This window comes from Marinomonas pollencensis, assembly GCF_003387375.1.
Taxonomy (GTDB): Bacteria; Pseudomonadota; Gammaproteobacteria; order Pseudomonadales; family Marinomonadaceae; genus Marinomonas; species Marinomonas pollencensis.
In genome coordinates, this window is the sequence record NZ_QUNG01000001.1 from 208,510 (window position 1) to 266,180 (window position 57,671).

The 57,671-nt window shown below is 44.3% G+C and carries 53 protein-coding genes (1 of these 53 running past the window's edge); 13 read left to right on the plus strand and 40 right to left on the minus strand.

Annotation, left to right across the window (positions count from 1 at the left end; translation table 11 throughout):
• Positions 1-1,021: 1,021 nt before the first annotated feature.
• From DFP81_RS00970 to DFP81_RS01000, 7 genes are all read right to left on the minus strand, one after another.
• Positions 1,022-1,990, minus strand: a complete 969-nt coding sequence (locus DFP81_RS00970; RefSeq protein WP_115895890.1) for a transposase — start codon at positions 1,988-1,990, stop codon at positions 1,022-1,024.
• A 206-nt stretch (positions 1,991-2,196) separates the two neighbouring features.
• Positions 2,197-3,861, minus strand: a complete 1,665-nt coding sequence (locus DFP81_RS00975) for an amino acid ABC transporter ATP-binding/permease protein (protein WP_115895891.1) — start codon at positions 3,859-3,861, stop codon at positions 2,197-2,199.
• Positions 3,833-5,590 carry a thiol reductant ABC exporter subunit CydD gene (gene cydD / locus DFP81_RS00980; protein ID WP_115895892.1) on the minus strand — a complete coding sequence of 586 codons (1,758 nt, stop codon included), beginning with the start codon at positions 5,588-5,590 and terminating at the stop codon, positions 3,833-3,835. The genes DFP81_RS00975 and cydD overlap by 29 nt, the downstream gene beginning before the upstream one ends.
• Positions 5,591-5,595: 5 nt before the next feature.
• Positions 5,596-5,706, minus strand: coding sequence for a cytochrome bd-I oxidase subunit CydX (gene cydX / locus DFP81_RS00985; protein WP_115895893.1), 111 nt, complete (start codon positions 5,704-5,706; stop codon positions 5,596-5,598).
• Between the two features lie 55 nt (positions 5,707-5,761).
• Complete coding sequence (cydB, locus tag DFP81_RS00990) at positions 5,762-6,898, minus strand: cytochrome d ubiquinol oxidase subunit II (RefSeq protein WP_115895894.1); 1,137 nt, start codon at positions 6,896-6,898, stop codon at positions 5,762-5,764.
• Position 6,899: 1 nt separating this feature from the next.
• Positions 6,900-8,477, minus strand: a complete 1,578-nt coding sequence (locus DFP81_RS00995; protein ID WP_115896256.1) for a cytochrome ubiquinol oxidase subunit I — start codon at positions 8,475-8,477, stop codon at positions 6,900-6,902.
• Between the two features lie 304 nt (positions 8,478-8,781).
• Entirely contained in the window at positions 8,782-9,366 is a 585-nt protein-coding gene (locus DFP81_RS01000) for a TetR/AcrR family transcriptional regulator (RefSeq protein ID WP_115895895.1), read from the minus strand.
• Positions 9,367-9,509: 143 nt separating this feature from the next.
• On the opposite strand from DFP81_RS01000, the gene DFP81_RS01005 reads away from it, so the two are divergent.
• Positions 9,510-10,061, plus strand: a complete 552-nt coding sequence (locus DFP81_RS01005; RefSeq protein WP_115895896.1) for a carboxymuconolactone decarboxylase family protein — start codon at positions 9,510-9,512, stop codon at positions 10,059-10,061.
• A gap of 359 nt (positions 10,062-10,420) precedes the next feature.
• On the plus strand, positions 10,421-11,011 hold the full coding sequence (locus DFP81_RS01010; protein WP_115895897.1) for a LuxR C-terminal-related transcriptional regulator: 591 nt from the start codon (positions 10,421-10,423) through the stop codon (positions 11,009-11,011).
• Positions 11,012-11,022: 11 nt separating this feature from the next.
• Here the strand turns inward: DFP81_RS01010 and DFP81_RS01015 are convergent, their stop codons facing one another.
• From DFP81_RS01015 to DFP81_RS01040, 6 genes are all read right to left on the minus strand, one after another.
• Complete coding sequence (locus tag DFP81_RS01015; RefSeq protein WP_115895898.1) at positions 11,023-11,874, minus strand: hypothetical protein; 852 nt, start codon at positions 11,872-11,874, stop codon at positions 11,023-11,025.
• On the minus strand, positions 11,864-14,170 hold the full coding sequence (locus DFP81_RS01020) for a fimbria/pilus outer membrane usher protein (RefSeq protein ID WP_245959046.1): 2,307 nt from the start codon (positions 14,168-14,170) through the stop codon (positions 11,864-11,866). The genes DFP81_RS01015 and DFP81_RS01020 overlap by 11 nt, the downstream gene beginning before the upstream one ends.
• 102 nt (positions 14,171-14,272) lie before the next feature.
• Positions 14,273-14,983, minus strand: a complete 711-nt coding sequence (locus tag DFP81_RS01025) for a hypothetical protein (RefSeq protein WP_245959047.1) — start codon at positions 14,981-14,983, stop codon at positions 14,273-14,275.
• 17 nt (positions 14,984-15,000) lie between these two features.
• Positions 15,001-15,699 (minus strand): fimbria/pilus periplasmic chaperone, encoded by a 699-nt coding sequence (locus DFP81_RS01030; protein WP_115895901.1) that lies wholly within the window; start codon positions 15,697-15,699, stop codon positions 15,001-15,003.
• 55 nt (positions 15,700-15,754) lie between these two features.
• A complete protein-coding gene (locus tag DFP81_RS01035) occupies positions 15,755-16,234 on the minus strand; it encodes a hypothetical protein (protein WP_115895902.1) in 480 nt (159 codons plus the stop codon).
• 44 nt (positions 16,235-16,278) lie between these two features.
• Positions 16,279-16,749: a hypothetical protein gene (locus DFP81_RS01040; RefSeq protein WP_115895903.1), complete on the minus strand. Its 471-nt coding sequence runs from the start codon at positions 16,747-16,749 to the stop codon at positions 16,279-16,281.
• A 306-nt stretch (positions 16,750-17,055) separates the two neighbouring features.
• Here DFP81_RS01040 and DFP81_RS18315 point away from each other — a divergent pair, with 306 nt between their 5' ends.
• Together DFP81_RS18315 and DFP81_RS01050 are read left to right on the plus strand one after the other, a co-directional pair.
• Positions 17,056-17,364 (plus strand): hypothetical protein, encoded by a 309-nt coding sequence (locus DFP81_RS18315; RefSeq protein ID WP_115895904.1) that lies wholly within the window; start codon positions 17,056-17,058, stop codon positions 17,362-17,364.
• A 383-nt stretch (positions 17,365-17,747) separates the two neighbouring features.
• Positions 17,748-18,605 carry a sulfite exporter TauE/SafE family protein gene (locus tag DFP81_RS01050; RefSeq protein WP_115895905.1) on the plus strand — a complete coding sequence of 286 codons (858 nt, stop codon included), beginning with the start codon at positions 17,748-17,750 and terminating at the stop codon, positions 18,603-18,605.
• Positions 18,606-19,367: 762 nt separating this feature from the next.
• On the opposite strand, the gene tauA is transcribed toward DFP81_RS01050, so the two are convergent.
• The 3 genes from tauA to DFP81_RS01075 form a co-directional block, all read right to left on the minus strand.
• The gene (gene tauA, locus DFP81_RS01065) at positions 19,368-20,366 is read right to left on the minus strand and encodes a taurine ABC transporter substrate-binding protein (protein ID WP_115895906.1); all 999 of its coding nucleotides are present in this window, start codon (positions 20,364-20,366) and stop codon (positions 19,368-19,370) included.
• 75 nt (positions 20,367-20,441) lie between these two features.
• On the minus strand, positions 20,442-21,380 hold the full coding sequence (locus DFP81_RS01070) for an ABC transporter permease subunit (protein ID WP_245959048.1): 939 nt from the start codon (positions 21,378-21,380) through the stop codon (positions 20,442-20,444).
• Positions 21,381-21,392: 12 nt separating this feature from the next.
• Positions 21,393-22,229, minus strand: a complete 837-nt coding sequence (locus DFP81_RS01075) for a taurine ABC transporter ATP-binding protein (protein ID WP_115895907.1) — start codon at positions 22,227-22,229, stop codon at positions 21,393-21,395.
• Positions 22,230-22,439: 210 nt separating this feature from the next.
• On the opposite strand from DFP81_RS01075, the gene pdxR reads away from it, so the two are divergent.
• Entirely contained in the window at positions 22,440-23,939 is a 1,500-nt protein-coding gene (gene pdxR / locus DFP81_RS01080) for a MocR-like pyridoxine biosynthesis transcription factor PdxR (protein WP_115895908.1), read from the plus strand.
• A 167-nt stretch (positions 23,940-24,106) separates the two neighbouring features.
• On the opposite strand, the gene arfB is transcribed toward pdxR, so the two are convergent.
• A complete protein-coding gene (arfB, locus tag DFP81_RS01085; protein ID WP_115895909.1) occupies positions 24,107-24,520 on the minus strand; it encodes an alternative ribosome rescue aminoacyl-tRNA hydrolase ArfB in 414 nt (137 codons plus the stop codon).
• A gap of 141 nt (positions 24,521-24,661) precedes the next feature.
• Here arfB and hisA point away from each other — a divergent pair, with 141 nt between their 5' ends.
• Both hisA and DFP81_RS01095 read left to right on the plus strand, forming a co-directional pair.
• On the plus strand, positions 24,662-25,429 hold the full coding sequence (gene hisA, locus DFP81_RS01090; protein ID WP_115896258.1) for a phosphoribosylformimino-5-aminoimidazole carboxamide ribotide isomerase: 768 nt from the start codon (positions 24,662-24,664) through the stop codon (positions 25,427-25,429).
• A gap of 287 nt (positions 25,430-25,716) precedes the next feature.
• Complete coding sequence (locus tag DFP81_RS01095; RefSeq protein ID WP_115895910.1) at positions 25,717-26,445, plus strand: hypothetical protein; 729 nt, start codon at positions 25,717-25,719, stop codon at positions 26,443-26,445.
• A 59-nt stretch (positions 26,446-26,504) separates the two neighbouring features.
• Here DFP81_RS01095 and DFP81_RS01100 read toward each other — a convergent pair whose 3' ends face one another.
• Entirely contained in the window at positions 26,505-26,987 is a 483-nt protein-coding gene (locus tag DFP81_RS01100; protein WP_115895911.1) for a hypothetical protein, read from the minus strand.
• Between the two features lie 240 nt (positions 26,988-27,227).
• Here DFP81_RS01100 and DFP81_RS01105 point away from each other — a divergent pair, with 240 nt between their 5' ends.
• On the plus strand, positions 27,228-28,571 hold the full coding sequence (locus DFP81_RS01105) for a sigma-54 interaction domain-containing protein (protein WP_115895912.1): 1,344 nt from the start codon (positions 27,228-27,230) through the stop codon (positions 28,569-28,571).
• Here the strand turns inward: DFP81_RS01105 and DFP81_RS01110 are convergent.
• The 9 genes from DFP81_RS01110 to DFP81_RS01150 all read right to left on the minus strand — a co-directional run bounded on the left by DFP81_RS01110 (position 28,568) and on the right by DFP81_RS01150 (position 37,639).
• Positions 28,568-30,277, minus strand: coding sequence for a diacylglycerol kinase family protein (locus tag DFP81_RS01110; RefSeq protein WP_115895913.1), 1,710 nt, complete (start codon positions 30,275-30,277; stop codon positions 28,568-28,570). The genes DFP81_RS01105 and DFP81_RS01110 overlap by 4 nt on opposite strands.
• Before the next feature lie 162 nt (positions 30,278-30,439).
• Complete coding sequence (locus tag DFP81_RS01115) at positions 30,440-30,709, minus strand: hypothetical protein (protein ID WP_115895914.1); 270 nt, start codon at positions 30,707-30,709, stop codon at positions 30,440-30,442.
• Between the two features lie 25 nt (positions 30,710-30,734).
• Positions 30,735-30,911: a DUF1328 domain-containing protein gene (locus tag DFP81_RS01120; protein WP_115895915.1), complete on the minus strand. Its 177-nt coding sequence runs from the start codon at positions 30,909-30,911 to the stop codon at positions 30,735-30,737.
• Between the two features lie 313 nt (positions 30,912-31,224).
• Positions 31,225-31,944 (minus strand): glutamine amidotransferase-related protein, encoded by a 720-nt coding sequence (locus tag DFP81_RS01125; protein WP_115895916.1) that lies wholly within the window; start codon positions 31,942-31,944, stop codon positions 31,225-31,227.
• Between the two features lie 79 nt (positions 31,945-32,023).
• On the minus strand, positions 32,024-32,833 hold the full coding sequence (locus tag DFP81_RS01130; RefSeq protein WP_115895917.1) for an ABC transporter permease subunit: 810 nt from the start codon (positions 32,831-32,833) through the stop codon (positions 32,024-32,026).
• Positions 32,830-33,693, minus strand: a complete 864-nt coding sequence (locus DFP81_RS01135; protein WP_245959070.1) for an ABC transporter permease subunit — start codon at positions 33,691-33,693, stop codon at positions 32,830-32,832. Before DFP81_RS01135 ends, DFP81_RS01130 begins: the two co-directional genes overlap by 4 nt.
• Before the next feature lie 107 nt (positions 33,694-33,800).
• On the minus strand, positions 33,801-34,955 hold the full coding sequence (locus DFP81_RS01140) for an ABC transporter ATP-binding protein (RefSeq protein ID WP_115895919.1): 1,155 nt from the start codon (positions 34,953-34,955) through the stop codon (positions 33,801-33,803).
• Between the two features lie 114 nt (positions 34,956-35,069).
• On the minus strand, positions 35,070-36,233 hold the full coding sequence (locus tag DFP81_RS01145; protein WP_245959049.1) for a polyamine ABC transporter substrate-binding protein: 1,164 nt from the start codon (positions 36,231-36,233) through the stop codon (positions 35,070-35,072).
• 71 nt (positions 36,234-36,304) lie between these two features.
• Positions 36,305-37,639: a glutamine synthetase family protein gene (locus tag DFP81_RS01150; protein WP_115895920.1), complete on the minus strand. Its 1,335-nt coding sequence runs from the start codon at positions 37,637-37,639 to the stop codon at positions 36,305-36,307.
• A 222-nt stretch (positions 37,640-37,861) separates the two neighbouring features.
• Here DFP81_RS01150 and DFP81_RS01155 point away from each other — a divergent pair, with 222 nt between their 5' ends.
• Both DFP81_RS01155 and DFP81_RS01160 read left to right on the plus strand, forming a co-directional pair.
• Complete coding sequence (locus DFP81_RS01155; RefSeq protein ID WP_115895921.1) at positions 37,862-38,572, plus strand: GntR family transcriptional regulator; 711 nt, start codon at positions 37,862-37,864, stop codon at positions 38,570-38,572.
• 206 nt (positions 38,573-38,778) lie between these two features.
• The gene (locus tag DFP81_RS01160; RefSeq protein WP_115895922.1) at positions 38,779-39,594 is read left to right on the plus strand and encodes a helix-turn-helix transcriptional regulator; all 816 of its coding nucleotides are present in this window, start codon (positions 38,779-38,781) and stop codon (positions 39,592-39,594) included.
• A gap of 90 nt (positions 39,595-39,684) precedes the next feature.
• Here DFP81_RS01160 and DFP81_RS01165 read toward each other — a convergent pair whose 3' ends face one another.
• From DFP81_RS01165 to DFP81_RS01205, 9 genes are all read right to left on the minus strand, one after another.
• Complete coding sequence (locus DFP81_RS01165) at positions 39,685-40,857, minus strand: cytochrome-c peroxidase (RefSeq protein ID WP_115895923.1); 1,173 nt, start codon at positions 40,855-40,857, stop codon at positions 39,685-39,687.
• Entirely contained in the window at positions 40,854-41,768 is a 915-nt protein-coding gene (locus DFP81_RS01170) for a sterol desaturase family protein (RefSeq protein ID WP_115895924.1), read from the minus strand. The genes DFP81_RS01165 and DFP81_RS01170 overlap by 4 nt, the downstream gene beginning before the upstream one ends.
• Positions 41,758-42,744, minus strand: coding sequence for an imelysin family protein (locus DFP81_RS01175; protein ID WP_115895925.1), 987 nt, complete (start codon positions 42,742-42,744; stop codon positions 41,758-41,760). Before DFP81_RS01175 ends, DFP81_RS01170 begins: the two co-directional genes overlap by 11 nt.
• Entirely contained in the window at positions 42,741-44,105 is a 1,365-nt protein-coding gene (locus DFP81_RS01180) for a di-heme oxidoredictase family protein (RefSeq protein WP_181903018.1), read from the minus strand. The genes DFP81_RS01175 and DFP81_RS01180 overlap by 4 nt, the downstream gene beginning before the upstream one ends.
• A 155-nt stretch (positions 44,106-44,260) precedes the next feature.
• Positions 44,261-45,595 carry an imelysin family protein gene (locus DFP81_RS01185; protein WP_115895927.1) on the minus strand — a complete coding sequence of 445 codons (1,335 nt, stop codon included), beginning with the start codon at positions 45,593-45,595 and terminating at the stop codon, positions 44,261-44,263.
• Positions 45,596-45,672: 77 nt separating this feature from the next.
• Positions 45,673-46,548 (minus strand): FTR1 family iron permease, encoded by an 876-nt coding sequence (locus tag DFP81_RS01190; RefSeq protein ID WP_115895928.1) that lies wholly within the window; start codon positions 46,546-46,548, stop codon positions 45,673-45,675.
• 3 nt (positions 46,549-46,551) lie between these two features.
• Complete coding sequence (locus DFP81_RS01195; RefSeq protein ID WP_115895929.1) at positions 46,552-46,968, minus strand: cupredoxin domain-containing protein; 417 nt, start codon at positions 46,966-46,968, stop codon at positions 46,552-46,554.
• A gap of 826 nt (positions 46,969-47,794) precedes the next feature.
• Positions 47,795-49,282, minus strand: a complete 1,488-nt coding sequence (locus DFP81_RS01200) for an aldehyde dehydrogenase (protein WP_115895930.1) — start codon at positions 49,280-49,282, stop codon at positions 47,795-47,797.
• Positions 49,283-49,474: 192 nt separating this feature from the next.
• Positions 49,475-50,383: a LysR family transcriptional regulator gene (locus DFP81_RS01205; protein ID WP_115895931.1), complete on the minus strand. Its 909-nt coding sequence runs from the start codon at positions 50,381-50,383 to the stop codon at positions 49,475-49,477.
• 165 nt (positions 50,384-50,548) lie between these two features.
• On the opposite strand from DFP81_RS01205, the gene aguB reads away from it, so the two are divergent.
• From aguB to rsgA, 3 genes are all read left to right on the plus strand, one after another.
• The gene (gene aguB, locus DFP81_RS01210; protein WP_115895932.1) at positions 50,549-51,436 is read left to right on the plus strand and encodes an N-carbamoylputrescine amidase; all 888 of its coding nucleotides are present in this window, start codon (positions 50,549-50,551) and stop codon (positions 51,434-51,436) included.
• A gap of 46 nt (positions 51,437-51,482) precedes the next feature.
• Entirely contained in the window at positions 51,483-52,577 is a 1,095-nt protein-coding gene (gene aguA, locus DFP81_RS01215; protein WP_115895933.1) for an agmatine deiminase, read from the plus strand.
• A 354-nt stretch (positions 52,578-52,931) separates the two neighbouring features.
• A complete protein-coding gene (gene rsgA, locus DFP81_RS01220; protein WP_115895934.1) occupies positions 52,932-53,903 on the plus strand; it encodes a GTPase RsgA in 972 nt (323 codons plus the stop codon).
• A 462-nt stretch (positions 53,904-54,365) separates the two neighbouring features.
• Here rsgA and ykgO read toward each other — a convergent pair whose 3' ends face one another.
• From ykgO to DFP81_RS01240, 4 genes are all read right to left on the minus strand, one after another.
• Entirely contained in the window at positions 54,366-54,509 is a 144-nt protein-coding gene (gene ykgO, locus DFP81_RS01225; protein WP_115895935.1) for a type B 50S ribosomal protein L36, read from the minus strand.
• An 11-nt stretch (positions 54,510-54,520) separates the two neighbouring features.
• Complete coding sequence (locus tag DFP81_RS01230) at positions 54,521-54,766, minus strand: type B 50S ribosomal protein L31 (RefSeq protein WP_115895936.1); 246 nt, start codon at positions 54,764-54,766, stop codon at positions 54,521-54,523.
• Positions 54,767-54,889: 123 nt separating this feature from the next.
• Positions 54,890-56,224, minus strand: a complete 1,335-nt coding sequence (locus tag DFP81_RS01235; protein ID WP_115895937.1) for a peptidoglycan DD-metalloendopeptidase family protein — start codon at positions 56,222-56,224, stop codon at positions 54,890-54,892.
• A gap of 307 nt (positions 56,225-56,531) precedes the next feature.
• Positions 56,532-57,671: the 3' portion of an Lnb N-terminal periplasmic domain-containing protein gene (locus DFP81_RS01240; RefSeq protein ID WP_147299428.1), read on the minus strand. The gene runs 720 nt beyond the window's last position; 1,140 of the gene's 1,860 nt are visible here — the last part of the coding sequence; its start codon lies beyond the right edge, outside the window; its stop codon occupies positions 56,532-56,534.

The following is a 57,671-nucleotide window of genomic DNA, read 5'->3' on the forward strand; positions in this document are numbered from 1 at the left end:
GGAATTTGCGTGAATAAAAAAGTGGGTCTAGATTTGAAACTAGACAGAGAGCAAGGGATTTGCTTCAGCCTCCAGGACGGAGGCTCTGTCTTTCTTTCATGACGAACCCAGCGCTGCAAGGACGCGGCTAAAGTACTAATTCATCACGTATCTTTCTTTCGCTTTTCATACCCTTATCCGTTCTGTCTCATATCTTCCGTTTCATGGAATCTTGTCGTTTTTTAATTGTGTATCCTTGCTATCGGCCTCTCAATTTCATTGGTTATAATTTAGCTATATATTCAAAATAAATACTCACATAGAGAATAATCTCACAAAAACTTATTCTATACCGCTATTGGTTTGAGCATCGCTATATTAAACTTGAAAAACTAAAATCACGTTTAAGTCAGAAAAAATCAGTTGATCTTATTATCAAATAGGCTTTTAACGTGCCTGTCCTAGTAATCTTTATGTTGCTATAGCCTTCTAAAAACATAAGAAACATATTGTTACACTTTGAAATTTGCGTGAATAAAAAAGTGGGTCTAGATTTGAAACTAGACAGAGAGCAAGGGATTTGCTTCAGCCTCCAGGACGGAGGCTCTGTCTTTCTTTCATGACGAACCCAGCGCTGCAAGGACGCGGCTAAAGTACTAATTCATCAGAAAAACGTTCTTGTATTATTTATGCGTTTTCAGTCATGACCTTGTTTCATTTAAGATTATATGGGTATCAAGTGATTCGACTTGATTTCAGGCGCATTGTTTTAGCTTGGTAATACTTAAAAAAACAACCAAGACAGACACCTTAATAAAATAACTTAGACAGGCACTTTTATTGATAGTTATGCCTGGCTTAGTTATCTAAGCTATAGATTATATCGGTGACATAGTGCGCCAAACTGGATGAAATAGATTTGATGTGACTAAAATCAGGGTGATTTTTTTAGGCTATGGCGCATTTTAGCGATGTTCACCCAATAAGCTATCTCAACTTATGGGTTGATTGAATCGTGGTCGTTTAAAAGTCGATTTTTAGTCTATGCGAGGAGCTTTACGCTCTGCAGATTCGGTTTTCTGTGCCTGTGGTGGAAGCGACAATATTGTTCGATGCTATGCTCTTGTCCGACAAGGCTACTTGTTCTTTTTTCAAACTCGATCGCTATGCACAACCAGTTGTCTGATGAGATCTGTAATCGCTGTAAAATAGGCAATAACGAGGCATCGATCGCGCCTCGCTTGTCTGCTCTAATAATGCGTCCTGTCATGTCAACGAGCTCGAGGTAGTCCTTTAGTTTGAAAGGTAATCCAAAATGCGCTCCTTGCTGAGAGTCCCCCACAAAAGGAAATAGCGCCTTTGGTTGGCACAATTCAACAGACGTAACGCGCTTTTTTATACTGGTAAAATCTGAGGTTTCTGGCGTTTCACTCACTTTAGCTCGGACAGGGTTTAGATCCACATACGCCATACAGGCAATGAGTGCAGCTTCGTCTAGTAAGGCTTGAGACTTAAAGCGCCCTTCCCAAAAATGCCCGGTGCATTCATCTTCAATATTAGCTCGTCGCGCAATAGGTTCATTTAATTCTTTCATAAACCAGCTGATGTCAGTTAAGCGCTGGCGGTAAGCGTCAGCGGAGTCTTCGACTAAAGCCAAAGTACCGTCCGATAGGGGCTCTCCTCTCAGATATTGCTGTGTAAGATTTGTACCTTTGTGAAGCTTATGCCAACGCTGTAGCACTTCTCGCGTTGTCCATTTTTCTACTTTTTTGGAATCAATATGAAGAACGACATGGAGGTGGTTGCTCATAACTGCATAAGCACAGATATCAATGGAAAAGACACCGGCTAGAAACAATAATCGAGTTTCTACCCAACCACGGCGATGCTCGTAACTTGTTCCTGTTATATCGTCATCGCCGCATAAAAAAGCATGACGTACACAGCGAGATACGCAGTGATAATAAGGTGTATCCTCAAGACTGACTTGCTGATTCCTCGGTGTTGCCATGAGACTATCCTCATTGAACAAAAAATATACTGTAATTATATACAGTGATCTAATATTCCGCCAAGAAAACTTTTTAAGTTGACAGTAAAGGTGCCTGTCCTGATAAGCCTCTGATAAGCATGCCTGTCTTAGTTAATGGTCTTGATAAGCCTCATAAATAAGTATGCCTGTCCTAATAAGCCTCCTGATAAGTATGCCTGTCTTGGTTAGAGTTGGATGGTTTTGGCGTGGTCGCTGAGTGGGTTTGGGATGTGGCTGATGAGTACCAGTGTTTGAGGTTGGTAGTCGTTTTGTAGTGTGTGGCAGATTTGTTTGATGCTTTCACTGTCTAGTCCGTCGAAGGGTTCGTCTAGTAATAAGATTGGCGTTTTTCTTAATAGTAGTCGTGCGAGCACTAGGCGTTTGCGTTGGCCGCCGGATAAGTTTCGTCCTTGTGCTCCTAGTAAGGTGTTGAGTCCTTGGGGGAGGCTTCGGGCCCAGTTGCCGAGGGCGACGGCATCGAGTACTTTCCAGAGTTCTTGGTCTGTGGCTTCTAGGGCGCCTAGGCGTAAGTTGGCCTGTAGTGATTGCTGGAAGACGTAGGGCGTTTGAGGCAGGTAGCTCAGTTGAGATTGATATGCTTTGTTGTCGTATAGCTGGCTTACTTCACCGTTTATCCAGGCTTGCCCTTCGCTCAAGCAATCTCCTGCTATTGCGGCTAATAATGTTGATTTACCACAACCACTACCCCCTTGTAGCCAGATGATGTCATTGACTTTTAGGCTCATGGTGATGGGCGCGTTGCCGAGCCCTGAGCTTAGGTGATAGCCTCGAAGCTCGGTGAGTTCTATCTGTGTGATGGGGGCTAGAGGTGCTTGCGTTGGCGTCTCTTTTGTCTTTTTTGCCGAATGCAATTGGTTTAAGCGACGAATCCCTACTTGGGACTGACCTTGTGCGACAAATGACTGGGACAAAGGCAGTGCTAGTTCGTTGACTGCCAGTACAGATAACACCAGAGCCACGACCCAGGTTGCTTGTACGCCATGAATTAAGGTTAATTCTCCAGTGCTTGCTTGGTAGTCCATTAGTAGATAAAAAAAGCTCGCTAATAAGCCAATTGTAACAGTATAAGAAGCCAACCTACCTAGGCTAATCGCTTGTTGAATGGTGACTTCTGCTTTTTTCTGGCGCTTGTCTAATTGCCCTAAACGTTCAGCATAAGTTTGCCAATGCCCGCGAATGGTCAAGGTGATCAAGGCGGAGAATAAGCTGACAAAACGCCCTCGTCGATGGGTGCCTAAAATCTGTCCGACATGGACACTGTGGCTGGCATAACGTCCGCATAAATAGGGCACCAAGATTAAATGCAGTAAGGCGGCGATCAATATAGGCAAAAGCAGTGAGGGCGTAATCAGATAGGCGACAACGCTCACTCCAAGGTAGGCTAATAAGGCGTAAGTCCAAGGCAACATGACGACTAGTGGCCAACGAATAATTTGATCTAAGTCGCTCACTAAGCGCTGTAATAAGTCGCCTCGACTTTGCTGATGTAGGTTTGCTGGGTCTTTTTCAACCCGTTGATCCCACACCCATAAACGCAACGTTTTGAGCAATCCTAATAAGTGTTCATGAGCAGAAACTTGTTCACCATAACGGCCTGCGGTACGCAAAATAGCCATTAAGCGCACTAGCGCCCCTGGGGTAAAATAGTTAAACCCATGGGCCAGTCCCAGCACGCCAGCAAGGCCCGCGGCTGATAAGAACCAACCCGATATACCGAGTAAGGCAACCCCTGCAACGCTGGCCATCACCCCCAATAATAGTGGAATAGCAAAGCCCCAAGGGTTTGCCCATAATAGACGCTTAAGCGATAGCTTGGTGACTTTGCTCATGCAAACCTCCGTGGGTTAAATTCCAATGTCTGTCGACCCAAGAAATGGGGTGGGTATCGTGGCTCACCACCAGCAAGGTTTTGCCTTTTGAAACACGGTTTAAGGTGTCTAGTACTGCGTTTGCTGTGTCTTCATCTAAGCCGGAACAAGGCTCATCTAGCAACCAAACATCAGCATTGGAGAGCAGCGCCCGAGCAATCGATAAGCGTTGCATCTGGCCACCTGACAAACCCGCTCCGAGCTCGGTTAATTTACTTTCCATACCGTTTGGTAAGGCATCTACAAAGTCAGCACATTGGCTTTTTTCTAAGGCGTCTCGTAACGCCTGCTCACTCGGTGGTTGAATGCCCAACACTAAATTTTGACGAATACTACCATTGACCCATTCTGGGGTTTGCGGCAGCCAAGCAAGCCTGCTGCGCCAGGCTGTTAAATCCACTGCGTCCAGACTTTTATCATAAACAAAGCATTCGCCTTGATAGCCAGTTTCAAAACCAAGTAATAAGTGCAATAAGCTCGATTTACCCACTCCAGATTCGCCACTTAACCAGATCCGCTCACCTTCTCGTATCTGATTGGTAATGGGCGCCAATCGTGAACGGCCGGCTTCTTGCCAACTTAACTGATGAAACGTTAACAATGAGCTTGATTGAGTTTTTACCAATGATAAGTGTGTTCCTTGCGCAGGCAGATTGACTTCGGCTGGTTGCTGTTGTGTCACAAGAATTTCTAGCAATGCGGTGGCAGCTGCTTCGGCTTTTTGTTTGGCATGATAGTCGTTGCCTAACTGGCGCAAGGGCAAATAAAATTCTGGGGCCAGTAGCAGCAAAAAGAAAGCTTGCGTTAAGGTCACTGGCGCTTCGCCTTTTGCCCAAGGCAACTGCTCTAACAACCCCAAACCTAAATAGAGAGCAATCATGGCAATTGATAACGAAGCAAATAATTCAAGCGTCGCAGTGGACAAAAATGCCAAGCGCAATACGCCCATGGTGGTTCTTTGATACGCACTGGCGCTGTCGCCTAAGCGCTGTTTGGCGTGGGCGCTACGACCAAGGCGCTTAAGTTCAGCAAGCCCTTGGTTTAAATCCATAAATTGGTTCGACAGCATTGCTAATACACGAAACTGTCGTCGGTTGGCTTGTGCCGCTTTATAGCCAACAAAAATCATAAATACGATCACCAAAGGTGCGGTTATCATAAAAATGCCAAACGCAATCAAGGACACGGGTAAGACGGCGAGTAAAATAACGCAGGGAATCAATGACACCATAAAGAGTTGTGGTTTATAGCGACTAAAGTAATCGTCCAGTGCATCGACTTGTTCGTAGACCCGGGTCGATAAGGCGGCATCTTCATCAATGCGTAACCGCGAAGGCCCTAATTGGGTCAAATGGTCGATGATTTTGGTCCGTAATGAATAACGAATACTGCGGCTCGCACCCGCGCTTAGTCGCTCTCGACCAAAGCTGGTCAGCGCACGAATAAACAGGGCCGATAACGCCATCAATAATAATGAAACAGAAAAAGTGCCAGTAATCACCAAATCCGAAAATACATTCGCCAACGTCCAAGCTTGAACCACCAGCGAGACGGTAAACACTATGCCGAGTAATTGCACCAGGCGATAGCGTTTTGACTGACAGTCAGCCCATTCGTTTAAGAACGCCATTTCTGGCGTTTTTAGCCTTTTTTGTTTGGTTGGCTTTGGCACTTTTTCTCGCTTCGACATAAGGCTTACTTCTGCTCCTCTTCGCCTTCGTAACCGTTAAAGTCTAACCAAATAGCGTTCACAATGCCGAATGCACAAGCCAGTAAAACGCCTAAACTCCAAGCAAAATACCACATAAAAATATCTCCTTTGTGGGGCGCTTCTATTACGCCCCAACGCTAATGAATGTGCTTAATAAAGAGAATGTGCGTTTTTCTCGATATGCTCTTTGTTAATACGGCCAAACATCACTATGTACGACCAAATGGTGTAACTCAAAACAATCGGCACAAAAATACACGCCGCAATAAACATAATTTGTAAGGTATGCTGACTCGATGTCGCGTCCCACATTGTTAAGCTCATACTAGGGAAAGTCGAAGACGGCATTAGGAACGGGAACATAGAACCACCCGCGGTGATAATGATGCCAGCGATGCCCAAAGAAGAACTTAAGAAAGCCAACGCGCCTTTGTTCATTTGACTGGCTAATGCGGCGGCCAATAAACCCAGCACGCCAATGACCGGTGCCAAGATCAGTAGTGGCGCCTTGCTGTAGTTTGCTAACCAAGCACCGGGCTCAATGGCCACTTCTTTCATCAATGGGGTCAGCACTTGGCTACCGTCTAGCGGGCTGGTAATCACATAACCTTGAATACCATAAGCCAACCAAACACCTGCAAGGATGAATAATACCGCGCCTAATAAAGCAGTGATGGTCGTCGCTTTGCGTACTCGACGTAATAAGTCCGCCTCTGTTTTCAGCTGCAGCCAAGCGCCGCCTTGTGTGATGATCATCATCAAGCTCACCAAGCCACACACAATCGCAAACGGATTAAGTAGTGCGAAGAAAGAGCCGGTGTAATCTACGCGCAAGAACTCATCAAACTGAAAAGGCACTCCTTGTAACAAGTTACCAAAAGCCACACCGAAAATGATCGGTGGCACTATCGAGCCAAAGCCGATGCATAAATCCCAATTTTTCTTCCAGCGCGGTGTGTTTATTTTTGAGCGGTAATCAAAGCCAATTGGGCGAAACCACATAGCGGCCAGCGTTAGGATCATGGCCATATAGAAGCCGGAAAACGACGCTGCATAAACCACAGGCCAAGCGGCAAATAAAGCGCCCCCAGCCGTAATAAACCACACTTGGTTACCGTCCCAATGGGGGGCCATTGAGTTGATCATGACACGACGCTCATTATCATCACGGGTGATGATATTAACCAAACTCCCGACGCCCATATCAAAGCCATCAGTGATGGCAAAGCCGATCAGCAACACACCGATCAACACCCACCAGATTAATTTTAATAGATCATAATCCATGTTAAATCTCCTGAGATTTTATCTGATCCGTTTCGTTTTCAAGCGCGTAACGACCGGTGTGCAAGCTAGAAGGCCCCTGTTTGGAGAAACGAATCATAAGATACATTTCAGCAATTAAGAACGCGGTGTAAAGCAGAGTAATGCCGATAATAGTGGTCCACAACTCCCCTTCTGTTAAACCAGAAGCCGCTAGGTTAACCGGTAATATTTCACCTATCGCCCACGGTTGACGACCATATTCAGCCACCATCCAGCCAGCTTCACAGGCAATCCAAGGCACTGGCAAACTAAACAGAATAACCTTTAGGAACCAACGACTTTGACCAATTCGACGACGTGCATTTTGGTAGAAAGCGGCAGCAAAGATGAGCAACATAAAGAAGCCTAACCCCACCATAATCCGGAAAGAAAAGAAGATGGGAGCAACATGTGGAATACTGTATTCAACCGCTTGATCAATTTGTGATGAGGTCACATTGTTCATATCATCGGTGAAGGTTTTAACCAACAAACCATACCCCAAATCGCCTTTCACTTTTTCAAAGTTGGCTTTAACTTGTGGGTCTGTTGAGCCGTCGCGCATTTGCTGTAGTAACTGATTTGCATAGATGCCGTTAATAATACGCTGGCGGTTTTGAACTTTAAGTTGATCGATACCTGTCACTTCTTTGTCAAGAGAGCGCGTTGCTATCAGACCAAGTGCACCAGGAATTTTGATCGCGTATTCGGTTTCTTCTATGTCTTGGTTTGGAAAGCCAATCAGGGTGAAATCGGCAGGCGCTTGTTGTGTATCCCATTCCGCCTCGATGGCGGCCATTTTCACTTTTTGTACATCGCCAATTTCGTAGCCAGATTCATCGCCCAGCAAGATCACACTCAATGTGGCCGCTAAACCAAATGCAGAGGCAATCGCAAAAGAACGGCGAGCAAATGCTAAATCACGCCCTTTCAGCAAGTAGTAACTCGAAATAGCTAGGACAAACATCGCGCCCGTACAGTAACCTGCTGACACAGTGTGAACAAATTTCACTTGTGCCACTGGGTTAAATAACAAGGCACCAAAATCTACGAGCTCCATACGCATGGTCTCGTAATTAAACTCAGATCCGACTGGGTTTTGCATCCAACCATTGGCAATCAAGATCCACAAAGCAGACATATTTGAGCCAAAGGCGACTAGCCAAGTGACCGCCAAATGCTTGGCTTTACTAAGACGGTCCCAGCCGAAGAAAAACAAGCCGACCAAGGTGGATTCTAAGAAAAAGGCCATTAACCCTTCTATCGCCAGCGGAGCACCAAAAATGTCACCGACATAATGCGAGAAGTAAGACCAGTTAGTGCCAAACTGGAATTCCATCGTTAAACCAGTGGATACACCTAAGGCAAAGTTAATACCAAATAACTTGCCCCAAAATTTCACCATATCTTTGTAGATCTGCTTGCCGGTGATGACGTAAACCGACTCCATGATGGCAAGAATAAAAGATAACCCGAGTGTTAAAGGAATAAACAAAAAGTGGTACAGAGCAGTTAGAGCAAACTGAAACCTCGATAAATCCACTACCGTTTCATTGATCATAATGACTTCAACCCATTTACTTGATTGAGAAAAGACGCTCACAGGCATTTATATTAAAAGGGATGCTCTTGTTGTTTTACGTCCGCCGCTGCTCCAGTTCTTGGAGCTAACTATAAGTCTGAATTATGAGTGAGCTTTTCGGCAGAAACATTGCGTTAGATCAAGATAACGACAGAGAGGCAGATTATCTAAGCCCAGTGATACTTTTATAGATGTAAATCAAATAAACGCACTAATGATTTTAGTTCGTTGTTCTATATAAGTTTGTTGATGAGTAATTAGCTAACCCAGAAACCTTTTCGGCTCAAAATGGGTAATGTAAAAAAAGGTCATCAATGAGGCTATCCAGAGGGGCTTCGGGTCCATGGGTTTTGGCATACACTCGCAGGCCAGAAATTTGAATTTGTATATGACGTGCTAATTCGTGCGCTGATTTAGTGTCGGCAACTTCTTGGATGGCTTGTGCATCGGCAATTAATACTTCAAATTCGCCCTCAAGTCGCTGTAAAGATTGTTTCGCTTGAGCTAACAACTCAGCGTTTTCATCGCCTAGCTCTGCCACTGTCTTGGCCAACATACACATGCCATTAGGGGCATTTGTTTGGCTATCGATCACAATTTTTTTGATAAAGCGCTTTAACCCCTCAATGGGCGAAGCCGCATCACGGCGGCAAGCTTGTAATAAAGCAAGGCTCTGCTCGGTATAACGAATTAACGCTTCTTTAAACAAACCTTCTTTACTGCCAAAGGTGGCATAAATACTGCCGGGACGCATATCAATAACATCCTGAAGATTACGCATTGACGTTGCATGAAAGCCTTTTTCCCAGTAAAGATTTGTGGCTTTATCAACCACTTGATCACGGTCAAACTTGGCATTTTTTCTCATTTATCTGTTTCCATTTGGTACTACTTTGAACGATCGCTCAATTTTATCTTGAACACTCGTTCAAATCTATTTATTATTCATTTTATTGAAACGCCGCGTGAACCATTAGCGTCCATAACCCCCTAATATCTATAGGATACAAAATGAGCAACTTTACTATTCATACACCAGAAACCGCACCAGAAGAGAGCAAAGCTCTCGTTGAAGGCTCTGTAAATGCATTCGGCTTTTTACCGGGTCTGCACGCTGTTATGGCAGAAGCGCCAGGGTTACTTGAAGGTTATCAGGTATTGCATAAGCTTTTTTCTGAGTCATCATTCAATGCCGAAGAATTAACCGTTGTTTGGCAAACAATCAACGTTGAACACGCTTGCCATTATTGTGTTCCTGCTCACACCGGCATTGCTCATATGATGGAAGTAGACTCGGCATTGATCGAAGCACTGCGCAATCAACAAGCGATGCCCACTGAAAAACTGCAAGTATTGCATGACACCACACTGGCAATGACGCGCAGTCGCGGTAACCTAACTCAAGAAGAAGTCACACGCTTTTTTGACGCTGGTTACACACAGCGTCAAATGCTAGAAATTGTGTTAGGTTTGGCGCAAAAAGTAATGAGCAACTACACCAACCACTTGGCAGAAACACCAGTAGACAGCGTCTTTGAAAAGTTCGCTTGGCAGGCTAAATAAGCCTTCTAGAAATCGCTACTAAAGCGAAATGTAAGACACGCTCGTTCAGCTTTTAACGGGCGTTTTTTTATCTCTTCTTCCCCCATAAAAAAAGGATTTTTTGTCCTTTTTCTGTGCTCTTAATGCGCGCTTTAGTCTCACCTTTTTAGCGACGCCTTTGTACTTATCCAGCAAGCTGGATGCCTTATAAAATATGACTTTCAGCCTTGTTTTATTCATTTATCTTTTTAATCTGAGAGAGAAAAATCAATTGCTTTATCCCCCCTTCTGAAATAGTAAAAAAAAACGTAAATATATGTCAAAAAACGTACGAGAAATGTACTATTATGTAAGGGTATTACTTTAGTAGGTAAAGCCCTATGAGCATCGAAGATTCAGCCAATAAGCACATCGAGTTTTTAAGCCAGACTAGCTATAGTCCACTGATTTATGTTGTTAACCACTATAACTTATTACTCATTAATTATAGGACGCTTAATGGCATAACAAATTACGAGTTTATTAGCCAATTCATGCAGGATCAGGAGCATCAAGGCTTGGTTATTTTTGATGTACCTAAAGATGGTGACATTCTAGCTTTAAAGGAATGGCCAAATTTAAAAGGCATTTTTTTTAATGATGCTGATGAGGTTTTATTTCAAAAAGGCTTTGAGGCCATTAACAATGGCGAACTGTGGTTCCCCCGCTCGGTAACTGATTGCTGGATGCGACAAATGCTTCAACATGAGCAGCAAAGTATATTGCGCTCTAACAATCTCACCCGCAAAGAGGTAAAAGTACTCAACCTGCTTTACTCTGGATTAGAATCCAGTGCCATTGCTGATAACCTCTTTATCAGCGAAGCCACTGTACGAGTGCATTTGCATAAGATCTATCACAAGATAAATGTAAAAAACAAACAACAAGCACGACAATGGTGCAAACAAAACCTCACGAAACTGGGTAATTAACATATAACCGGTTAATAATTGAGTGGTGCCACATGGAATCTAATAGTGTCACTATACTCACCCGCCGCCTTTCTTTGAAACTCCCCTAATTGCATACCAAGCTTTAACAAAAATACCGTTTGGCCTTTATAAGAAAACTTCCTTTTTGACTCCCCTAATAGATTCACTCTGTCACCGTCTATATGTAAAGAATAATCAATAGCGTATTTGTTTTTATATAAAGAATGGATTAATCGGCCTCTGTTTTCTGAGTTCACACTAAGCTGAACATCGGCATTTGTGACCACTTTAAAGGTCGGCAGCATAGTGTATTCTCTGCCCGACACGAGTTCGCCAAGGTTAATTACATTCGAGCTAGAACTGTATCCAACAACAGACAAGCTGGTTCTGGGCAAGATGTTTTCTTTAATTTCAAACTCTCGCTCATCTAATAGAGTGCTATTACTGTCATAGAGTTTTAATTCTAATCGATCGGAATAACTACCCGCTTTAACAGGGGTACCTGCAGGTATGAATAATTCAATATCGACAGAGGAATTCACTAAATTCAAGCGCGTAACAGAAGAACTAATCGTTTGCTGAATATCGCTTCGAACATAATAAGGAATTTCCTGAAATTGGCCTTTTAGCCGATTCTGATTTTTACTGGTAAGCACCATATACAACTGGCAGTCTTGTGTGTCACGAACACTGATATGCAAACGCTTTTTAGCATCATTAGCCTGCTGCGCATGATAATTTTCAAAATCATCGAACAAATGCTTAATAGCGCCAATTTTTGCGTTACAGTTTGCATAAGTCATTTGAGACAAACCTAAGAAAACAACACCCGCAACCCATAGAGATAGCTTTTTAGTGTACATAAATTTCTCCTTTCCTTTGCAGTTGCTCACCTTTTTTCACATCAATTTTGAAAGTGGAGCTTTTCGCGTCTTTTAGAGTGACTTCGTAGAGACAAGGCTTTAAACCTGTAATGGCAAAGCGTCCAGATCTGTTAGTAAAGAATATGTTCTCTTTTTTCTTGCTGTCCGTAGTACAAACCGCAGTACCTACTTGTAATGCCAATGGCTCTTTATTCTCATCTAATAAAGTGGCGATAACAGAGATATTGGCTTCGGTTCCCACCACCATGCCATAACCACTACGATAGGATGGATAAAAAGATAAGACACCTGAGCCGATGTCGTAGCCTGGTGCTAAATCATTCACATCCACAGTAACGGATGAATAACTGTATGAGCTTAAGTCGTTGATTAAAATACTGTCAAAGTCCTTGTTACTCGCCCGATACTCATCGTCATAACTGCCTAATACGATGGTTTTATCCCCTAATGTTGGGTGCGCATCCACCACCGCAAAGCTGTCATCGATAGTTTTACCGACCGCCCAATGACCACCGGCAAATGCCACACTGGAGGAAAGGCTTAAGCGACTTTGATGCTGCGCGGATTGGGCATTAAGCTGGTCATAATAACTGGCTTGGTCAAAGCTCGCGGTAAAACGGTTGCCGTTATAAAGCGTCGATAAGTCCAATGCAGCTTCGTTTTCATCGTTCTTTTCAATACCGGCTCGTACATTTAGAGCACCCACATACCTCTGGTCATTCTCTTGGTTAAATTCCAGACGCGTGCTATCTCGAGAAGACTGGTGGGATAATTTCACTTTTCTCTGACTCGACAGTTTATAGCTCAAAGACAAGCTAACACTCCAATCATTTTCTCCTTGGTTTTCTTCCCACTGACCCCCTACGCTGTAACGAAACTGCCCCTTTGCCAAGTCCTGAGAGAAGAGTACTGCAAACGATTTATTGAGCTCTTCTTGGTCATAATTTCTAGATAAGTTGGCGGATAAAGAAGTCTGAAAAGTGGGCGTAACAAAAAAACTGTAGTTGGCTAAAATCTGGTGTTCACTGTTCACATTTGTGTCACTTGTATCAGGTCGATAGCCTAATCGCCTAAAATATCGTGTGGCGTGCTCATAGCCCAAACTAAAGTCTTTGTGGGCCGGGCTATTATCGGTAAAAGTGCTGTATACCACTCGATAGGCTTGGCCATTTTCATCACTACTACTAAAGGCATTTTCAAAGGCAATTTGCCCAATGGGCGAAGCGTAAATATTTTTAAGCCCCACCTGCTGCACAAATTCATCCGCTTGGGCATTGGCGCCTACTGTCCAATCCGTTGTCATACCATAGTCTAAATAACCACTGATAAAGGGTTCAGCATATTGATACTCTAATTGATCTTGCAGCTCGGCGGGCACGCCTACATGAAGTTCATATTCCAACTCCCCTTTAGCAAATAAATCCAACCCCGTTGTGACATCAAAATTCACATACGTCACCACACCCACATTGTCGGTAATGCGCAAAGTGATATCGTTACTGCCTTCACTAAGCGGGATATCATTTAAGGAATAAACGCCCGAAGCTAAATTCAATCGTCTGATAACTTGATCGTCCACCAGCACTTCAACTGACGATGGGCTGGTTAAGGTAAAACTTCTGGATGCACTGGGCTGAATAATACGATCTGATACCAATGAATAATCATGGGTAATCGACACCCCTAGCATGCGAGTTGAAGACTGAAAATAACTGCCAAAACTGTAATTATCACCAATCTCTATGCGGGCGCCATCTAGGGGTAAATCATGGACTAAGCGTGATCCAGTTCGCGTAATACTAGACTCACCAGTGGCACTGACTGAGCTGTATTCATTCTCGTTTTCTATTACCCAACCTTGCCAGTTCATCACCATTTCAGAGCGAATATCCAATTGTTCACTGATGGTTTCTTCCACCTCATCACGCTGGTATAAATAACTCGAATACAAGTTTAAATAACCACTGATGTCTGCAGGTTGATCACTTTTAGGTCTTGCGCTATTCGTTCTGGCACTTAAGGTTTGAGGACGAATTAGCTCTATTGGTGCAGACATTTTTAAACTAAAGTCGCTTAAATCGAACGTTACGGAAAAACCCTGAGACTCCAATGATTGTTGCGAAATTAGTTCCCCATCTAACTCGCTTTTAAGCGCAGTTAATGCGCTTGGGTACAACATTTTCACAAGACTGGGTTCTAACTCACTCCATTTGAGCAATAACGCGTCTTCTGGTGTTACGCTTAATGTCAGCTGACCTATCGAGGTTTTATTCAACTCAGCCTCCACTCTCAAATCAATAGTTCGATTAGTTGGGTTGATTTTTGCGTCACTCAAGGTTGAAAAAAAAAAGTAAAAAACACAATAAAATACGCATAACTATTCCATCAGCTCTAGGGTTAAATTATTTTTTTTGTTTTTCTTTATTAACTCTGAAATAGGTATTTTGACTAACATGGCACTGTTAGGAGGGAAAAATACATCGTAGCCTTGTGACTTCAACTCCTGTTTAGCAATGTGCTTTACCTCGACGCCATCTTCAACAATATCAATATCGTAATCGCTTAATCGACTCGCCCCAGCCCCTTTATTGATGACCTTGGCAAAGATAGAGCGGCCTTTAATATAGGTTTCCTCGACACTAAGATCAGGCCTTAGTACCGCTTGATCAATATGAACAATAAGGTTTACATCCAAAAGAATGGTTAATTTAGATTGTTTTTCTATTGGCAAACTAGCGATGGGTTGCTCAATCAAACTTACCTGATAGGTTTTATCGACAGAGGGGACATTCTTACCAACCCATCTGAATTGTATTCGTTGGCTTTTTCCTGCTTTTAAATACAAAGACGGTGGAAAAACCCATAACGGAGCATCATCCACAGGGATCAATTTAGGCTCGGTGAGACCCGTTGGATCAAAGTCCACTTCATAAATTTGAATATCAAAAGCAATATCTCTGGGTAGCTGGTTGTAGACCAGGCTAAATGGGGTTCTTACCGAATCATAAGGCGAAAAAGTAATGACCATGGGCGTTACTTCTACTGCATAGACTGGTGCTGTCACCAGGCTATACAGGAATAATGCCATTACGATTCGCCACAACATTATAAAGTCACTTCCAAATCACTATCAGAGGCATTAAATTGAGGTGGTACTCTAACAAGAACAGTGCTTTTTGAATTAGGTAGCACAATTTTCCCACTTAAAGACTGGCTCAGTTCCTTGCCTTCTAGGACAAACTCTTCATCTTTATTATGTATCTTCCATTTTGATTGAGTCAGACGAATAAATTTATTCCCTGTATTCTCTAAATCGACACTCCAAACCCCTTTAGAAACTTGCTTTTTTCCTTTAATAGATACATTTGCCTCTGCATTTTCAGGAACCACATTTAATAGTGTGTGAAAATTCATAGCCATAGTTACCCCAGAACTTGAAGAGGGATCTAACGTCAAGGGTATTTGATTAATCGCAATTCGGTAAGCTTTAGAGGAGGACAGTACAGGATCACCAATATAACGAACAATAATAGACTGACTCTTTCCAGGCTGAACAATACTGGTTATAGGGATAATTAAAAAATCTTCGTCGTTTATCGCTAGCTTTTCCTGACCATCACTATCAATGGATAAATCGTACGCTTCTATCTCAATAGTCAATGGGTCTTTAGTACTATTGTAAACCCGCATAGTTTGTTGCGATTGACTGCCAGATGGCTTTATCTCCGAGACCATCGGCCTAACTTCAAATGCAAATACTGAATAAGAAATAACGAAAAAAAGAAAACTGATAATATATTTCATAATATTCTTCCTAATAAAAAAGGCAGTGATAGCACTGCCTTTTTTCATTTAAATATTAGTTAGCTGCAATTGTTAAGCTTAATTGATCAGTATAGAAACCTGAGAAAGTTGGATTACCTACCACAGTAAGTGTAACCGTTCCAGGGATGCCATTAGCCAAGTCTGTAGAACCATCCTCGCTTTGAGACATACTCAAATCATCAACACCAGTAGTTGCACTTAGGGTGAAGTTATATGGTAATGCAGCTAACTCCGCAGTATAGCCAACACCTGTTGCATCCAAGCCATCAACGGTTTGCATATGACCTTCTGAAGACGTTAATGTCACAGTCGCTCCATCATAATCATTACATTTGATTTTAAAGCCAAAAGTGCTTTGTTCACCGTCAATTAACTCTGGAAAAGTAACACTGGACTCACTACCTGGTATGACTTTACAAACAGATGGTACATGGCCACCCACTGCTACATCACTTGCGAATGCGACACCAGAAGTAAGGGCTGCGATTGCTGATAATACTATTAACTTTTTCATTTTGATATTCCTTATATAATATTTAATATCTAAAAATTAATGCTTTACCATACTCCACCGGATATTGCTGATGGGGTCATTTCTATGCGAATAACGTCCTGGTAATTCCCCGCATAAATCAAAGGATCTACTAATTTAACTTGTAATTTTGCTATACTTTTAAATAAAATATCATTTACGTTAAACATTTTTATACTCTTAAGCTGGTGCGCTAATACAGACATGCTGTAATTTGCATCTGCTATCGTCAATGCCACGCGATAATCATTTATCTGAGTACTTTGCTGATGACGTAAGCCACCGTTTACAGATTGCATCGATACTCGCATAGGTGAATTACAATCTATCACCAGATCCGTATTAGCCAAGCCATTATTAGAAAGAGTCAGGTCATTACTTTCTGCGGTAAAGCTGCATTTTTCTGGAATATATCCAACTAATGTCAAACTTACTTCATCACTACTATAAGCATTGATGCCGAAGAAAAATAATATAATTGCAATACCTTTTCTCATTTCTTTAACTTCCTTTTGTCAGCCTCGCTAACACCATTTGATCCTAGATAATAAAAATATGTTTAGTTTGTTTCTATTTGCTTACTGATATATCTAACAATTATTTTTAAGCTAAACGAAGTGTCTTTTTACGCTAAACATTTTTACCAGAAAATAAATAATGCGATACACAAAAACTCTAAACACACAATAAAAACCAAAGAACAACAATGAGTTATACAAAGAAACAAAGAAGAATAGAAAGTAAACACTTAGTAACAAAAAAACACATAGAACAAACGAAATGCTTGAAAAAAAATTAAACAATTGGTTAACATTTGGACACACTGTGAAACACTAAACACTATCGTTACGCTTTCTTTACGCAAAATAATTCACTATGGCGAAGATAAACGCTTCAATTACAAGTTGGAAAAGCCTTATTTTTCCTCTCTTTTTCTCACTTATTTAAACCCCGTTATTCGTTTTGGTTATAATGAAAGATATCCTAACCCTCATAAAACAACTTCAAGCCAACCCGAGGGTAAAAAAGCCCGGCAGAGAAAAGCTGTGCCTGTTTTTTTGTGGATTTCAATAAAAGAAAGAGGCGGTTTTATTGCGTTAATGGAGCAATAACCGTTTTCTACTCCTCTATAAGACGACGTCAAGCCAACCCGAGGGTAAAAAAAGCACGGCAGAGGAAAGCTGTGCCTGTTTTTTTGTGGATTTCAATAAAAGAAAGAGGCGGTTTACTACGTTAATGGAGCAATAACCGCTTTACCGCCCCATAAGACGGCTTTAAGCCAATCCTAGGGTAAAAAAGCCCGGCAGAGGAAAGCTGTGCCTGTTTTTTGTGGATTTCAATAAAAGAAAGAGGCGGTTTTATTGCGTTAATTGAGCAATAACTGTTTTCTACTCCTCTATAAGACGACGTCAAGCCAACCCGATGGTAAAAAAGCACGGCGCGAGACCTCGCTTGAAAACAATAACTCTCGCGCGATGTCGAAAGCCACTCATGAATGAATGCTGCAGTCGCTAACCTATTGACAATCTGGCGCTATGATGAAGCTAAATTGGCTCTAGTGAAACAGCAAATAATACTGCCATACTCTTCCTCTATTTATCTATCGCGAGACCCTAGCTGTATGGAAAACCTAGCTTATTTGATCCCTATTGTTTTTTTTGCTGGCATTATCCGCGGCTATGCAGGCTTTGGCTTTGCAGTAATTGCTGTGATTGGTTTGAATCTCTTCTTAGACCCAATTAAAAGTGTGCCTATTGTGTTGGCTCTGGATTTTATCTGTAGCATAGGTCTGATACGTGAAGCCATTAAGCACGCCAACATGCATACTTTTCGCATTATTGCGGGAGGGTCTATTTTAGGTATTCCCATTGGCTTAGTGTTACTTTACCTAGTCCCTGCTCTTTGGCTGAAACTCGCTATTTGTAGCTTTGTATTAGTCTTGGTTGCGTTGCTTATTAAAAAGGCAAAGCCTGCTCAACATGACTCATTTGGCAAAAAACTGCTCACGGGCATTGCATCTGGCGTTGGTACTTCAAGTGCTTCTATTGGTGGCCCTATGATACTGTATTATATTTTATCCAGCCCTTTAGACGTGAGGGCGCAACGCGCCACTATGATTTTATTTTTTATCGTCAGTGAATTTGTCGCATTAATGGGGATAGGGCTAAGCCAACCCTCTAGTAACGAGATATATACCACTATTTTATGGCTGCTAGCACCCACTATGGTGGGCGTGAAGATTGGCCAATTCTTTTTTAACAAACGACCACCAAAGTCTTTTAAATCGATTTCCCTGCCTATTATGGTAGTGGTGGCAATGGTGGGCTTTGCTCAGGCGTTTCAGGTTATTTAAAGCCGTATACAAATCGCCACTTTTTATCACCTCCCCCATAAACCGGCATAGAGTAAACAGCTTTTACGCTGTGTCGGTTCTCTGTATCAACCTCCCTCTTTGCAAATAAAGCCCCATGTTACCTGCGACTTATTCGTCTATTTCCCTCCCACTCCCCTGTTTCCATTCTTTGTTTACAATCTTTCTGCTAAATACTGAGTTCTGGCTGCTGACTTCTAGTTGATAACTGCTGGCTTCTAACCTCTGACTTCTGACTTCTGACTTCTGACTTCTGACTTCTGACTTCTAACCTCTGACTTCTAACCTCTGACTTCTAACCTCTGACTTCTGACTTCTGACTTCTGACTTCTGACTTCTGCCTTCTGCCTTCTGCCTTCTGACTTCTGACTGCTAGCTTCTAACCTCTGGCTTGTGCTGCTGACTGCAGAGTCTGACTTCTGACTTCTGACTTCTGACTTCTGACTTCTGACTTCTGACTTCTGACTTCTGACTTCTGCCTTCTGACTTCTGCCTTCTGACTGCTAGCTGCCGCCTTTACCCGCACAGTGATTAGACGTTCATGTACGTTGCGCGCCCTAGCTCAGTGATGACGTGGATACCAACAGCAAGGAGCAACTTACTGCTTGAAAGCTAAACTTGGTGAGTCAAGGCTAGCAGGATAGATTCAACATTTGACACTAGTTTGTTAGATACAAAAAAGCCAACACCTATATAGTAGGTGCTGGCCTCATTGCATAATATGACTTGGTTAAACGAAAGCGCTTATTTCATTGCCGCTTCAATGAACTCAGGATTAACATATACTGAGTAATCTTCTTTTAGGCCACTGATTTTCTTCTGGTCTAGCAAGAACTCAGAAGTTGCTTGCAGAGCCGATACCACGCCGCCTTTCGCGCCACAACCTAACCATGCGCAAGAAGCTTGCTCTTCAAGCGTTGGGTATTCGTACAATGCCATGACCCCAGGCACAGTGTTGATATCACCACCGGTTACCTTACTAATCGATTTCGCGATTGGGCTATCGACTGTAAAACTGTCTTTGTTGTCGTTGTACTCTTTATCCACTGCGGCAACGATTTTGACAAAGTCGACAAGGAACTGTTTGTTCGAGTCAGCAAATTTCTTATTCGCAACCAGCGCATCAAACGTTGGTTTACCCCATGAGCTAAGCGTTTTTGAGGTAACAAGCACGTGACCACTTTGCTTAATTTGACCCAATACTGGATCCCAGATGAAAGCAGCATCAATATCATTACGACGCCAAGCCGCAGAAATTGCACTTGGTTGCATATTAAGCAACTTTACTTCGCTTGGTTTGATGCCAAACTGTTCCAATGCAAACATCATATGAAAATGCGTGGTGGAAACAAAAGGAACACCAATGGTTTTACCTTTCAGGTCAGAAGGTTTCATAATATCGGAACCGTCTCGTACGACTAAGGCTTCTGCATCACCAATGTTTTCTAGGATCCAAAAAACTTCCGCTTTTACCCCGTTGCTCACCGCTGCAGCAATCGGGCTAGAACCCGCTGTTGCAATATCAACACTACCAGAAGCCAAGGCGGTCATGGCTTTAGCTCCGGAATCAAAACGGCGCCATTTGATGGTGACATCCAGTTGTTTTTCCAACAACTGCTCATCGATTACTTTTTTATAAGGGTTAAAAACCCCCTGATAACCAATGGTAATTTCTTCTGACATTGCGCTAAATGAAATCGCCATTGCGCCCACGAACAAACCTATTTTTTTCACAAATTTCATAGTCATTCCTTACGTGATATTTTAATCGTTTTTAATCGGTTGTTTGCTAATCCAGATATCGACTCACTGCCGTTATCAGTTATGACCTTTCCATGGAACGAGCTTTCTTTCCAAATAACGCATAAAGAGATCAAAGCAGTAGGCAATCACACCAATCACAATGATCCCTGCGATAACCACATCTGTGCGTAAGAACTCAGACGCGTTTAACACCATAAAACCTATCCCTTGTTGGGCTGCGACCATTTCCGCTGCCACCAAAGTTGTCCAACCAAAGCCAATTGCAATACGCATGCCTGTTAGTATGTCTGGCAAGGCGCCTTTGCTAATCACTTGAGTAATCACTTGCCAACGGCTAGCCCCCATAGAGTAAGCCACTTGAATTTGCTCAATACGCACTGAAGTCACACCAGCTCGAGCACTCAAAATAATGGGCGCCAACATGGCTAAGAAGATCAGTGTCAGCTTGCTGCTTTCATCAATGCCTAACCAAATGATGATCAATGGCAAGTAAGCAAGTGGCGGTAATGGACGATAAAATTCGATCAGTGGATCAAAAATACCGCGCAGGATATAACTACAGCCAATCAAGATCCCCAACGGAATACCAATTAGACAGGCAAAGAAAAAGGCACCAAAAATACGTGTTAAACTGGCGTACAAATGTTCGATTAAGGTGGCCCCAGCAAACCCATTACTGGCAATGTCTAAGAATTTTTGCAGGACATCCACTGGCGACGGCAAAAACAAGGCATCAATAAAGCCCATTTCGGTAACAAAAGCCCAAATCGCGATAAACATCAGCGTCGATACGACTGAAATAATACGACTGTCTCCAGCGCCAGGCGCACCATAGAACTCACCAATCTTGATTGAGGGCTTACTGATTTTAAGCTTTGAATAAGTCACCAGTTTTTGCAGCAATGGCGTAAATTCTTTGTTTGCCTCACTGGCTTCTGGCGGCGCTTTTTTTAGCTTTTCGTCAGGCATGGCTGTGGTTGATTTAGTATTCATAATAAGCCTCTATTAATGATCCGCTTCATCGCCGTGGATAATTGCTAATATCTTTTCTCGTGTGCTAATAAACTCTTGGCTCGATTTCACCTTACGAGCATCACGACACGCTAAAAATTCTTTATTAAAGTTCAAATCAAATTGATGCGTTATGCGTCCAGGACGCGGTGACATAACGATCAAGCGCGTCGCCAACAACAAAGCTTCATCAACACTGTGTGTGATAAAAAACATCATCTTATTGGTCTCTTGCCAAACGTCGAGCAACAGCTCTTGAAGAGACTCTCGAGTTAACGCATCCAAAGCACCCAATGGCTCATCAAGCAACAGCATTTCTGGATTATTGGTTAATGCTCGAGCGATACCAACTCGTTGCTGCATCCCCCCGGATAACTGATAAACACGATGGTGATGAAAGTCTTCTAAGCCAACCAGCTTAAGATATTCTGCGGCTTTCTTACGGCGCTCTTGCTTGCCGACACCTTGTAGTTTCAAACCAAATTCTGTGTTTTCAATCACATCAAGCCAAGGCAATAAGGCATGCTTTTGAAATACCACACCACGGTCTGCACTAGGTCCAATGACCTCGTCACCTAGATCCAAACCACACGCAATGCGTGGATACCCTTTAATTGAGCTGTCTCCCAGCGTCAAATAACCTTTGGTTGGCGCAATAAAGCCCGCAATCAAACTTAGCAAAGTCGTTTTGCCACACCCAGAAGCTCCCAGAGCAACAACCAGATCACCTTGCTCAATGGTTAAATTAATTTCGGACAATGCCGTTACCGCTTCTCCACCTTGAGAAGCAGGGTAAATTACCGATACATCCCGAATGTCTAATGTATTCATTTTTCCACTCCTCTCTTGTCTGATAATCCCATTCTTATCAGGCAACTCGTTAAAACTTGTACTCCACGTTACTTATCTGACCTCGAAAGCAATAGAGCCAACCTTTAAATTTTATGGTCCAGGTGAAAAAACCAAGAGAAAATGGATCATTTTTTGCATGAATTTACTGTGTTTTTAAAGCCCTATGCTAATTAGATCAAGGTAACCATCATGACTGACTGTCTAATTACTGTTGAATTCCAACCAGGGAAAAGTTTTCAACAACAAATCAGAGAAAAACTTGTTGATTTAATTAAGAAAGATTACTTCGGCGAATCCAACCTACCCTCCAGCAGAAAGATGGCTCAACTGTTAGGTGTGTCCAGAAATACCGTTATGTTGGTCTATGAAGGTTTGGTCGATGAACGCTTTTTGATTTCTAAAGAACGCAGCGGTTACTTTGTAAATCCAGAAATAAGCAGCGAAGAACTCCCCGAGACGGTACAAAATCTAACGAAGACAGAAGAAAACGCTCTAAGTTGGGGCGACAGGCTAAAAAAAGTCCCTTCTTCCTTTAAGATGTTGCACAAGGATAAAAATTGGATCACCTATTCTTATCCTTTTATCTACGGCCAAATAGAGCCAATGCACTTTCCTCTTTACCAATGGCGAGAATGCACACGCATCGCACAAAGTAGAGGCAATGTTCACGAGTGGATAGAAGATTATGTGGATGTGGATTCAAAAGCGCTCATCAGCCAAATACGCCAGAGTATTTTGCCCAAACGCGGAATCACGGCCAGTGCAGAACAAATTTTATTGACCATGGGGACACAAAACTCATTTTCTCTGTTAGCCAATTTACTGACTAATGAAGAAACAGTGGTTGGTTTAGAGGACCCTGGCTATCCAGACCAACGTAATATTTTTCATGCCGCACGCACCCAACTTAACTTTTTACAGCTTGACGATAAAGGTGTCGTTACTGGCTCTCAATTAAAACAATGCGATTATGTTTGCGTCACCCCAAGCCATCAATATCCAACTACGGTCACCATGCCGATGGAAAGACGTATTGAACTTTTAGAGCAGGCATCAAAAGACAACTTTGTCATTATTGAAGATGATTATGAAAGCGAAGTGAATTTCCATGAGCGCCCATTACCTTCCTTAAAAAGCATGGATGATAAAGGCCGAGTCATTTACGCAGGAAGTCTCTCCAAGTCTTTATCCCCTGGACTGCGCTTAGGGTATTTGGTAGCCGATGTTGAGTTAATCAAAGAGCTCAGAGAATTACGCCGTTTACAATACCGCCATCCTCCCGCCAATAACCAAGCGGTGGCAGCTCTGTTTATTAGCCAAGGCTATTACGACAGCCACTTACGTCGCATGAAAACCCTGTATGAGACAAAGTGGAACCTCATGTCTGAAGGCCTTAAAAAGCACTTGGGTCAATGCGAAATCACCGAGACACAAGGCAGTTTCTGTTTTTGGATAAAACTGCCAGACCCACTCAAAAGCTCTGATTTAGTGCGCCTAGCGTCTAATTACAGCATTCTCGTGGAGTCGGGGGACAGCCTGTTTGCCCAAACACCCTCCCCACAAAACTATATTCGCTTAGGGTTTTCTGCGATTGCAGAAGATAAAATAGAAAAAGGCATCGAAATATTAGGCGCTTTAATTCTTCAACTGCAGCAGGAGTACCCGCAAAAAATATACGCTATGAATTAGCCAAACATCTGATAACACACTGGGTCTAAGAGTTGGCTGGTTGGCCCGAGAAGTTATTTTATTTGGCTCTATCACGCCGCTCTGTGGCTCTATTATAGTGACAGTGAGTGTACCCCCGCTCACCTCCCTTTGTTAGCGCGTTCCCTCTTGGTTCGCGTTTTTTTTTGCTAATCCCAATTACGCTTACGTAGACTCTTAATCTGGCCTTTTTGTTTTTTCTTATCTACCCGCTTCTTCTGTGACGAACGGGATGGTTTTGTCGCTCGACGCGCTTTTTGCACTTTAATAGACTCTAATATCAGCGCTTTTAAGCGCGCCAGCGCATCTTCTCGGTTTAATTCTTGCGTCCGATGTTGTTGCGCTTTGATAACAATGTCCCCCTCTTTCGTCAGGCGACTGTCACTCAACGCCAATAAGCGCTCTTTATAAAAAGCTGGCAATGACGAGTTCGCCACATTAAAACGCAAATGGATCGCCGATGAGACTTTGTTGACATTTTGCCCGCCGGCACCTTGAGCTCGAATGGCGGTGAGTTCTATTTCATGGTCGGGAATGGAAACCGCAATGGAAATTTGCAACATTAGGATATTTTACAACTCGTCTGTTTAATCTGCCTCAGATTGTAACAGTGTTAGCTAGGCTTTGCTTTGATGGATCGTTTCGCGCAAAATTATCAGTTACAATCGGTCTCTTGTCGTTTCAGCTTAAGTAGGGAGTTTTTCGTGACTCAGTTTCGCCCTTGTATTGATTTACACCAAGGCAAAGTTAAACAGATCGTTGGTGGCAGCCTCAATGATAAAGGCGCCCAAGAAAATTTTATCAGTGATTATGATGCGGCGTATTACGCAGCGCTATACCGTGATCACAATTTAACCGGCGGCCATGTCATTGCTCTGGGAAAAGGCAATCATGACGAAGCAATAAGCGCACTAAAAACCTATCCAAATGGTCTTCAATTTGGCGGTGGTGTGACAGCACGCAATGCTCACAGCTACCTTGAAGCAGGTGCATCACACGTTATCGTTACTTCTTACTTATTTGCCGATGGCGAGTTCTCTTGGGACCGTCTGGATAAAATAAAACGTGAAACTGGCGTCGATCACCTGGTCCTCGACCTCAGCTGTCGTCGTACTGAAGATGGCTGGTATATCGCCACCGATCGCTGGCAAACCATCACCTCAACCCAAGTCAATCAAGCCAACTTAATTGAACTTGCCGACCATTGTGATGAATTCTTAATTCATGCCGCAGATGTAGAAGGCTTACAAGCTGGGATTGACGAAGAACTTGTCACTCTGCTTGGCCAAGGCTGCCCTGTGGCGGTTACTTATGCTGGCGGCGCTCGCTCATTAAACGATCTTGAGCGCGTTAAACAACTTTCCAAGGGTAAGGTGGATCTGACCATTGGCAGTGCGCTCGATATTTTTGGCGGACAAGGGGTAGCTTTAGACGAATGCATCGCTTGGAACCAAGAGCAAAACACGCCATAGCCCCCAGCAAAACAGAACGCACCTGATATCTCTGCGGCCTTTTTCAGCACGAAACAAGGCCGCCTTTTAACACGCCCGTTTCACGCCACGTCCAGGGTCTCCTGTCCTGTTTTAAGGGCCATTAAATTTTGCTTGTTTTAAAAGAAAAATTTGCTTCTACAGACACTCTTTTTACAGTTTTTTTGATACCATTCAGGTAGATGATTCGAGCGCCAGATCTCGACATCATCGGGTCCATGCCGCATACTAGCTGCACTTATTTTTATATCTAATCTTAGGATTATTCAATGTCGCTATTTCGTGCAGGCTTTTTACTTTTGCCGCTTTTTATCAGTGCTTGTTCAGTGCCAGTTTTGCACAAAAACACGCCATCACCTACTGAGCAAACAAGTACGCCGTCCAGCTCAACCGAGCAACAAGTGACGACATCTCAAGCCAACACAAACCAATCAGTGGAGATGGCCAATACCCTTGATGAGCAAATTAAGTTAGCCACACTTCATCACTCTGAATTACAAGCTCGCTCGGGCATGGCTCCAAACCTACCTAAAATCAACAAGGACGAAATTCTCACTCAATCACGCAGTGCAGAAGCCATTCAACAGTTAGAAAACTATAACAGCCAAGTAAATGAGCAGCTTACTGCCATCGACAAGCGCGTCGAACAACGTAAAAAAAATGCGCTTCCTGGCGATGTAATTCAAATACTGGTTTCTAAAACCAAAGTCACTTTAGCCAATGCTGACTTTGTAAGTCAGCCGCTTATCGGTCAATGGGTTCGTGGGGAAAGCCGTGTTATACGCTTGAAAGATGGCTTGTTGTTCGACGCCCAACATTCTGAAGATCTGCGCATCACCTACTCTGAAAGTTATCAATTATTGGTAAATGGCAAGGTCATTAGCATCGTTAACCCAAATAAAGAAAAAAGCCACGCCGCCTTTACGGTAGACACCAGTGAAAACAGCGGTTCGATTGTCGGCTCATTAGATTATCGCCAGGTAACCGAACGCCATTAAGAGACAATGTAGTGGTGAGTTCCCTAGAATGAGGCTTGGGTGCCTGGTTGCTGGGGCATTCACCCCATACTCGATAGCTGTTCTAACGCCATGGCGTTTCGCTGATATTGAACGTGATCAAGGGTGAGCTGTATCCAAGCAAGGTATTGGCTAAGCCAGCCGACAAAGGCTCGATCTGTGATCCGGCGCAACATTTTTCTAATTCTTTTTAGTGATTGTCGATTGACACTCATCACACGGCTAGGGGCATGCTTGTTAGATGACTTCAGTGCCATCAGGTAAGCTTTAGCAATATAGCCTGCCTCTACATTCATTGTTCCGCTGTCTTTTGGCAATGACATCAACCGGCTTAACAAACTGTCGCTAAGCGCACGGTATTGTGTAGCAACACGCTGAAAAACATGTTGTTCTAGGGTGTTTGTGGAACGAGCATAGAGAGTGGCATTAGCAACACTGCTGTCAAAACTAATAGAAAATATATCCAGCATCAGCCGCGCGTCTGCCTCACTGTAGGTCGGCATAGTCGCCTTACTCTGTGTCATAATTTTCCCCTCTCACGATGGCATGTTTTGTGTAAATAACCTATACAACAAAGCGGTTTACTGAAAAGTCTCTTACAAAGGCTATGCCAACTTAGCCAACCTGTGCTGTTATAGGCATTAGACTAGCAGTGAGAGGTTTCAGCTTGGTTACATCTCACTCAAAATAGGAAGAAATTACACGTTATCTTGTCAGCCTTACACAGGGTAAGATGACCCAAACGACCCTTAAGGAGCGCTAACATGCCATCACCAAAACTTTTTATACACACTCGTGATCCATCCTTAGCCTCTGCCCTATTGTCTTTAGAGAGTGTTCGACAATTTGAGCTCATGGTGAGTAACCAAACAGAATGCTGGTTAGAACAATTAACAAACGCACAATGCCAGGTTGCCTTAATCGAAGTCGACAACATGGAGCAGGCATCGTTCGCCGCCTTGCAAGATAGCGAGCTACTGAATCGTGTAGAATTTTCTTTTTTCAGCCAAGGCAAACCTGACCCTCTGTTAGACCAAGTCATGCAAAAGGGAGCCGGATTCCATTACCGCGCTCCAGTGAACTATTCTCTGGTTGACGCCTCATTGCGAGAATCCTTTATTGAACTGAGTGACAATACCCGCCCAGCCTCAAGCAACACCAGCCATTTAGACCAATTTGGCCAGCTAGTGGGCTCATCGGTTGCCATGCATTCTCTTTATCGCACCATTCGCAAAGTGGCTGCGACCACCACCAACGCTTTTATTATTGGTGAAAGTGGCTCTGGCAAAGAATTAGTGGCCAACACACTGCATATTTTTAGCGAGCGCTCTGCTGCTCCCTTTGTCGCTATCAACTGTGGCGCACTCAGCCCAGAGTTAATAGACAGCGAGTTATTTGGCCATGTAAAAGGTGCGTTTACCGGGGCCTATAAAGATCATGAAGGCGTATTTGAACAAGCCCAAGGCGGCACTCTTTTTCTCGATGAAATCACCGAGATGCCTTATGAGCACCAAGTAAAACTGCTGCGTGTGTTGGAAAGCGGCGAATACAAACCCGTTGGTGGGCAAAACGTAAAAACCGCTAATGTGCGCATCATTGCTGCGACCAATCGCGATCTTGGTGAGGCGATCAAGGAGGAAACCTTCCGCGAAGACCTGTACTTTCGACTCGCTCAGTTTCCTATTAGTGTGCCGCCATTGCGCGAGCGAGAAGATGATGCCCGTGGTTTAGCGCAACACTTCTTGGCGTATCGGAACGCTCAAGATAAGACGCAAAAAAGCTTATCAGCTAGCACCTTAGACAAAATCCAAGCCTATTCTTGGCCAGGCAATGTAAGAGAATTAAAACACACCATTGAGCGTGCCTGCATTCTCGCCAATGATGTCATCGAGCCAGAACACCTCATTATCAATAGCTTAGGCGACACGGAACAAGCAGATGATGGCCATGGTATTCCAGTCGGCATGCGCCTTGATGATATTGAGAAAATTGCCATCACGGAAACTCTAAAAGAAAACGATGGCAACAAAACCGATACAGCACAACAGCTTGGCATCAGTGTAAAAACGCTTTATAACAAGTTAGACAAATACGACAGTTCTAATTAATGACTGACGCTTGTTTTCTCAGCTGTATGGCGAGCTTCTGGGTCGGCGCTTAGTTCCGGCTTCAAAGCCGACTCAGGCACAACCACATTGAGCGATTGTGGCTTTACCTGAATGTCTAAGCGGTCGGCCTCTCGCTCTTCGCCATCTACCACATAGCGACCAACCTGACTAATGTCGACCGAGACCTTGCGTGCAGCACGATGAGATATGCCTGAATCAGGGTTCGTCTTGCTCTCAGACGAATTATCAGCATTGGCGTCTCCTAGCCCTAATAACGCCAACTCCGCCAAATTCAGTATCTGAAAGCGATCTGGGTCAAGCCAAGTCAAATCCAACATGCCATCCATTATATTAGGCACCCCCTTCCCCTGCGCTAATAACGTAGTGATAGGGGCAGCATTGGCGATAGTCAAACTCGGTGTACGAATAACAAACGCCTCGCCATCATCTAGAGAGACACGAAACTCGTGTGTTTCATTTTGACTGATGGCTTCTTTTAAGCCTTGTAAATAAGCTAGCTGACCACTGGTGTTTTTCTTCTCTCTGTCGGCTTTTTCAATCATCTGTTGCTCAAACCCAACCCCCGCCATCAACAACATCATTTCGCCATTGCATTGCGCAGTATCAATTTTTTGCTCACAGCCTTCCACTAAGTTAATACAAGCACTTTCAACAGGCGCTACTTTAGATAATACGCCACACAGTACCTGACTAAGGGAGTTGGCCGTACCAAAAGGAATAATGCCAAGCTTGATATTGCTGTCTACTAGGGCGCTTGCCACTTCTGCCACCGTACCGTCTCCGCCGCAGGCAATGACAATATCTGGTGCGGCTTGGCGTGCTTGCTGGGCGTAGAAGGTGCCATTCTTCTGCGGCGACGTGGTTTTCACTGTGACATCATAATAGCCGCTCAAATAACCCAAAATAAAGTCCTTTTCTTCCTCCCACTGGCGCTTACCTGCAACGGGATTGGCAATCAACCAGGCACTGTTTTGCACTGTCAAAAGCGCGTTTTTATAAGCACGTTTTAAGGCTTTAAACTGGCGCTTATTAAGGCGTGCCGTTTGGCGAATAGCGCGTATCTTCTGCATGATGTCATCGGGGGATGCGGTAGGGTTTTGACTCAACAAATACGCCGCCATGACAAACACTGAACGGCCACGACCTAGCGCACAATGAATCATCACTGAGCGACCATTTTTACGGTGGGTGTGGATCCAGTTTAGCGCCTTGTATATTTGCACGTTCGAAGGAATAGAATGATCAAGCACCGGAATGTTTAAGTAGTCGACATCTTGTTGATGTGATACCCAATTTAAGGATGTGAACTCAGCGGTTACATCAAGAATAGCGCCTATATTCTCGCTTTTTAAATGATGAATGTCTGAAGGAAATAAGCGTCGAGCAAGATACAAACCTTGATCTATTTGCTGCAGCGCAGGGGCACTATCTCGGCTACGTTGCCAAGAATTATACAGCTGAGTCGTCCACAAAAAAGGGTGAAAGACCCAACGAATATAAAAAGGCACACTGCCATCAGAACGCTTGCGAAAAATGTTAGGGTTATTTAGTACATACGCTAAGCTAACCGCTAAATAAGACAGCGTAAACCACCCCAACGCCAACTTAAAATATATATTTGAAGTCAGTATCGTCACTAGGGCGAGCAGTATCGTAATATAGAAATAATATTGTGGCTGAAACAAAGCATGTCTCCTTATTACTCTATTTAAATCCGAGCTGTCTTATTAAGCTAGCATGATTCAAAAAAACTAACATCCTCCCCATAAAAACATCTTTTATATCGGTGCTAACGCAGACGCCACTTGATAATTGATCCCAAGTGGCGCTTTACAAGCGAATCACCTCTAGCAATCAGTGTCTTCGGCGTTCATGCCCTCTTTCGCTTTCTCGCAGGTGTCTTCAATCGCGTTACCCATGTCGGTTGCTTGATCTGAAATAGCGTCACCTGCATCGTCCATGGCATCGCCCGCTTCATCCATGGTTTGCTCTACTTGATCGCTCACTTTAGCACTGGTGTCTTCTACACTGCTTGACGTATCGTCATTACAAGCCGCTAAGGCGCCCGCAAATGCCATTACCAACGCACCTTTTAACAATACTTGTGTCATCTTCATAATATTAACCTCCATTCAGTCTAGATTATTTTCTTAGTGATTTACCACGAATAACGTTTGCCACCAAAGAAATCAGTAATAGAACAATGAAAATAAAAAAGATGATTTTCGCGATTCCTGTCGCTGCACCCGCAATGCCAGTAAAGCCCAGCAAGGCTGCCACCAGTGCAATCATGAGAAAGATAACTGTCCAAACTAACATGCTCTTCTCCTTTTCCTATTTCCATCGTTACCATTGTCTTCCCTAGGGATATAGCGAAACCCGTGCCAATTTGTAAAGAAGGCCATAAACTACTGATAAATATAAATAAAATATTTTTTGAAGGGTTTTAGATGGAAGATTTTCAAGGTTTAATAAGAAAATATTACAAGCTCGATAGGTAATCGTTTCCGTCGAATAACTGTAAAGACGCAAACAATGTGGCGGCTATAAAAAGCGCATTGGGCAATAAAAAACCCTTCATCTAGAAGGGTTTTAACACGAACCAAGCCCAATTATCACAGCGCCAATAGGCTCAAAGCGGCTTTGCTTGTTTGATAAAATTCACTATCCAGCTTATGACCTCATCCGCATCGAGCGATTCTTGCTCAAGGCTGAGCAGCCCCTGCTCTGATAATGCTGGTGACAAAAAATCGTCTTTGAGCATTTCGATTAACGCCACTTCATAGGCTTTATTGAACTCTGGGTGGCCTTGCAAAGTGAGGATGTGTTGATCATACAAGAGCCCTGCATATTGACAAAAATCCGAGCGCGCGAATACCCTCGCTGGTTCAGGTTTCGCCACTACTTGATATTGATGCATGGCACAAATAGCAAATGACGCCAGATGTGTCGGCAGCAAGCTATCATTGCCAACAAACTGATAACGATGAATTCCCACGCCCCAGCCACCCTCATAACACGCGACCTTACCTCCTAAGGCATCGGCTATGATTTGATGACCGAAACAAATGCCAATCAGAGGACGTTTTTGGGCGTTAATCTGGACAATAAACTCACTTAGCCATAGCATCCAAGGTAGCTGCTCATCTAGATTCGACTTGGAGCCAGTGATCAGCCAAGCATCACACTGATCCACCCCAGTCGGATATTGATGATTGCAGACTTCAAAAGCATCAAACTCAAAATTGGCATCTTGCTCTTTAAGTAAGGTAACAAACCGATCGCTGTAGGAACCAAAGGTCGGCAGTAGCGACTGCGCAGTGAGACCCACCACAAGAATACCGATCTTCATAAGTTACTCCTCAGCAGACAAATCCTTGCTCCTATGACACAGCGCAGACCGAGCCTGCTTAACGGAAAGCGCAGCATACTCATGGCTGCTGAAATTTCGTTTGTCGACGCATGATGACTATCGCAGCGATCACAGCAATAGAAACCGCCAATATCATCAAGCTTGCCAAGGCATTTACTTCTGGCGTTACGCCTAACCGTACCTTAGAAAAAATCACCATAGGCAAGGTACTGTTTCCTGGGCCTGAGACAAAACTCGCGATCACTAAATCGTCCAGTGATAGCGTAAATGACAACAGCCAACCAGAAATAATCGCTGGCGCAATCAATGGCAAGGTCACTAAAAAAAACAAACTGCTAGGCTTGGCACCTAGGTCCATCGCAGCTTCCTCCAGCGTCTTATCCATAGAAGACAAACGTGACTGCACCACGACCGCCACATAAGCCAAACAAAAAGTCGTATGAGCAATAATAATAGTGACTTCACCACGACCTGCGGGCCAGCCAAAAAGGCTTTCCATGGCAACAAACAGCAAAAGCAACGATAACCCAGTAATCACTTCTGGCATCACCAAAGGCGCGGTCACCCAGCCACCTAAAAGGGTTTTGCCGCGAAATGGCCCCATCCGGCTCAACACAAACCCTGCCATCGTGCCTAACACCGCTGCCAATGTGGCACTGATAATGGCAATTTTAAAACTCAATATCGCCGCGTCCATTATCTGATCATTTTGAAACAAGGCGCCGTACCATTTTAGCGACCAGCCCCCCCAAACCGTCACCAGTTTGGAGGCATTAAAACTGTAAATAATCAATGACACGATAGGCGCATACAAAAAGAGAAAGCCAAATAAAGCAGACCCTTTGAGAAACCAAGAACGTCGCTTCATGACATATCCTCCCGCTCATTACGCTTGCGCATATACATAATGGGTCCGACCAACATAATTAACATGACAATTGCCACTGCAGACGCCATCGGCCAATCACGGTTTAAGAAAAATTCATCCCACAACACTCGGCCTATCATTAGGGTGTCTGAACCACCTAATAAAGACGGAATAACAAATTCTCCTACGGCTGGAATAAAGACCAACAAACACCCTGCAACAATACCTGGCATGGCCAAGGGTAAGGTGACTAAAAAGAAAGTTTGATACGGTTTAGCGCCTAAATCCTCAGCCGCTTCCAGCAAGCTCAGATCCATCTTTTCTAAGGTGGTATAAAGTGGCAAAACCATAAAAGGCAAGTAGGTATAGACAATACCAATGTAAACGGAAAAATCGGTTTGCAGCATGGTTAATGGCTGGTCAATTAACCCAGTCGACAATAAAAACTCATTGATCACGCCATTTTTTTTCAGCAAGCCAATCCAAGCGTAAACGCGTAATAGAAAAGACGTCCAAAAAGGCAAAATCACCAAAGACAACAACAAGGTGCGCATAGTAGGTTGGCTGCGGGCAATCATATAAGCGATAGGAAAGCCTAAGATTAGGGTAATCACTGTAGACACAGCAGCAATACGCAAGGAGCTTAAGTAGGCATCCAAATAAAAATCGTTCTGGAACAGAAACAGGTAATTACTAAAGGACGCCTTGAGCGTCAGGTAAGCCTCTTCTGGATTCCAGTCGAACATCGCAGAATAAGGTGGAATCGCAATCGCAGCGTCAGACAAGGAAATCTTAAACACCACCAAAAAGGGGATAAAAAAGAAAACCCCCAACCATAAAGAAGGGATAGTAATGACCATGCCGCGACCAATATTGATGGTCCTTAAACGATACCATAAACGAGACAAACGGCCCGTTTTTAGCGGCGCTGCAGATCTGGTAATTGATTGACGAGGGGCAGGTTTATTCATGACAGCAATACCACGCTACTGTCTGCATCCCAAGACAAATACACTACTTCATCCCAGGTCAATCGGTCCCCCATATCGCGAGCAAAGTTAGGCTGTGTGACACGCACCTCTTTACCGCTGGTTAAGCGAACTTTAAAAATTGACTGACTGCCCATATAGGCAATTTCGGTGATAATACCCTGAGTCGAGTTAATCTCTTGGAGCGGTTTTTCTCGAGAGATTCGTACCTTTTCAGGGCGTATCGCCACGTACACAGTTTGGTTTGGTGCACAGCTAATACCATGATTCACACGGATCATGCTGTTTGTGTCTGGGCAATGAATGGTGACGTTGTCCCTTTCATCCCCCATGATCGTACCTTCAAACAAGTTTACATTACCAATAAACTCCGCCACAAAACGGCTGTTGGGGTATTCATATACTTGATGCGGCTCGTCAATTTGCGTAATGACACCTTGATCCATTACACCAATGCGGGTGGCCAATGTCATGGCTTCTTCTTGGTCGTGGGTAACCACGACAAAAGTCACGCCTAATTCATCTTGAATATTAATCAGCTCAAATTGTGTTTCTTCTCGCAGTTTTTTATCCAAGGCCCCTAAAGGCTCATCCAACAGCAACAGCTTAGGACGTTTCACTAAAGAGCGCGCTAGCGCCACACGCTGACGCTGCCCACCAGACAACATATGCGGCTTACGCTTTGCCAGATGCCCCATTTGAACCATATCCAGCATCTCAGTGACTCGTTTTTTGACCTCACTGGATCGGATGCCTTCACGGCGCAAACCAAATGCCACATTTGCTTCCACACTAAGGTGTGGAAACAAGGCATAGGACTGAAACATCATATTTACTGGTCGTTCCCAAGGCTGAACATTGGCCATGTCAACGCCATCAATCAGTATACGACCGCTGGTCGGCTGCTCAAACCCAGCGAGCATACGTAATAAAGTACTCTTACCGGAGCCGGAGCCCCCTAAAAGACAAAAAAGTTCGTTTTTATAGATATCCAATGAAACGCTATTGACGGCCGTAAAGTCACCAAACTGCTTGCTTAGCTGATCAATCTGAACAAAAGGTTGCGCTCCTTCTTCTCGCCAAGGTGGAACGACAATGGATTTTGGCTGAGCCAATGTTGAAGACGTAGACATACTCTACCCTTTTCTAAATACCACACAGGAGGGAAAGACTGAGCGTAAAGAACACATTCCCCCAGTTTAAAGCGATAAGCCCACTGAATCGAGTCGATGCAATGGGCCCATAGGCTAGCGGCCGGTCTTAATGTTTGACCAAGTTCGAGTTAAGGAACGGTCGAATTTAGGCGTGTGTGCCACTTGAATAAAGAGTTTATCTTTCACCGCTTGCACTGGATAAACCCCTTTGTTTTCAGAAATCTCTGTGTCCAACATAGGCGTCGCGGCTGTATTAGGAACGGCGTAAAACACATAATTAGACAAAGACGCTGCGACATCACCACGCAAAATATAATTGATGTATTTCAGCGCGGCTTGAGGGTGAGGAGCATCTGCTGGAATGGCCATTAAATCAAACCACAGTAAGGTTCCTTCGCGCGGAATTGAGAAACCAATATTGACCCCTTGTCCCGCCTCTAAGGCACGATCTTTGGCTTGTAAAAGGTCGCCGTTATAGCCTAGAGCAACACAAATATCGCCGTTCGCCAAATCGGAAATGTATTGGCTAGAATGGAAGTATTTATAATATGGACGTGCTTCTGACAGCACTTTAGCGCTGGCTTTAAGGTCACTCAAACTTTCTGAATTTGGGTCTTCGCCAATGTAGTTATTTACTATCGACATGACTTCCGCTGGGGAATCCAACACAGCAATACCACAATCTTGCAACTTGGCCGCTACTTCAGGCTTAAGCAACACATCCAACGAATCAAGCTGAAAATCGTCCCCTAAGCGCTCTTTTACCATATCTATGTTGTAACCAATGCCCACTGTTCCCCAGGCATAGGGCACGTTATGCAGGTTCCCTTCATCGTGTTGAGCCACCTTACTCGCTAATTGCTGATCGATGTTTTTGTAGTTAGATAACAGACTTTTATCAATCGTTTGATAAGCCCCTGCTTTCACTTGTCGCTCGAAAAAAGAGTTTGACGGAAACACCAAATCATAACCTGACGAGCCCGCCATTAGCTTGGCTTCCAAGGCTTCATTACTATCATACACATCATAATTCACCTTGATCCCCGTCTCTTTTTCAAAGTTTGCGACGGCATCTGGCGTGATGTAATCAGACCAATTGTAAATATTCAGTACTTTGTCTTCTGCCAGCGCACTGGACGAAATAAACGCGGCACAAACCGCCGATATGCAAGCATGACTCATTTTCATTTTTTGTTCCCCTTGGATCATAAACTTAGCTTGGTAAATGACATTCTTTTGTGTTTTTAATGCCCTCATTGGAGCACCTTTATTTTGTTTTGGTTGTGCTTAGCAATGCCGTGATCAACCCTATTTTGGGCCTGGTTGCACTACAAATAGGCCTCGTATTCCACATCTGAAATTCGCCCATAAATTCTTTCTTGCTCTTGCTGTTTTACCGCGCTGAACACTTTCACAAAAGCCTCACCTAGGTAATCGTGCATAAAGCGACTTGCTGTAAATACTTCAGTCGCCGCTTCCCAGCGGTTTGGTAACACAGGAAAATCGCCACTTACAGAGTACGCATCCCCTTCGATTGCTGCTGGTGGCTCAAGTCGACGTTCAATACCATCTAATGCGCCACCCAACACTGCCGCCAACACCAAATATGGGTTAGCGTCTGCACCTGCTACACGGTGCTCAATACGACGCGCCACCGGTAAACTTTCAGGTATACGCACCGCAACCGTTCGGTTCTCATAACCCCAACTGGCAAAAGTCGGTGCATGAGCGCCATTTTGAAAACGTCGATAAGAATTAAGATGTGGCGCCAACACCAACATACTGTCCGCCATGTTCGTCAATAAGCCAGCCACCGCATGCTTTAACAGAGCCGTTCCCTCTTCTCCTCCATTATCAAAAACATTGACGCCGTCTTTGTCGAGTAAGCTGAAATGAACGTGAAAACCATTGCCGCTTTTTTGCGCGTATGGCTTCGCCATAAAGGTCGCTCCATATTCATAATTACGTGCGACACCTTTTACCAAGCGTTTAAACATATTCGCGTGGTCAGCAGCCAGCATAGCGTCATCAACATGCTTCATATTGATTTCAAATTGGCCTGGCCCCAATTCTGAAATAATGGTGTCTGCTGGTATGCCTTGCACTTCGCAAGCGCTACGAACATCGGCAAAGAAGTTAGACAAGCCATCCATTTCTTCAATGGAGTAGCAATCGGTATCCGTTAATCGGCGGCCATTACCTTCTGTCATTAACGGTTCTTCTGGGCGTTGTTTCGCTTCTGAGTCACCGTCCAGTAAGTAAAACTCCAGTTCAGTTGCTACCACAGGCGTATACCCTAGCGCTTTAAAGCGAGCAACGATATTGGCTAAAATTTGCCGTGGATCAGGAAAGAAAGGCGAGCCATCAGGGTTGTACATCATGGCAAGGATTTGATCTCGCGGCGATTCAGACCAAGGAACAGGAATTGGTGTTGGATGAACAGGCAAGCAAATTCCATCACTGTCGCCCGTTTCAAATACCAAACCGTTCTCCAAAACATCATCGCCCCAATTATCAAAACCGATAACAGATTGAGGAAGCTTCACCCCGTCTTTTAATACCCCTTTTAAACCAGACGCTGGAATGCGCTTGCCTCGTAAGTTGCCATTTAAATCCGTGATAAAAAGATCAAATTCTTTATTACTTATTCCATGCTCCGGCATAACCAGTACTCTCGTGATAATTTATGTTTTTCGTCATCTTCTTAGTGCTAGGCATTTTTATGGACAGTGAAAAATTTTGTTTAATTTTCGATATTCTTTGATTTTTCTTTAGCGCCGTATTATCAATACGATCTAGTCCATATTGTGATCAAACAATGACTTCTGTTTTTTTGCAAGAGAAAGACGCTTTCACTCTATAATATTTTGTAAAAGGGCTTTTAATTGAACAATCCTTCACCTTTAAACATTACCTTAACCGACAGAAAGGACGGTGTAACTATCACCGAGTGGGTATATGTAAACCTGCGAAATGCGGTAATGAGTGGACAAATTCTGCCAGGGAGAAGCCTTACAATCCGCGAACTGGCCAGTGCGCTTAACGTTAGCCCGATGCCAATTAGAGAAGCGTTAAAAAAACTTGGCACGGAACGCGCATTAGAAGTGAGAGAAAATCGGCGTATTTTGGTGCCGAAAATGACCGCTATGAAATTCAATGAATTGTGTGACACCCGTATCGCGCTTGAGTCTCATGCCGCTGCACGGGCACTGCCGTATATTGACTCTCAGCGCTTAGAAGAACTGGAGAGACTGGACTTAGAAATAGACAAAGCACATGATATTAACGATGTAGAAGCAGGTATTCAGCGTAACCAAGCCTTTCACCGACAACTCTATTGTGCCAACCCGCATCAAGTAAGCTTGCCTCTGATTGAAAGCTTATGGTTGCAGCTCGGTCCCTTTTTACGCCTTGCCAATAGCCAATTGGAGGAACATTACCTTATTGATCGGCACCAAGAAGCACTGCAAGCGATTCGTAATAAGGACACATTAGCCTTGCAACTTGCCATTGCGGCAGACATTCGAGAAGGCATCGCGTTTGCTGGCACCCCTGAATTACTGCACCAATTTATAGCAACTGCGTCACTGTCTTAAAGAAAAGGGTGCAAGTCGAATAAAAACTCACCTTCAGCTGGATGGTTTTATCAAGAAACTAGGCTTCCAAGCGTTACATGAAGAGCTCGTTTCTAACATTAGATAATCAGTGCGCTCTTTAAAACAAGATGATAAATTGTTTTTTGTGATCACAAAATAATAGATTTCAATCAAGAATCAGCACTCAAAAAAAGGAACATGGGATAATGGCAAACCGAGCAAATACCGAGTTTATTTCTCCAGAAACTTTTAAAGAACTCGCTATTTTGGTTCAACATTTACGGGTTCCTAGTTTCCCCTCTGTACTCGAAAACTTTTTAAGCGGGCTCTGCCATTTCGACACCATTATTATGGTGACCTATAAGAAATCTTTTAAACCCATCATCATTCATCCAAAATCTCGTTCAGAACACAGCCCCACTCTTAATATGTACATTAACCAAGCGTACATACTCGACCCCTTGTTTAATAGCATTCAACAAGGTACCACTCCCAATGTCAGCCGCTTAGCCGATATGGCACCTGACTCCTTTGAAGAAACAGAGTATTACCAAACCTGTTATCGCAATTTCGACCTAGTGGATGAAATAAATTTAACCGTAATACTGGACGAGAGCACCACTTGCGCCATTTCCCTAGGCCGAAAACGCATCATGGGGCCGATAAAACGTGGGGAAATGCTCAAACTAAAAGCAGTTTTTCCGTTACTAGAAGCTCTCATAAAACAGTTTTGGTTAGCTCAGTCTCGTGACTACTTAGAATACGTGCCTTCCCATGGCCCGATTAAATACGCACTTAAAACCTTTGCTTGCGGAGTATTAACCCAACGTGAGCAAGAAATTCTGGCTCTCATCTTACGCGGGCACTCTTCTAAAGCCATTGCCGACCTCCTAGGAATCAGCGCAGGCACAGTCAAAGTGCACAGAAAAAATATCCACGCACGCCTCGACACTTCGACACAATCTGAAATATTTACTTTATTTTTAAACCATTTAGATGAGATGGACAGAGACCGTAGCTAAGCGCCCATGGGCAAGAAGACAAGGCTAAGAATGACCAGGCTTGCAAGCTAAATATTGCTGCAAGCCCAGTGTGAACACAGACAGAATAGGTTATTTTTTCAAGGCAGGTTGTTGCGGCGCCTCTAACAAAGGCTCATAACGCTTATCCGTTAAGGTTTTCATAAAAGCGACTAAGGCATCTATTTTACGCTCTGATAAAGCATGCGCCTTTAGCTCTTCTTTATCGACCGTAGCAGGCACTTCAGGCTCTGCCCATGGTTTGCCTGTTTCAGGGTTAAGCGAGTGCTTGGGGTTGTTGTAGTGGTCATAGAACGCCACTACGGTACGCAGATCCTTAAACACGCCATTGTGCATATAAGGCGCTGTGACCGCGACATTGCGCAAGGACGGCGTTTTAAATTTACCATCGTATTTAGGGTCCGTAACCGCCGGATTTTCGAGTAATCCATGATCCACAAAATCGCTACCCAAATGCCCTAGTTTCAATAGATTAGGGTTTGCTGGCACCCCAATATTACGGTACTGATGATTGGTAAAAGGCTCTTTTTCACTGTCTTCTGTTTTTAACATATGGCAGCTATTGCAATTGACATTGTTGTTAGAAAAAAACAGAGTTCGCCCCAAATCTTCCAATACTGTCAGCTGATATTCGCCCTTTAGAAAACGGTCGTATTTGCTGTCATAACTGCTAAAGGCCGCGGTTTCTTCAAACGCTTGCAAGGCCTTGCCAAAGGCAGCGTAAGCGGGTGCTACCTGCCCTTTCTTCAAAGCTTTTGAGGCAAAAATATTCGAGCCATAAAGACGTTCAAATGTTGCCTTATAAAGTGGGTTTTGCTGCAGTTTTTCCACCACTTGCTGATCGCTCGACAACCCCATTTCCACTGGGTTTAATGGTGGCCCTAATGCTTGATCTGCCAATGTGTTAGCACGGCCATCCCAAAACTGACCACCCACGTATTCTTCTAACGCCTCATCAAAATGAAAGTCCGGAGAGGTGTTGGCATACGCCGCCATTGGGGTATTACGCGACCCTAAGGCGTGACCATCATCGCCCAGAGAAACAAAGCCTTTACCTCGATTTAGCCGGTGATCAGTAAAGCCTTGATCAGGGACATGGCAGGTGGCACAAGACATGGTGCCATTGACAGAAAAAGCGGGATCAAAAAACAGCACCTGACCTAATTGCACCTCGCTAAGACCTTCCGCCTTAACCCCGCTGCTGATCAAGAATGCAGCACAAAATAAAGTAACAAGCTTCGTCATTTCCAAGTCCGTCGAATACTGGTGTAAATACTATAAAAAGGCTGCATTAGCAGCTTCCAAACGCTATCAAAATACGTCCTTTTGTCGGCTCCCAGACCAAAGTTACGCTCGCTTGGCGCATTCTTTGATAAGGCCAAAGTGCCAAACAGTCCATCCCATAACGCTAAGGCGCTGCCAAAATTGTGGCGCATATGAGACTGCTGATGGTGAGTCTGATGCTGAGCAGGTGAAATCAACAGCCGCTCTAGCCAAGACCAATATGCCAAACGAATGTGGCTGTGACGCAAGTTACCAGTAAAGGCAAACAAGACCACAATAAACACATTTCCACCTAATACTGTGTACAAATTTACCCGCGCACCAAAGCAAAAAATAAACACCCCAGTAATGGCCCCCGCCACCAAGGCATGGCGCAACGCGAACAGCATATTTTCCAATGGGTGCAAGCGGTAAAAAGTCAGAGGGTTGAGCGCTTCTGCACTGTGATGGACCTGATGGATCTTCCATAACCAAGCATTGCTATGCATCCAACGATGCAAGGCATAGCGGCTTAAGTCTTCTAGCACAAACAAACTCAAGGTATACAAAAGAATAATGTCACGATAATGCCAAGGCAGAAACAAAGGATCTGCCCAAGCATTTAGACCTTCTAGAGTCCACAATGCAACCGTTTGACCGGAAAGCAAAATAGGAAAGATTAATGCTACTTTGATCAACCAGTTGACCAAAAAATAACGATAATCCAATCGTGCGTCGCGACTCCACCAATAGCCCTTGAGGCGTGCTAGCGTGACGCTGTTACCCTGCTTTAGGTACCACACAAGAGCAATCACAGCGCTGACTAGCAAATACCCCCAGAAAACACGTTCACTGCCACTTAGTAAGGCGTGTAGTGGAGTATCAATCTCCATCTGCGTCAATTAAGCTTGCGGTCACGCCAATACGGCCAACAAGTTGACGGTAAAATGCCTTCTGCAAATCCAACAAACCTTGAAACAAAGGAATCATGTCATTGGTATTGTAGTTATGGTCTGCTGGGGCCTGTTGATACGCGAGCAAAGAGGCATCCAATGCTTGCTGCACTGCGACTAACCCTTCACTGCCTCCTTTAGCGGCAACAATGGTAGCAACATTGGGTTGCTGATCATCAGCCAGCAACTGTTGATTAGTAGCTAAAATGGCTCCAATAAAACCCCATGAGGCTTGGCTATAAGGGTATTGTTGATGTTCAGGCTCAGGCTTGCCTAAGGTTTTCTTTGTTAAACCACTGATCTGGGCAATACGCCAGTCACGGGTTTTATAAATGTTTTCAATTTCTGCATTGACCAACAAAGACAAGGCTTTATCCTGATCAGCAAGAAAGTCTGCTCGATGCTCTTGGTAGCCATCTCGAATAAGCGTAAGTCTCTTACAGACACTCGCACTGATCACATCCGCCATTTCGTGGCGACGTTCGCTCCATGGACCGCTGAACATAACGTCATCCAGTGCCCCTAGTGTCTTATAAGAGTTTTTGTACAAGGCTTTAGAAGCACTTGAATCGCTTTTCATCACCCGCGCTAAACTCTCATGGATGTTTTCCTTACTCATATGGAAGTAATCAACCATCAAGGGGTAATCCATCGCGGCAATGTCATAGGCGCCTAAAATATAGCTCGCCTGCACTCTTCCCCAACCTTGCGTTAAGCGCATAAAAGCCTGACGACGCAGGTCAGCTGAATCGCTGTCTAGTGCCTCTTGTAAGTCTGCACAATATTGCACGGCATGATTGGCATTGGCCTGAATTACCTTGTCATAAATCGCGACATATGGATCTTGTTCAGCGGCATGACTTAGTCCTGATGCTGTCAAACAAAATACCAATGACAGTTGCGTTAACGCTTTCATAGTTGCTCCAGAAAATGTAACAAGGCCGCGCGTTCGGCGTGGTCCAGTTCTGTAAATGTTGTTTTAGCTTGCTCTGCTTCACCACCATGCCAAAGGATCGCTTCTTCTGGTGTTGCCGCCCGTGCATCATGCAAAAAACGCTCTCCTGCACGGACTCGGCCGCCGATTCCCCATAATGGCGCAGTGCGATATTCCCGCTCACTGGCTAAGAACTCAGGCCGACCATCTTTTAGTGACGCTCCCATATCATGAAGTAGCAAATCACTATAAGGGTGAAACTTTTGCCCTTTTTGAGTGGTTAATGTCGCCCGGTGACAACCACCACAACCTAGCTCACTAAACAGGGCCTCACCCTGCTTCGCGGTCGCGTCTAATGCCACGGGTTGCGGCACTTTATGGCCACGAATATAAGCCGCAATGGCCTGCAAACGAAACTCGGGGAGATCCAATTCCCCGTGGGGAGAAGGCCTTCCTTTGGGGGCAGCTAGGCAATCTAGCTGAGCAGGCTGACACAATTCGTCTGGGTACAAAGGATTCGTCAACCCCAAGTCATGGGCCGCGGCATTAGCAGATTGGCTGACAATACTAGCCTCAGTGGCCTTCCAATTAAAGCGCCCTAAGATTTTTTCTGCCTGCTCGGGCGAATTTAGCCAATTAGGGCGACCACTAATACCATCGCCATTGCGGTCAGCAGGGTCTGCCCATTCCAGAATCTCACTGTCTGGTACGTCTTCCAGCAGGCCTAACCCCACCAATGCAGGAGGCTGACGCAATGAAATCACAGTTTCGTCAGCAAGTGGCCCGTAGGCCAATTGATCTAAATAGGGGTCAAACCTTGATAGGGTAACGAGTTGCCCATCTGGGTAAGTAAAGGGAACAGATTCTATACGTAATCGAGTCCGCGCTTCAGGTTTTACTTTGCCATTGCCATTGATGCCTAACTGAACCCCATAAACTGGGTCTGGCACACTATCGTGAAACGGAGCATCAATATTGTTAAGCAGCCAGCGTTGTTCGTGTTTACTTGGCTGGGTCAACTTGAATACTAGCGCACGCAATGGTTGGCCAGCTGCACTTAAGGTAGGTGCGCCGCCGCTGTCTACATGGCAACTGGTGCAGGTATTGGCATTAAAATGAGGACCTAATCCATCTCGCGCCGTGGTGGCACTGGGAGCTTCAACCCAAGGAATAGAAAAAAAAGATCGCCCAAGGATAAACTGATCGTATTCCGTGTCATTCATAGCAAGCGGCTGAGCAAAAGGCTTGCTGCTTTTTGAATTAGTAAACAAGGCACTAGAATTCGTCTTAGGCGAATCAAGTGCAGCTTCACTGTAAACCAAACTAGGCCATACCAGAAACACAAAAACGCCTCGAAAAATCCATTTCGCGACGCTACAACCGTTACTTTTCATAGTTTTCTAATTTAACCGGCCTGCTCTAATTAAAGAAGGAGACACACAGACTTATCAAAAAACCATGATAAACCTGTGCTCTCCTATCCATGTTTTCTGCTAGCTTAGATCTGAGTTTCTTCAGCGTCAGTGACATCGTTAGTTGTCAAAGAAATACCGTACGCTTTCGCAACAACAACCATTTGGTCGCCTAAACGACGTAGCTCATTTTTCAAGGTTACAATATTTTGTACGCTGGCTTCGTTTTCAGGATGAATTTGGTAATCGAAGTGCATGGTGGTCGTTGCCAACTGGTTAATTTTGGCAATACGCATTTCGATGTCAGCCATTAACGCTTTGATTTTAGCTTGCTCTTCGCTTGACAGGTTATCGAAGAAGGCTGGCCCTACTTTTTTCCCTTTGTACTCACCTAGCAAGACGTTTTTGATGCCTTGGTAGTTTAAGTCGATATCACGGTGTGTATTATCAGAGAAACAAGAATGCTCGTCTTCTTCACTTGGTGTTAGTACCGCAACCGCAATTCGCTCATTGGCCAATTCAGATTTAGAAAACACACCCATTGCTGAGAAAATTTGTTTCAAAGACGTCGCTGTAGAGAGGTTTTTATCCTTTTCAGCACCGCTTAATTGGTCTAACAAGGCCGCACGATATAGGCCGTTATTACCAATGATTTTTGTATTCCACGCACTAGACACTTTCGCTAGGTCGTAAACCAACTTGTCTGTTGCTGCTTTTAAGTAATCTAAACGGCGCTGTTTCAATTTATCCGTGGTGAAATCAGACAATGGGCGCTGACCAGCTGTCATGGCGCCATTGGTGATCTTGTCTTCAATCATATTGTTGTAGTCTTGGTCTTGACCCCACAATAGAAACTCGATCGCGTGGTAGCCACTTGCCACGTTCGCATCGCCACCGTTTTCATTCAATTCAGTCAGCACTTCAGGGGTGATTTTAGTGACATTTACTGGCGCTGCGTCTTCACCACCTGGAGTGAATACGCCTTTAGTATCAATAATATTACCGCTGGTACGCTGATAGTTTGCATCTTCTGTATAGTCAATCAGGTTTTCATCTAGTGGCCAAGCGTTAATCTGACCTTCTAAGCCACCGTAGGCTTCTGCTACCCAGCCATCTTCAGCATCAATCGGGCCATTAGACAAACGGAAAATCTCTGTTGTACCGTAACTTTCACGAGAAGCTAACCAAGCATTTTTAGCTGCTTGTAGGGTTTCTGCTGTGGGATTTTTGGCAAAAGCATCAATCGCCACTTTAAGAGCTTTTGCGCCTTCTAATGCATCTTGGTAGTTCGCAGTCGCTATGGTTGCGTAGGTATTCAAGGTGGCACGTTGTGCACTTTGAGACACAGCAGCCATACTTGGCATAGAAAGGCTAAGTGTTGCCCCTACAATAAGGGTATTTAGAATTGTTCTCACTTTCATTCACTCCTAATGTGTTTTTTAAAAATCATTTAGAGGCCGTTTACGATTAAGCAGCCCCTTACTATGAACAACCTTGATTAATTGGCTTCTACCACTGAGGCCGCCCGCTTCGCTTGTGACTCACGCCCACGCAGTTGCCATCTAAGTACCAGCAAAACCAGCACCCAATAAACACCCAACATAAGCAAATCCCAACCAATAGGCTGTGAACGATAAGCAAAAAGAGAGGCTAACAAACCACCAAATACGGAACTGTCGCTTAACACGCCAGAAATATCCCAAACCGTACTGTACATCCAAGCGGGCAAATCGGTTACGGCTAATGGACCACCTAATAGTTTCCCCGCGGCGGTTAAAAACAGCGCAGCACCTAAGAACAGCAACATGGTTTCGGTGACCCTAAAGAACCATTTCCAAGAAATGTATTTGCCACCGATCTGTAATAAAAAGAACAGTATCATTGCCAACGCCAAACCAATGGCGGCCGCAACAAAGAAGTTAACATAAGAAGCAAAAGAGTCTAACTGCAAGAGAGAGCCATAAAGAAACATCACGGTTTCTGAGCCTTCACGGCCTACGGCAATCATTGCTAAGAAAAAAACGCCCCACCAATTTGAAGACTGAGTGCTTTTTTCTAACCCCTGTTCCAGGTCTTTTTTCATGGTACGGCCATGCGCTCGCATCCACATTACCATTTGTACAATTAATATACTGGCAAAGGTCAACATACCGATTTCAAACCAGTCTCGCGCTGCGCCACCCAAAATATCTGTGACACCAATTAAGGTTAGCGTGAGCAATCCCGCCAGCCCAAAACCGGCCAAAATGCCTGCCACCAGCCAGATCTTGCCTTTTTGAGCGCCAGGGCGACCGTTCATCCAAGCGTACAGAATACCAATGACGAGCAATGCTTCTATGCTCTCACGACAAACAACAAAAATAATTTGTCCCATGACTTAATCCTGAGCCTTAACGGTAATTTTACCGCGCGCAGCTGGGGCAAAGTCGTCATAATAATCGTAGCTACCCACATCTAATGGGGTGATGACCAAACTGGTATTGGCGCCCATGAATAAGACTTTTTCTTGACGTAATTGATTACTTTCAAACTCGGCAGGTTTACTGCCAATGTTTTTTACTACCAGCCGGAATTTTGTTTTCGCTGGCACAATCAGCTCAGCAGGTAACAAAGCGCCATCTTTCATTTCGATCAAATAAGTAGGTAGCTTAGTATAACGAGGATCGTGGGTTTGTTGGCTAAATCCATTCGCATCAATTTGCGTACTTTTTTGTGCGCCACTTTCTGCCGCCCATACTTTCATTGTTGTCAGAACACACAATAGGGAAAGGAAAAAAACACCGATCAACTTCATTTATAACATCCAGCCATAATAGGTTAAGCAATGGGAATGCTGGGGCATTAGTCATTCCCTCTTCATATAATTGCACGCACAGTTCTCAAATAATGCGCGCGTTTACAAGGTACGCACTTGCCAATTGTCTATAATTTAAAAGAATGGGTAACAACAAGCGCTAGCAATCTTCTTGCTTTAACAATATGTTAACAAGAATACTTCTCATAATCATTATTTTTTACGCACTTCCAGGCAAAACGACAAAAAAAACGCATTGTCCAAACACCCGCTCGTTATGACACCAATAGGCGCTTGTCTTTCACGAATTTACTATCGAAATAAGGAGAAACAAGCAGAAAAATACTGAAATAGAGAAAAACCCAGCACTGTGTGGGTATCGGTAATGAAAAAAGACCATGGGTGACGTGCATTAAAAATCCCTTAACACTTACCCAGAAAGACAATGGGGTCTACCGGGTAAGTGAAAGTCACCATCTTTATCTAGCGCCAGCAAACCAAGACTGCCTAGCCTACATAGGCGAATCCAAACGTTTATAATTTCGGTGTATTTTTCCATCGCATGCAGCGATTTGTCACCACCATTACCGGATGCTTTAGCACAAGCTGACTTCGCTTTTATAGGCGAATCCAAACGTTTTTAATTTCGGTGTATTTTTCCATCGCATGCAGCGATTTATCACCACCATTACCGGATGCTTTAGCACAAGCTGACTTCGCTTTTATAGGCGAATCCAAACGTTTTTAATTTCGGTGTATTTTTCCATCGCATGCAGCGATTTATCACCACCATTACCGGATGCTTTAGCACAAGCTGACTTCGCTTTTATAGGCGAATCCAAACGTTTTTAATTTCGGTGTATTTTTCCATCGCATGCAGCGATTTATCACGACCATTACCGGATGCTTTCACCCCACCAAATGGCACGGTCGTATCGCCATCTCCCCAGGTATTAACCCACACCATGCCACTCTCTAGTTGACGGCTCACACGATGGGCTCGTGACAAATTACTGGTCCAAAGCGCCGCTCCTAAACCATATTTAGAATCATTGGCTAAGGCAACAGCTTCCTCTTCAGTGTCAAACGTAGCCACCGCAAGTACAGGCCCAAAAATCTCCTCTTGAACAAACTCCATGTGGTTTTTGGCATCGGTAAAAATCGTCGGTTTAGCAAAAAAACCCTGCCCTTCTTGATACTCAGGCAAACCGCCATAAACTAAGGTTGCACCATCGGCTTGGGCGCTGTTAATAAAGCGTGCAACAGTTTCAAGCTGAGCTTTGTCCACCATCGGCCCCATGTTAGTGGCTGGGTTCAATGGATCCCCCGCGACATAACCTTTTGCCGCGTCAATTAATGCCGCCATAAATTCGTCTTTAATACTGCTTTGGACATATAAGCGCGAGCAGGCAATACAGACTTCACCCTGGTTGGTAAAAATAGACGCTGCCGCTCCTTTTGCGGCGGCAGCGATATCTTCGCAATCGGCAAACACTAGACAAGGTGATTTACCACCCGCTTCAATCCACACCCGTTTCAAATTCGACTGCCCCGCATACTCCATCAACAAACCAGCAACACGACTTGATCCAGTAAAAGCAATCACTTGCACATCATTATGCAGAGCAAGTGCCTTACCAGCTGTATGTCCATAGCCAGGTAACACGTTAAATACGCCATCGGGCACACCGGCTTGGGTTGCCAGCTCAGCTAGACGCAGCACACTTAGTGGTGATTTTTCAGACGGTTTTAAAATAACACTATTGCCTGCAGCCAGCGCGGGAGCGACTTTCCAGGAAGCCATCATTAACGGGTAGTTCCACGGTGTAATAGCCGCGATCACGCCAATCGGTTCATGGCTAATCAAGGCCAGGTTAGATCCGCCTGTTGGGGCTATTTCACCGTACAGTTTATCAATGCCTTCGGCTGTCCAGCGAAAACAATCAATGGAGTCGGGAATATCAATGCCAACCATTTCAGAAATCGATTTGCCCATATCTAACGTGTCTAGCAGGGCAAATTCGTCTTTATGCTGTTCAATCAGTTGCGCCCATTTAAGCATGATATTTTTACGTTCACGGGGCGCCATGGCTGACCACACACCGCTTTTAAAGGCCTTTTTAGCGGCCGCCACCGCCACCTCTACATCCGCGGAATCACAACTAGCAACCTGGCTAAGTAAGGCTTCTGTGGCTGGGTTGATGCAGTCAAAGGTGTCACCATTGACTGCATCAACATATTGACCATTTATGTATGCTTGGCTAGGAAAAGACAGAGAAGCGGCCAACGTTTTCCATTGTTCATAACTGTTCATGATTATTTCCTTAAGTAGTCGCTTGATCCCAAGAGTGACTTCTAGACAACAAAACGACGAATGCAAAGATACTGACAAACTACAAAAATTACAGAAAGAAAACCATATCCCTAAAGTGGTACACAAACCGCTACAGGGCTACCCCCAATTTATCTGTCGCACTCTGCGCTTAGGCTTTCCCTACAAGGGTCTTTAGCCTGTTGCGATGGCTGGGGCGCATTGCTGAATTTTTTTGATTAACCACTGAATACTTTCCTGACTATCATAAAGCTGATGAGAAAAAATACTCAAGGACAAGTTTGGCACACCGTCTGGCAACAACACGCTGCGCACTGGCAGCATCGCGGTAAGCTCTTTGGCGATATTCGCTGGCACACACATAATGCTGTCAGACTTAGCCGTCACCATACCGCCAATCGCATAGCTCTGTACTATCATCGAAATTTGTCGTGATTGATGCTGGTCTAACAACCACTGATCAATTGGATCTGCCCCTGAATTAACCAATGGTAGATGAATATGCGGCGTCGCCAAAAATGTGTGTAGATCCAGCCGATCTGGCAGGGTATTTGCCGTTCTTACAATCCCCACATATTGATCGGTCAACCAATGTTGACGATGATAATACCTTGGCACAGATTGCAACTCATCAACCCCGATAAAAAGATCCAAGCGCCCTTCTTCTACTCGCTCCATGCGTAAATTTTCAGGCAATATGTCGATCGCGATGCGAATATTCGGTGCTTCTTCTTGGAGTCGACTGGCCAACTGCGGCAAGGCATAGAACTCAAAATAGTCCACCGCACCAATATAAAATGTTTTTGCTTCACGGCTTGGGTTAAAAGGTTTCACCTTATTGAAGGCCAAATCCAATGCATTTAACCCTTTGCGTACATCTGGTATTAAGGCCAATGCGGTGGGCGTTGGCTCCATGCCCATTTTGGTTTTAATAAACAAAGGGTCATCAAAACGATTACGCAACTTTGCCAATACATGGCTCGCCGCAGATTGGCTCAAATGCAGCGCTTTGGCAGCACGCGATAAGCTCCGCTCGCGCTCTAGCACCACCAACAAACGCAACTGGCTTATGTCCATATCCATAGGTTATCGAAATCTCTCATATGCTAAACAAAATATCACATTTTCATCATAACCTAATTTAACGTACAACTAGCATATTGTTATTATAGTGTGATGGCGACATGCCGGATTCGGCATCGACCACAGATAATCCACTAACATCATCGACCAAAAGAGACAGATGCTATGAGAAAAGTAACGGTTGCGGCCACCCAAATGGCGTGCTCTTGGAACATTGAGCAAAACCTAGACACAGCAGAACGCTTAGTAAGACAAGCAGCACAACAAGGTGCGCAGATTATTTTACTGCAGGAACTGTTCGAAACCCCTTACTTCTGCATCGAGATCAGTGAGTCTTATCATGCGTTAGCCACTACGCTAGAAAATAACACCAGCTTTAAACGTTTTTCTGCGCTGGCTAAGGAGCTCGAAGTCGTCTTGCCTTTTAGCTGGTTTGAAAAAGCCGGTAACGTTCGCTATAACACGGTCGCCATGATCGATGCCGATGGCAGCTTAATGGGCACCTATCGTAAAACCCATATTCCCGACAGCGATGGCTATCTGGAAAAGTATTACTTCAGTCCTGGTGATACCGGTTTTAAAGTATGGGAAACACGCTATGCCAAAATCGGTGTGGGCATTTGCTGGGATCAATGGTTCCCTGAAACGGCGCGCAGCATGGCACTGCAAGGAGCCGAAATTCTCTTCTTCCCAACCGCCATTGGCAGTGAACCAAGCCAACCACAACTGGATAGCCAGCCACACTGGCAACGCGTAATGCAAGGCCATGCAGCCGCAAACCAAACACCGGTAGTGGCCTCTAACCGCATTGGTACTGAGACCGCACAACACCGTGATTTGTCTTTGACCTTCTACGGCTCTTCTTTTATTACCGATGATAGCGGCGCCAAAGTGGCAGAAGCCGATCGCACCAGTGAAAGTGTTTTGCTGCACGAGTTCGACCTAGACCACTTGGAGTTCCAGCGTCAAGCATGGGGCTTATACCGAGACCGTCGTCCTACTCATTACGCCACCATTCAAACATTGGATGGGAAAACGCCGGCCAAATCATAATCCCAATGGCGACGTAAATTTATAAGTAAACACAATAGGACTGACTATGAGCGCTCTGCTGGACACCACGCCAAAACAAGATGGCTTTCGCATGCCAGGTGAACATGAACCACAAGATCAAGTGTGGCTCGCTTGGCCAATTCGAGAAGATAATTGGCGTGAGTCTGGCAAACCTGCTCAACAGGCCTTTGCGCGAGTCGCTAACACCATCGCGCAATCCACCGCCGTTACTGTTGTTGTATTGGCAAGCCACTATGACATTGCGCGCGCCGCTCTTAACGAAGGCATTCGTGTGCTTGTGCAACCTTATAATGACAGTTGGATGCGAGATATCGGAGCCACCTATGTGGTAAATGACAAGGGACAGCGTCGCGCCATAAGCTGGCAGTTCAACGCTTGGGGTGGCAAGCTAGATGGCTTGTATTCGCCTTGGGACTTGGACGACGCTATGGCGGTCAAAATGGCCTCTGTCACAGGCGACGATTATTACCAAGCCCCCTTCATCTTAGAAGGTGGCTCCATTCATAGTGATGGTGAAGGCACCTTATACACCACAGAAGAATGCTTGCTGCACCCAAGCCGTAACCCTGATTTGAGCAAAGCCGATATCGAAGCCTATTTGGCAGATTACCTCAACATTCAAAAAGTCATATGGCTAACCAACGGCTTGTTTAACGATGAAACCAACGGCCACATTGATAATATCATGCACCTGGTTCGCCCAGGTGTTGTCGCCCTCACTTGGTGTGATGATCAAAACGACCCTCAATACGCCATTAGTCGTGCGGCATATCAGGTATTACAAAGCAGCACTGATGCCCAAGGCCGAGCAATTGAAATCATCAAATTACCCTTACCTGGGCCTCTTTATATGACGGCCACAGAAAGCCAAGGCATTCAGCAAACCGACACCATGGAGCGCCACGATGGTGATCGTTTAGCGGCGTCTTATGCCAACTTCCTGATCAGCAACCAGAGTGTCATTTTTCCTCTACTGGACACCAAAACAGACAAGCAAGCAGAGCAAATTTTAGCCGCGGCGTTCCCTCTCCATCAAGTTATTGGGGTACCCGCTAGAGAGATTCTCTTAGGCGGTGGCAATATCCACTGCATCACCCAACAAGTCCCCAAACAAGACTAACGGCGCCTTCACGCCAGACTAACCTTATCCTTTGAAAGGCGCTTTATGTGCATCACCTGTTAACGTATCCAGTGCGTTCACAGGTGATTTATTAACACTCTACGGTCTGTCATTTTTTCTCAAAATCGATTTCAAAAAAAACCATTTTGTAGAGCAATATAATGATTTGTCCGATTTCTTCTCTGTGCTAATCTCACCAAGACGTTCTGTCGTTATTCAGGCATAACGCGTGTTTTGTTAAACCCTTTTCAGGCAAGAGCAAACAAAGGAAGGTTTTCATATTGCTCAATAAAACTGATTAGGGTGCTTTGTTCCTTATTTAAATAATAGCGTTGTACGCTTAGGGTTATAACAATGGATTCCACCTTCACTTTATTGGATTTAGGCTGGCAGCCTTATTTTCAACAACAACTGTCATTGGATGACTTAGAATCTAACCGCATTGCACGTATTTGCTCCCATCACAATAACAGCTACCAACTGGTTGACGAGTCTGGCTTGTTTTCCCTATCGGAACAAGCTGACATGCCAGCGATGACAATAGGTGATTGGGTCATTACCGATGCTGAACAGGTATTTTTACGGCGTTTAGATCGTGCTTCTTGGTTCGACAACTGCGCGGCAAATATTGATACAGTGTTTATCGTTTGCGCATTGGACACCCACTTCAATCTGCCTTTGATCAAACGTTACCTTGATCTGGTGCATGAAGCACAAGCCGATGCCGTTGTGGTTTTGAGTAAAGCGGATTCTTGTGAGGACAGCCACGAAAAACGTGCTCAAGTAGAGCGCCTAGACCCGATGCTGATCGTTGAAACCGTTAATGCACTGGACTTAAGCAGCCTCGATTGCCTTTCTCCTTGGCTCAAAAAAGGTAAAACCATTGCCTTGCTGGGGGCCACTGGCGCGGGTAAATCTTCGCTGATCAATACCCTGATGCAAGCCCCACCTGAACAACGACCTAAGATTGGCGCTTCCAATGCACTACAACCGACGCCTACAGGTGCTATTTTATTAGACACCCAAGGGTTAAGAGAGCTGCAAGTTGCACAATACAACGCAGGTAAAATAGAAAGTTTTGCCGATATTCTAGCGCTCACAGAAAGCTGCCGTTTTAGTGATTGTCAGCATCAAGGAGAACCTGGGTGTGCCATTAGCATGGCACTCACACAAGGCCGTCTTGATGAACAAAGGGTGAGTAACTTCCTATTAATGCGTACTGAACAAACAGATGACAACATTAAGGCGAAATCTAAACCACAAGAAAAATTTTATCGCAGTGCCCAATCGGATATACGTGCTCGTAAGCACAGTGCGGCTGACTAACACCACAAACTCTTCTCAAGGATGACAATACTATTAAGCGCCATGCTGTACTCATCACCATGGCGCTTGACCTGACGGCTAACTGCTCTGGGTATATCTTAACTAACGCGACACGTCATAACTTAGCTCTAGACTACTAAATCCCCTTGCTTAATACTCTTATTAAAGCCATCCATCGTGATCACTTAAAGAAAGTGGACAGACCATGATTAGCGTTAGACAGCCAATAGTAGAAGACCTCACCTTGAATCAAGATGAGGCCTTTTACTCGGCTGACGCTTACCCCGTTTACTAATACTAGCGCCATCAAACAAACCTGAGATAACGAGATTCAAGCTTACTGCTATCGAAATCAGCAACAAACCTGAGATAACGAGATTCAAGCTTACTGCTATCGAAAGCAGCAACAAACCTGAGATAACGAGATTCAAGCTTACTGATATACGGCAACAGCGGATGCCGCTAGCGGCTCTTCTTTTTCACCCCTTGGGTGGCTTTAAATCTAGGGTTAGATTTGCAAATCACAAATAAACGCCCTTTTCGTTTCACCACTTTACAGTCTGGATTCCGCGTCTTTGCACTCTTAAGTGAACTTACTACTTTCATTTATCTAGCCCTCATTTTCTACTACGGTAACGACGTTTAAACTGAGCAATGCGCCCTTCGCCATCATGAGTACGCTGCTCGCCAGTGTAAAATGGGTGCGATGCGCTAGACACATCGATCGCCATATAAGGATACTCTTTACCATCGCGCTCAACGGTCTGATCCGTTTTAACCGTAGAACCAATCATGAAATAACGATCGATACGTGTGTCATGAAAAACAACCGTACGGTAGTTAGGATGAATTTTTGATCTCATCTTCTTCTCCACTAATGTTATGTTATAACATTTTATAGCTTTTTTAATACTTTATTGCAACCAAAAAAAACGGCCCTTCGAAAAGGACCGCTTCAATCTTGTGCTTAGCTGAGCAAAAAAAGACTAATACGGAGAATCATTCATCATCGCCACCCATTGCTCAACATGCTGTTTAAACTCGGCCATTTTCGAATTTGGAATTTCCTGTAAGGTAGGAATATCGGTGGTCATCGCATTCACAGGCTTACCATTTACATGCAGTTCATAGTGTAAATGCGCGCCTGTTGTACGCCCTGTATTTCCTGATAAAGCAATCACTTGACCACGCTTAACGTGTTGGCCTTTTTTCACCAAAATTTTACTAAGATGCAAAAAACGCGTGCTGTAAGGACCTAGATTATCAACATCTAAATATTTACCTGCGTATTTCTGGTAAGCCACTCGCGTGACCACACCGTCCCCCGTTGCTAACACTTTAGTGCCCGTTGGGGCCGCCAAATCGGTGCCATTATGAGGCGATAATCGCCCAGTAATAGGATGACGGCGATCAGGGTTAAAGGGTGAACTAATACGATAATGAATTTTAGTGGGCCAACGTAACAATGCTGGCGTCAAACCATTACCATTTTGGTCATAAAAGCGCCCATCGGAATGCAAAAAGGCATGGTAGGTTTCGCCTTTAATCGTTAGCTGAATAGCCTCTATTTGCGTTCTACCGACACTTTCTCCATTGACATCACCGGTCTCTACTACGAGATCAAAACTGTCTCCTGCACGAGCATCTTTGCGAAAATCAATGCGGGTTTTGAACAAGTCTCTGATAATAACGATATTGGCATCTGACAGACCCAGCTTTTTAGCCGATTGATAAAAGCTACCGACAATCTTGCCGTGCAAAGCATGTTGCGAGTAGTTGATTGGCAGAGCGTTTTCTTGATAGCTAAAGCCACCATTTTTATGACGCACAAACGAGATGCTTTTACTTGGGTTAATTCGCCGTGACAGGCTTTTTAATTGGCCATCTTGGTCCAGTTCAAAGCTGAGCGTATCACCCGCTAAAAGCGGCTCCAACACCAAATATTCTTCATCTGCTTCTAAGATGGAATACATGTCATGACGAGACAAACCCAATCGATTGAATATTTTCTCCAGCGTTTCTCCAGACTTTATAACATGCTCAATAATCTGCGGTACTGGGGCCGTACTCGCAATGTCTTGCAGAGGGTCAGTGGAAACGAGTGGAGTGGCTGTATCTGGACTGGTGGGCTCTACTGTATTGGCCTTGATAGGCACTTGGGTTAACGTGCTATTTGGTAGCACATAGGTTTCTGGATCTGGGCTAGGGGCAACTAACCCTCGGTACACCAACATCAAAAGAATAAAAACAGCAGAGATCAAAACTAGCCAAGCTTTTGGGCCAGAAGGCTGCCAGCGCGAAAGGCGATTTTCAGAAGACATAAAAAAAATAACTCGTTAAACAGGATAAAGCGGCTCTAGCTGAACCAATTAAGCGCCCAAAACATTATTAACAGGGTCAGATATTCATTAAACCATCTTTAACTGTTTGGAATGCATACGGTTAAGTACCATTAAATTCGTTTGATAGGCTAATAAACCAAACGAATTTAATGGTAATTTTCACTTTCTATACCGAAGATATGATTCTGGGCATCAAAATAACTGGCGAGAATACGGCATTCTCGCCTCTAAGGAAATCCCTTTGATCAATAAAAGCCCATAAGGCCCTCTATATCACGCACCAGGGCTAAAAATAATGCAGTAATTGGATCGAGGTATCGTTCCAACTTTGGGCTTCATACCATGAGTGAGAAGCTTTCAAACGCAGCTGCCAATTTGGCGCTAACTGATGCGCCCAAACGCCATTGACGCTGCGACGCTCTGCGTTGTGGAGGTTAATATCCGTTAGGTATTCAAAACCTAGCTGCAAATTATTCTGCTCGCCATACCAAAGCCACTTCAATTCAGGCCCCACTTCTAGACGATAGCCATCTTGGTAATCTTGATCTACCGAGGCGCTGCCATTCAGCAGTACAGAGAACATACTACGGCCTATTTCTTGGGTGACACCTGCACCACCTTTTAAGCGAAATACCAACTCGTCATTTATGCTTTCATCACGCAACAAGGAAGCATTAACCTGCCAAGATTTCGGTGTTACCAACGCATTTTTGGGAGCAAATGAACGAATATTAATAAATGAAAAAGTATCCACTTCTACTGACTCGGCTTCATCCCATCGTAGGCTACCACTGAACATAGAAAGCTCAGCACCTTTTAAGTAACCACCTGGCGGGTCCAATAAACCATGATAAGACGGTCGATACTCTAAGACTGAATAAGCGTTACTGTCCTTTGTTCCTAAAGACAAACCTAGGCGCTGGGTTAAATGCCCTTGGTCATCGCGCAATGCCGGTGGTTCAACGGGGGCAAAAACCTCTCCTCGTTGGCGCTTACTACGTAATGAGAGCAGCTTAATCGAACGTCCATTTAAATAGCTGGAAGTCACTTTTTTACGAGCCACCAAATAGCGGCTGTATTCATAAGCCACTTCTAAAATTTGCGCCTGGTCTCGATCGCTGTATGTGTCTAGCTCAGTGAGATCTAATTGCTCGTTATCGACTAGGGCTTTTGCTACCTCAATCCGCTCATCGTCTATTTGCGTCAGCATATTCGACATTCTATTTAGCAAAGATGGACGATAACTGGCCTCATCAATCATATTGGCTTTTTTAAGCACCCGAACAGTATCGGCGGGTATCGCCCAAAGGGAAAACTCGTCAGCCAAATTCAACCGTGGACTGCTGGCATCAAGTAAGGTCAATAACTGATAGGAGCAGTTTTCTGAGAAAAAATAATACGACATTTGGGTGCTTTGCATCTCCCA

Coding starts and splice junctions, on each gene's coding strand:
- DFP81_RS01175 (WP_115895925.1), bottom strand. CDS start 42,744: ATGAAAGCGTTAACGCAACTGTCATTGGTATTTTGTTTGACAGCATCA.
- DFP81_RS00995 (WP_115896256.1), bottom strand. CDS start 8,477: ATGATCAATGAAACGGTAGTGGATTTATCGAGGTTTCAGTTTGCTCTA.
- pdxR (WP_115895908.1), top strand. CDS start 22,440: ATGACTGACTGTCTAATTACTGTTGAATTCCAACCAGGGAAAAGTTTT.
- DFP81_RS01050 (WP_115895905.1), top strand. CDS start 17,748: ATGAATGCTGCAGTCGCTAACCTATTGACAATCTGGCGCTATGATGAA.
- cydD (WP_115895892.1), bottom strand. CDS start 5,590: ATGTCGAAGCGAGAAAAAGTGCCAAAGCCAACCAAACAAAAAAGGCTA.
- DFP81_RS01095 (WP_115895910.1), top strand. CDS start 25,717: ATGTCGCTATTTCGTGCAGGCTTTTTACTTTTGCCGCTTTTTATCAGT.
- rsgA (WP_115895934.1), top strand. CDS start 52,932: ATGGATTCCACCTTCACTTTATTGGATTTAGGCTGGCAGCCTTATTTT.
- DFP81_RS01035 (WP_115895902.1), bottom strand. CDS start 16,234: ATGAAAAAGTTAATAGTATTATCAGCAATCGCAGCCCTTACTTCTGGT.
- DFP81_RS00975 (WP_115895891.1), bottom strand. CDS start 3,861: ATGAGCAAAGTCACCAAGCTATCGCTTAAGCGTCTATTATGGGCAAAC.
- DFP81_RS00970 (WP_115895890.1), bottom strand. CDS start 1,990: ATGGCAACACCGAGGAATCAGCAAGTCAGTCTTGAGGATACACCTTAT.
- DFP81_RS01100 (WP_115895911.1), bottom strand. CDS start 26,987: ATGACACAGAGTAAGGCGACTATGCCGACCTACAGTGAGGCAGACGCG.
- DFP81_RS01200 (WP_115895930.1), bottom strand. CDS start 49,282: ATGAACAGTTATGAACAATGGAAAACGTTGGCCGCTTCTCTGTCTTTT.
- DFP81_RS01125 (WP_115895916.1), bottom strand. CDS start 31,944: ATGAAGATCGGTATTCTTGTGGTGGGTCTCACTGCGCAGTCGCTACTG.
- DFP81_RS01230 (WP_115895936.1), bottom strand. CDS start 54,766: ATGAGATCAAAAATTCATCCTAACTACCGTACGGTTGTTTTTCATGAC.
- ykgO (WP_115895935.1), bottom strand. CDS start 54,509: ATGAAAGTAGTAAGTTCACTTAAGAGTGCAAAGACGCGGAATCCAGAC.
- DFP81_RS01005 (WP_115895896.1), top strand. CDS start 9,510: ATGAGCAACTTTACTATTCATACACCAGAAACCGCACCAGAAGAGAGC.
- DFP81_RS01130 (WP_115895917.1), bottom strand. CDS start 32,833: ATGAAGCGACGTTCTTGGTTTCTCAAAGGGTCTGCTTTATTTGGCTTT.
- cydX (WP_115895893.1), bottom strand. CDS start 5,706: ATGTGGTATTTTGCTTGGAGTTTAGGCGTTTTACTGGCTTGTGCATTC.
- cydB (WP_115895894.1), bottom strand. CDS start 6,898: ATGGATTATGATCTATTAAAATTAATCTGGTGGGTGTTGATCGGTGTG.
- DFP81_RS01150 (WP_115895920.1), bottom strand. CDS start 37,639: ATGCCGGAGCATGGAATAAGTAATAAAGAATTTGATCTTTTTATCACG.
- DFP81_RS01030 (WP_115895901.1), bottom strand. CDS start 15,699: ATGAAATATATTATCAGTTTTCTTTTTTTCGTTATTTCTTATTCAGTA.
- tauA (WP_115895906.1), bottom strand. CDS start 20,366: ATGAAATTTGTGAAAAAAATAGGTTTGTTCGTGGGCGCAATGGCGATT.
- aguA (WP_115895933.1), top strand. CDS start 51,483: ATGAGCGCTCTGCTGGACACCACGCCAAAACAAGATGGCTTTCGCATG.
- DFP81_RS01115 (WP_115895914.1), bottom strand. CDS start 30,709: ATGAAGATGACACAAGTATTGTTAAAAGGTGCGTTGGTAATGGCATTT.
- DFP81_RS01000 (WP_115895895.1), bottom strand. CDS start 9,366: ATGAGAAAAAATGCCAAGTTTGACCGTGATCAAGTGGTTGATAAAGCC.
- aguB (WP_115895932.1), top strand. CDS start 50,549: ATGAGAAAAGTAACGGTTGCGGCCACCCAAATGGCGTGCTCTTGGAAC.
- DFP81_RS01070 (WP_245959048.1), bottom strand. CDS start 21,380: ATGAATACTAAATCAACCACAGCCATGCCTGACGAAAAGCTAAAAAAA.
- DFP81_RS01040 (WP_115895903.1), bottom strand. CDS start 16,749: ATGAGAAAAGGTATTGCAATTATATTATTTTTCTTCGGCATCAATGCT.
- DFP81_RS01025 (WP_245959047.1), bottom strand. CDS start 14,983: ATGGCATTATTCCTGTATAGCCTGGTGACAGCACCAGTCTATGCAGTA.
- DFP81_RS01190 (WP_115895928.1), bottom strand. CDS start 46,548: ATGGGACAAATTATTTTTGTTGTTTGTCGTGAGAGCATAGAAGCATTG.
- DFP81_RS01015 (WP_115895898.1), bottom strand. CDS start 11,874: ATGTACACTAAAAAGCTATCTCTATGGGTTGCGGGTGTTGTTTTCTTA.
- DFP81_RS01165 (WP_115895923.1), bottom strand. CDS start 40,857: ATGACGAAGCTTGTTACTTTATTTTGTGCTGCATTCTTGATCAGCAGC.
- DFP81_RS01195 (WP_115895929.1), bottom strand. CDS start 46,968: ATGAAGTTGATCGGTGTTTTTTTCCTTTCCCTATTGTGTGTTCTGACA.
- DFP81_RS01075 (WP_115895907.1), bottom strand. CDS start 22,229: ATGAATACATTAGACATTCGGGATGTATCGGTAATTTACCCTGCTTCT.
- DFP81_RS01010 (WP_115895897.1), top strand. CDS start 10,421: ATGAGCATCGAAGATTCAGCCAATAAGCACATCGAGTTTTTAAGCCAG.
- DFP81_RS01235 (WP_115895937.1), bottom strand. CDS start 56,224: ATGTCTTCTGAAAATCGCCTTTCGCGCTGGCAGCCTTCTGGCCCAAAA.
- DFP81_RS01160 (WP_115895922.1), top strand. CDS start 38,779: ATGGCAAACCGAGCAAATACCGAGTTTATTTCTCCAGAAACTTTTAAA.
- DFP81_RS01105 (WP_115895912.1), top strand. CDS start 27,228: ATGCCATCACCAAAACTTTTTATACACACTCGTGATCCATCCTTAGCC.
- DFP81_RS01205 (WP_115895931.1), bottom strand. CDS start 50,383: ATGGATATGGACATAAGCCAGTTGCGTTTGTTGGTGGTGCTAGAGCGC.
- DFP81_RS01170 (WP_115895924.1), bottom strand. CDS start 41,768: ATGGAGATTGATACTCCACTACACGCCTTACTAAGTGGCAGTGAACGT.
- DFP81_RS01120 (WP_115895915.1), bottom strand. CDS start 30,911: ATGTTAGTTTGGACAGTTATCTTTCTCATGATTGCACTGGTGGCAGCC.
- DFP81_RS01140 (WP_115895919.1), bottom strand. CDS start 34,955: ATGTCTACGTCTTCAACATTGGCTCAGCCAAAATCCATTGTCGTTCCA.
- DFP81_RS01185 (WP_115895927.1), bottom strand. CDS start 45,595: ATGAAAGTGAGAACAATTCTAAATACCCTTATTGTAGGGGCAACACTT.
- arfB (WP_115895909.1), bottom strand. CDS start 24,520: ATGTTGCAAATTTCCATTGCGGTTTCCATTCCCGACCATGAAATAGAA.
- DFP81_RS01135 (WP_245959070.1), bottom strand. CDS start 33,693: ATGGTCATTACTATCCCTTCTTTATGGTTGGGGGTTTTCTTTTTTATC.
- DFP81_RS01145 (WP_245959049.1), bottom strand. CDS start 36,233: ATGAGGGCATTAAAAACACAAAAGAATGTCATTTACCAAGCTAAGTTT.